The sequence below is a fragment of the Flavobacterium sp. JAS genome, from assembly GCF_020991455.1.
In the GTDB taxonomy this organism is placed as follows: domain Bacteria; phylum Bacteroidota; class Bacteroidia; order Flavobacteriales; family Flavobacteriaceae; genus Flavobacterium.
Window position 1 is genome coordinate 230,687 of sequence record NZ_JAJMOX010000005.1, and the last position, 57,671, is coordinate 288,357.

The window sequence follows — 57,671 nt, forward strand, 5'->3', positions numbered from 1 at the left end:
AGCCAATTATGAAAATAAAGCGATCTTAGAAGAAATCATTAAGAAACCTGCAGAAAAAGAATAATTCAATTTCAAAAACTTTCGTTTTCTTGTCATTTCGAGGAACGAGAAATCACATCCAGAGAGCAACGAACTGTAAATCCGTTATGAGATTTCTCGTTCCTCGAAATGATAAGATTGTGTTATAAATATGACTTAATCTCCCACAACCATTCAATTTCTGAAATTCCTTTTGATTTCAAAAAAGTATTAGTTTGACTAAAATGTTTGTTTCCAAACCATTTTCCCTGATTAGCACTCATAGGCGAAGGATGTCCCGATTCTAAAACAAAATGTTTCGAACGATTAATTTTAAGGCCTTTTTTCTGAGCAAAGCTTCCCCACAGTAAAAAGACAACATTTTCTTTTTGATCAGAAATTGCCTGGATTACAGCATCAGTAAAAAGATTCCATTTCAAATGTTTATGACTATTGGGGCTGTCTTTTCGAACTGTTAATGCAGCGTTTAAAAGTAAAACTCCTTGTTGCGCCCATTTTTCTAAATTACCCGAAGTTGGCATAAAAATAGAATCCAAATCGTCGTTTAACTCTCTAAAAATGTTACGCAATGAAGGCGGAATTTTAACTGAATCATTTACAGAAAAACTTAAACCATTGGCCTCTCCTTCTCCATGATAAGGATCCTGACCAATAATAACTACTTTTAGATTTGCAAAAGAGCAATTATTAAAAGCTGAAAAAATCAATTCTTCCGGAGGAAAACAAGTATGAGTTTGATATTCGATGTCTAAAGCCAACATTAATTCGTTGAAATAAGGCTTTTGAATTTCATCTTTTAAAACTGTTTGCCACTCTGGAGAAAGATTGATTTCCATTTTACTAAATTTTATTACAAATAACGCAAAGTTTTTTTCAAAGTACCAATTAATAGTACTATTTAGTTTTAAAACTTTGTAACTTTGAACTTTACAACTTACGATATATAATGATATCCATTACCGAAAAAACATTACAAGATTTACAATTTCCAACAGTACTTGAAACTATCTCAGATGGTTGTAATACAGATATTGGAAAAGAAAAAGCTTTACAAATAACACCTTTTAGAGACAAAGAAACTTTGATGCAGGCCTTAATGCAAACATCAGAGTATGTTTCGTCTTTTCAAAATAACAACGCAATTCCAAATCACGGATTTGACGCTATAACGTACGAAATTAAGTTTTTAGCAATTGAAGATAGTTTTCTGGAACTTGGAAGTTTTAGAAAAATTGCAACACTTTCGTCAACATCAAATTTCTTACTGAATTTCCTTAAAAAGTTTGATGACTATTATCCAAACTTAAATGCAAGAGCCTCAAGAGTTGAATACACAAAAGACATTGTTACCTTAATAGATGCCATCGTAGATAAGTATGGCGAAATAAAAGACAATGCTTCCCCGGCTTTATCAAGCATTCGCCAGAATATGAATATTGTTCGAGGAAAAGTAAACCACAGTTTTGGAGTTGCTCTTTCTCACAATAATAGCCTTGGATATTTAGATGATATTAAAGAAAGCTTTGTGCAGAACCGTAGGGTTTTAGCCGTTTTAGCAATGTATCGCCGTAAAGTAAAAGGTTCTATTTTAGGGAGTTCCAAAACCGGAAGTATCGCTTATATTGAACCAGAAGCAACTTTACAATATTCTCGTGAACTCGCTAATCTCGAATACGAGGAAAAAGAAGAAATTACAAGAATTCTAAAACAATTATCAAATCAGATTCGTCCATATTTACCTTTGTTAATTGAGTATCAGGAATTTTTAAGTGATATTGATGTCGTTGCCGGAAAAGCAAAATATGCCAATAGAATAAACGGAATCTTACCAACGATTACAGAAGAAAGAAGATTGTTTTTTAGAGAAGCTTATCATCCGATTTTGTATTTGAATAATAAGCAGAAAAACGAAATTACACATCCGCAAACTATTGAATTAAAACAAGATAACCGAATCATTGTAATTTCAGGACCCAATGCAGGTGGAAAAACAATTTCGCTAAAAACGGTTGGTTTGTTGCAATTAATGCTGCAATCTGGAATGTTGATTCCGGTACATGAAAGAAGTGAAACTTTCTTGTTTGACAGAATTTTAACGGATATTGGAGACAATCAATCTATTGAAAATCATCTAAGTACTTATAGTTACCGTTTAAAAAACATGAATTACTTCTTGAAAAAGTGCAACAAGAAAACCATGTTTTTGATTGACGAATTTGGTACTGGTTCTGATCCGGAATTGGGTGGCGCTTTGGCGGAAATTTTCTTAGAAGAATTCTACCATCGTGAAGCTTTCGGAATTATTACAACGCATTACTCCAATTTGAAAATTTTGGCTAACGAATTGCCTTTTGCTACAAATGCAAATATGATGTTTGACGAAAAATCGCTTGAACCTATGTACAAGTTAGCTTTAGGTCAGGCCGGAAGTTCGTTTACTTTTGAGGTCGCTCTGAAAAACGGAATCCCGTTTGGATTAATTAATCGCGCCAAAAAGAAAATTGAAGTTGGAAAGGTTCGTTTTGACAAAACCATCGCAACGCTTCAGAAAGAAAGATCGAAACTCGAAAAAACTTCTATAAATCTAAAAGAAGAAGAAACCCGAGCGCGCGAAGAAGGCAAAAAGATGGAAAGCATCAATGTAAAAATCAAACAAAAACTGGAAAGCTATCAAGAATTATATGACAGCAACCAAAAGACAATTTACATTGGTCAGAAAATAGAAGATATATCAGAGAAATATTTCAACAATAAAAACAAGAAAGAACTTATTGGAGAATTTTTGAAAATTATTGAAATCGAAAATTCAAAACGCAAAAAAGCTACTCCAAAGGAAACCAAAGCAATAATAGAAAAGAAAAAAGAAGTTATTGCCGAAGTAACTGTACAGGTTGAAGAAATTAGAAAAGAGAAAAAAGAGAAGAAACTCAAACCAGTTATCGAGAAACCAAAACCAATTTTAAAAGTTGGCGATCGCGTAAGAATGTTGGACGGAAGATCTGTTGGAAGTATTGATTCAATCGAAAAAAATAAAGCTACGGTTAATTATGGAATCTTTACTTCAAAAGTAAGTTTAGATGAATTGGAATTTGTTGAAGCTGGGAAGAAGTAAAATTTTAATTCTCAGTAGCCGTTTTCAGTCATTAAAACTGTAAAAATAAGTCGAAATTCAAATAAAGCGATTTAAGCGCAGATTTACCAATTAGCAGTAAACGAAGATCGATTGTTTTTAAAAATAGCTTAAAAATCATTTATGAAGATCACTTTTGATTTATAAAAATTATAAAATTATTCATTTTAATAGAAAAAATCAATCACTTAAAAACAACCAAAAAGACACAATCTTGTCATTTCGAGGAAAGAGAAATCACACGTGTGACTCGACAAACATAGTGGATTTAGATTACGGAGTTTCTAGTGTGATTTCTCGTTCCTCGAAATGACAAACTAGAAGTTAGCTTTGTCAAAGTTTGAAACTTTGACAAAGCTAAGAAAACTTGAAACCTTAAACTTGAAACTTTTTTCAAAATGCAAGACCTTCCAAAAAATAAAAAAATAATCCTCTTTGATGGCGTTTGCAATTTATGCAATAGTGCAGTTCAGTTTGTTATCAAACATGATAAAAAAGATATTTTTAGATTTGTCGCTTTGCAATCTGAATTGGGAATCGAAATTTGTAAATATATAGCTGTTGATCAAACTAAAATTGACAGCATAATTTTATACAATCCTGGTGTGGCATATTATTACAAATCTTCAGCCGCTATTGAAATTGCAGAAGAACTTGGTGGAATTTATAGTTTGTTTTCTGTTTTAAAAATATTTCCAGAAAAACTCCGAAATTTTGTTTACGATTATATTGCCAAAAACCGCTATAAGTGGTACGGTAAAAAAGAAAGCTGCATGATTCCTTCTCCGGAATTGAAAGCGAAGTTTTTATAAATTCCAATTTATTAAATTCCAAATTCCAATTTTTAGCGTAATGTTTGTCATTTCGACGAAGGAGAAATCTTCGCGAGAAGCTCTACAAAGATTGGATTCTCGTTGCGGAGTTACTTGCGAAGATTTCTCCTTCGTCGAAATGACAATAGTTAGCCTATAACAATTGTCGATATTCTTTGTCGAGCTTCTCACGGTAATTTCTCGTTCCTCTAAATGACCAGAATTTGGCTAAAAAAACATAAAAAAATCCCAAATCCCAATCTATTAAAAATTGGAATTTGGGATTTTAAAAAATTTGAAATTTATTAGAAACTATCTAATCAATTTTCTGTATTTCAAACGTTTTGGAGTTAAATCACCACCTAAACGTTTCTTTTTGTTTTCTTCGTATTCAGAGAAACCACCCTCGAAATAATAAACTTCAGAATCTCCTTCGAAAGCTAGAATGTGTGTACAAATTCTGTCCAAGAACCATCTGTCGTGCGAAATAATAACGGCACAACCAGCAAAATTCTCTAAACCTTCTTCAAGTGCACGAAGTGTATTTACGTCCAAGTCATTCGTAGGCTCATCTAGTAAAAGTACGTTTCCTTCTTCTTTCAATGTCATTGCTAAGTGCAAACGGTTACGCTCACCACCTGATAACATTGAAACTTTTTTGTTTTGCTCGCCTCCACCAAAGTTAAAACGTGACAAATAAGCTCTTGAGTTTACTTGCTTTCCACCCATCATAATTAATTCCTGACCATCGGCAAAATTTTCCCAGATAGATTTATTCGGATCAATGTTAGAGTGAGATTGATCTACGTAAGCGATTTTCACGGTTTCACCAACTGAAAATTCTCCGCTATCTGTAGCTTGCTCACCCATAATCATTTTGAAAATGGTAGATTTACCAGCACCGTTTGGCCCGATAATCCCAACAATTCCTGCTTGCGGCAAAGTGAAATTTAAATTATCGTATAATAATTTATCTCCAAAAGCTTTGGCTACATTCTTAGCTTCAATAACATTTGTTCCTAAACGTGGACCGTTCGGGATATAAATTTCTAGATTTTCATCCAGTTGTTTTTGATCTTCGTTTAATAATTTGTCGTAATTCTGTAAACGTGCTTTTTGTTTTGTCTGACGCCCTTTTGCTCCCTGACGAACCCAGTCAAGCTCACGCTCTAAAGTTTTTCTACGTTTTGAAGCTACTTTTTCTTCTTGTGCCATACGGCTTGATTTTTGGTCTAACCAAGAAGAATAGTTTCCTTTCCAAGGAATTCCTTCTCCTCTATCCAACTCAAGAATCCATCCTGCAACATTATCCAAGAAGTATCTATCGTGCGTTACCGCAATTACAGTTCCAGCATATTGTGCTAAATGTTGCTCTAACCAAAGAACAGACTCAGCGTCTAAGTGGTTGGTAGGCTCATCAAGTAACAATACATCAGGTTGTTGCAACAACAAACGACATAAAGCCACACGACGACGCTCACCTCCTGAAAGGTTTTTGATTGGCGTATCTCCTTCTGGAGTACGCAAAGCATCCATTGCGATTTCAAGTTTGGTGTCGATTTCCCAAGCACCAAGAGCATCAATTTTATCTTGTAAAGCTGCCTGACGATCCATCAACTTATCCATTTTATCAGGATCGGAATAGTTTTCTTCAAGACCGAATAAATCATTAATTTGATTGTATTCTTCTAAAACCGCCATAGTTTCTGCAGCTCCTTCACGAACAATTTCGATAACTGTTTTAGAATCATCAAGAATAGGTTCTTGCTCTAAATAACCTACAGTATAACCTGGTTGAAAAACCACATCACCCTGATAATTTTTATCTACACCGGCAATAATCTTTAAAAGAGAAGATTTTCCAGAACCATTTAATCCAAGAATACCAATTTTAGCTCCGTAAAAAAAGCTTAAATAAATATTTTTAAGTACTGGTTTGTCTGCTCCCTGATAGGTTTTGCTCAATTTTTGCATTGAGAAAATTACTTTCTTATCGTCTGACATTCTGTTTATTTTTAATTTTGATTAATTATTTTTTATTGATTTTATATCGCAATTGATTCTTCAATTGATGTTGAATTTTGCTAAACTCTACCTTTCAACGCATTAAAAACCCAGGCATTGGCTAAGAAACCAACTCCTGTAGCTGCAAATCCCCAGCCTGACACATCACTGTATCTAAAAGCTCCAAGACCTATAAGTAACAATCCCATAAGTATCATTATAAAAGTAGCCCATCCTAAAACGGTATTTTTATTCATTCCCATAATTGAAATAATTATTTTTTAATGTGATTTATTTTTAGAAGTGCAAATATCGTGAATTTTCACGGCTTAATTAAATATTTTGTACAGCATTTCTTTTAACAAATCTGACTGTGGCAATGCATTAGCTCCTACTCCTTTACTTTTAACATCAACATCACGTAAAGCTCCAACAATTTGACTCACTTTTCGCATTGGATAATTTTTTAATGCCAAATCATATTCTTTTAGAAAATAAGGATTTACGCCAATAGCAGTGGCAACATTTTTAGGGTTTTTATCTTTTAATCCGTGGTATTTTAAAAGCTGGACAAAAAAACCAAAGACTAATCCTGTAGTCATTACTAATGGATACTCTTTTGGATTATGTGCGAAATTCTCCGCTATTTTGTAGGCTTTTAACTGATTGCGTTCTCCGATAGCTTTTCGAAGTTCGAAGACATTGTAATCTTTACTAAAACCAATATTTTCCTCAATGTGTTGTGGTGTAATTACAGTTCCTTGCGGTAAGATAATCTGTAATTTCTCTAATTCATTGTTGATTTTACTCAAATCAGTTCCTAAAAATTCCACCAACATGGCGTTTGCTTTTGGATCAATTGTATATTTTTTTCCCGCAAGAACACGTTTTATCCAATCGCCAACCTGGTTTTCATATAGTTTTTTACTCTCATAAACGATTCCGTTTTGAGCCAAAAGTTTTGTGACTTTTTTACGTTTATCAAGAGTTTTGTATTTGTAACAAAAAACCAGAACCGTAGTTTCCATTGGATTATTAACATACGATTCTATTTTATCAATTGTTCTTGATAAATCTTGTGCCTCTTTCACGATAACAACCTGACGATCAGACATCATAGGATAGCGCTTGGCCGTTGAAACTATATCTTCTACAGAAACATCTCTACCGTATAATACGGTTTGGTTAAATCCCTTCTCTTCTTCAGAAAGAACATTCTGCTCAATATACTCCGATAATTTGTCAATATAATAAGGTTCTTCGCCCATCAAAAAATATATTGGTTTGATGTTTCCGGCCTTTATATCATTAACAATTTTTACAACTTCATCCATTCAAATTATTTTGTTTCAAGTTTAAAGTTTCAAGTTTAAACCTGAAACCTAAAACTATTTTATATTTTTGCACTATGCAGCAATTAAATTTTCCTACTTATAGTTTCCGATTCAAAAATAGCGAAAATAAAGTGTCTATTTTTGATGAAATCAGGAAAAAATTTATCATTCTTACACCCGAAGAATGGGTTCGCCAACATGTTGTTCATTTTTTAATGAATGAAAAAAAGTACCCCAAATCACTTATTAATGTAGAAAAGGTTTTAACCGTCAACGGATTGCGAAAACGTTACGATGTTGTTGTCTTTAATTCTGATGGTTCTATACATATATTAGTAGAGTGCAAAGCACCTGAGGTTAAAATTTCTCAGGCAACTTTTGATCAAATTGCCCGTTATAATATGACAATGCAGGCACGGTTTTTGAATGTAACGAATGGTCTCAGCCATTTTTATTGCCAAATGGATTTTGAAAACGAAAAATACCAGTTTTTAAGGGAGCTGCCGGATTATAATAAATAAAGAATACTCAAATAAAACAAAAATTACTTTTGGATAAAATAGCTGTCGTCATTTTAAATTGGAATGGTGTGAAATTGTTGGAGCAATTTTTACCTTCAATTATTCAATTTTCAGAAGAAGCCACTATATATGTAGCAGATAACGCTTCGACTGATGCTTCTATAAATTTTGTCAAACAAAATTTTCCATCTATCAAAATTGTTCAAAATAGCGGAAATTATGGCTTTGCAAAAGGCTATAACGATGCTTTACAACATATTAATGCTGAAATTTATGCTTTAGTAAATTCGGATATTGAAGTGACAGAGAATTGGTTACAACCTATAATTCAAACTTTTGACGCCGAGAAACAAACTGCTATAATTCAGCCAAAGATTCTTGATTTTAAGAATAAAGAATACTTTGAATATGCCGGTGCAGCTGGTGGATTTATTGATAAATACGGGTTTCCGTTCTGTCGTGGCCGAATTTTTGATACTATCGAAAAAGACAATGGGCAATACAATGATAATTGTGAATTATTCTGGGCGTCCGGAGCTTGTTTTTTTATCAGAAGCGAAGTATATAAAGAGTTAGGCGGATTTGACGAAAGCTTTTTTGCGCATCAGGAAGAAATTGATTTATGCTGGCGAGCTGCAAATGAGGGACATATTATAAAGTACAATTCAGGATCTGTTGTTTATCATGTTGGAGGTGCCACATTACAACAAGGAAATCCAAGAAAGACATTTTTGAATTTTAGAAATTCACTATTAATGCTTGTCAAAAACCTACCAAAGAAAGGGCTGTTTTTTGTAATTTTCTTTCGAATGGTTTTAGATGGTATTGCCGGTATCCGATTTCTTATGCAAGGGAAGTTCAGTCATACTTTTGCTATTTTAAAGGCACATTTTTCATTTTATTGCATATCTTTAAAATATCTAAGAAAAAGAAAAGATTTTCAAATACAACAATACTATACCGTCAAAAGTATCGTTTACTTGTATTACATCAGGAAATTGGGTGTTTTTAAAGAAATCTTTAACACTAAACAAAATATTAAAAACTAAATTTGTAATCAACGTTTAATTAAATATAATACCTATGAGAAAAATAGTTATCGCACTAACAGTACTAATGGCCTTATCTTCGTGTGTATCGAAAAAGCAATACGCAGCATTAGAAGCTAAGAACAAAGAGACACAAGATTTATTAAACTCTTGCACCGTAAAATTAAATTCTTGTCTTGAAGAAAAAGCTGGACTGGCTGCTACAGCTGAAAGTTACAAAGCACACAATCAAGACTTAATCAATAGCTCTAAAGATTTAACTGTATTGACTACTAAAGGAGCTGAAAATCTTGAAAAATCTTTAGAAAGTTTAAAAGAAAAAGATTTAAAAATATCTAGACTTCAAGATGCTTTAACTAAAAAAGACAGTGTAACATTAGCTTTAGTTACAAGTTTAAAAGGAGCAGTTGGAATCAACGATCCAGATATCGAAATCAATGTTGAAAAAGGAGTTGTATTTATCTCTATTGCAGATAAATTATTATTTAAAAGTGGTAGCTACGATGTAAGCGATAAAGCTAAATCTGTTTTGGCTAAAGTTGCAAAAGTAGTAAATGACAAACCTGATTTTGAATGTATGGTTGAAGGTCACACAGATGACGTTCCTTACAAAAGCAATGGTATAATCTTAGACAACTGGGATTTAAGTGTTAAACGTTCTACATCTATTGTACGTGTATTAACGAACGATCTTGGTGTTAACCCAGCAAAATTAATCGCTGCAGGTAGAAGTTCTTATGTACCATTAGTTGCTAATGATACTCCAGAAAACAAAGCTCGTAACAGAAGAACTCGTATCGTGGTTATGCCAAAAATCGATCAATTCTATGATATGATTGAAAAAGAAATGAAAAAACAAGCTAAATAATCTAGTTTTTACATACTTTATAATACAGAAAAAGCAGGTCAATTGACCTGCTTTTTTATGTACCCTTAATTTTTTTAATAACCAATTAAATACAAATCAAGAATAACATTATTTTAAATTAACTAACTAAATTTTAACTGTAATAAAATTAGTTATTTATTTTTAACTATTAAGCAATTTCAGTATTTATTTACAAAATATCGATATCACCTTTACCTTCTCTGACAATAACAGGCTCATAATCTGATAAATCGATTATGGTTGAACCTACGTTATCTCCGTAACCACCATCAATTACCAAATCTACAATGTTTTGCCATTTCTCAAAAATCAATTCAGGATCTGTAGTATACTCAATCACATCATCTTCATCACGAATAGAAGTCGAAACTATAGGGTTTCCTAATTGACGAACAATTTCTAAAACAATATTATTATCCGGAACACGAATACCAACAGTAGTTTTCTTTTTAAACTCTTTAGGTAAATTATTATTTCCCGGTAAAATAAAAGTATAAGGTCCTGGTAAAGCTCTTTTTAGAATTTTAAATGTCGATGTATCAATCTGACGAACGTAATCTGATAAATTACTCAAATCATGGCAGATGAATGAAAAATTTGCTTTTTCTAATTTCACACCTTTAATTTTTGCAATTTTTTCTAAAGCACGCGAATTGGTAATATCACAACCTAAACCGTAAACAGTATCAGTTGGATAAATTACTAAACCTCCGTTTTGAAGCACTTTTACCACTTTGGCAATTGCAGCTTCACTAGGTTTATCCGGATATATTTTTATGAACTCAGCCATTCCTCTTTTTTGTTTAAAGTTTAATTTGTTTCAAGTCTAAAGTTCCTTTTAAGGTAACTTGAAACCTGAAACTTGAAACATTTTTAGCCAACTACATCCAATTTCGCAAATCGAAGCAATAATTTTTTGAGACCTCCAACTTCAAATTTAATTTCGGCTTTTTTATCAGGTCCAACACCTTCAAGGTTAACCACTTCTCCTTTTCCAAAGCGTTCGTGCATAACCACATTTCCAATTGTCAATTTATTATCAAATAAATTTGGAGCCGAATTATTACTCGGGTTCGTTCCGGCAACTGGTTTTAATTTACGAATATTAAGATCCGGTTTTGGTGTATTATCGGTAACGTGTTTTGGCGGCGTTGATCCAATTGGCTTTGCCAATCGCAATTTCGATTTATCAATGTCTCCAAAAATATCTCCATCAATTGGTGATTTATAACGATAATTAGTTTCTGCCGGAGTCAAATATTCCAGATATTGCCCATCAATTTCTTCAATAAAACGTGATGGTTCACTATCTGTTAATTTTCCCCAACGATAACGCGATTGTGCATACGTTAAATAAGCCTGATGCTCTGCGCGTGTTAAAGCTACGTAAAATAAACGACGTTCTTCCTCTAATTCGCTTCTTGTGCTCATACTCATCGCACTCGGGAACAAATCTTCTTCCATTCCTACCACAAAAACATGAGGAAACTCAAGACCTTTTGCCAAGTGAATCGTCATCAGAGCCACACGATCTTCATCAGATGTATCTTTATCTAAATCGGTTGCAAGCGCCACATCTTCCATAAATTCAGATAAAGCCCCTCTTGCACCGTCAATTTCTTTTTGTCCTTCAGTAAAATCTTTTAAACCGTTTAAAAGTTCTTCAATATTCTGAATTTTTGCCATTCCTTCCGGCGTAGCATCTTTCTTCAGTTCCTGAACAAGACCTGTCTTTTTAGCTACATAATCTGTAATATAAAAAGCATCCTGGTTTTGATCAATAACTTGAAAACTCTGAATCATCGTCACAAAATCATTGATTTTATTCTTTGTTCCTGAGTTTAATTTTAAGTCAATTTTATCGATATTTACCATTACTTCCCAAATCGAACGTTTGTAATGATTGGCAGCAATTGTAAGTTTTTCGACGGTTGTGTCACCAATTCCACGAGCAGGATAATTAATCACACGAACCAAAGCCTCTTCATCTTTTGGGTTAATTACCAAACGTAAGTAACACAAAACATCCTTAATCTCTTTACGTTGGTAGAACGATAATCCACCATAAATTCTATACGGAATATCACGTTTTCTCAACGCGTCTTCCATTGCACGTGACTGAGCATTAGTACGATACAAAATCGCAAAAGAACCATTATGCAACTGGTTCATCATTTTTTGTTCAAAAATGGTACTTGCTACAAAACGTCCTTCTTCGGCATCCGTCAAACTACGGTGAACTTTAATTTTTTGTCCAAAATCATTTGCCGTCCAAACTACTTTATCCAGTTTCGTTTTATTATGCTCCATCACAGTGTTTGCCGCTTCAACAATATTTCTCGTTGAGCGGTAATTTTGCTCCAGACGAAACATTATAACGCCTTCATAATCTTTTTGGAAATTCAGGATGTTATTAATATTTGCTCCACGGAAAGCATAAATACTCTGTGCATCATCACCAACCACACAAATATTCTGAAATTTATCAGATAAAGCCCTAACAATCAAATATTGAGAGTGATTTGTATCCTGGTACTCATCAACCAAAATATATCTAAAACGATTCTGATACTTTGCCAGAACCTCCGGAAAACGCGTTAATAACTCATTGGTTTTCAATAATAAATCATCAAAATCCATCGCACCTGCTTTAAAACAACGCTCTACATATTGCTGATAAATTTCTCCTAAACGCGGTCTTTTTGCCATTGCATCGGCTTCAACCAATTCAGGATTGTTAAAATATGCCTTTACCGTAATCAAACTATTTTTATAGCTTGAAATTCGTCCTAAAATTTGTTTCGGTTTATAGATATCACGATCCAGCTGCATTTCTTTAATAATTGAAGAAATCAGTCTCGCCGAATCCTGAGAATCATAAATTGTAAAGTTAGATGGATATCCCAAATGATCCGATTCTGCACGCAGAATACGCGCAAAAATCGAGTGAAAAGTTCCCATCCATAAGTTTTTTGCTTCAGATGCTCCCACAATATCCGAAATCCTGTGTTTCATTTCACGGGCCGCTTTATTGGTAAACGTAAGTGACAAAATATTGAAAGCATCAACACCTTGCGCCATCAAATAAGCAATCCTAATAGTTAAAACACGGGTTTTTCCCGAACCTGCGCCAGCAATAATAATCATCGGCCCGTCTTTTTTCAGAACGGGTTGTCGTTGTGCTTCATTGAGCTGGTCAATGTATTTTTGCATGAAATTTTTCTCCATAAGTGATGCAAAAATAAGAATTAATGATTGAAATAGCTACTAAGTTTCTTAGGTTCTAAGTTGCTAAGTTCTTATTTTTTTTGAAGCCAAAAAATAGGTGTTTTATTAAACATGGTTTCCCGCTTTCGGCTTTATCTCTCCGTTTCATTACGAGGATACCGCCTTTATCGGGGCTAGATTAGAACATTTTTTTTACGTTACAGAGCCACTAAGCTACTAGAGCACTAAGTAAAACAGAATATTACTAAAAAACCCCAGCAACTCAGAACCTTAGCATCTTAGAACCTTACTTAAAAAACACATCATAAGCAAATCGGATTAAAGTTCCGATTACTACAATTAAAAAGAAAACTCTAATAAAACCATTTCCTTTATTAATGGCCAGTTTTGCTCCAAGCCATCCGCCAAGTCCGTTGCTAATTGCCATTGGAATTGCAATTACCCAAATAATTTTACCTTTTAGCATAAACAAACAAATTGACCCAAAATTCGTTGCAAGATTTACCATTTTAGCATTCGCGGAAGCGTGCAAAAAGTCAAACCCCATTAAGGCAATAAAAGCAACAACCAGAAAACTTCCAGTTCCGGGACCAATAAATCCGTCGTAGAAACCAACAATTATACTAATAACAATCGCATATAAAATTTGCGTTTTAGCCGAATGATCCTTGGCTACATGCTGTCCAAAATTCTTTTTAGCATAAGTATAAATCAACAAAAGAGACAAAACCACCAATAAAAGCGGCTTCATAAAATCGTTGCTTACATAAGTCAATAAAGTAGAACCCAAAAATGCCGACGGAACTGCCAGACACATCATAATTAAGAGTAATCTCCATTGAATAAAAACTTTTTTCAGGTATTGAAAAGCCGCAAAAGTGGTTCCGGTAAATGCCGGTAATTTCAGAGTTCCTATAACAGTAGAAACAGGTAAATTAGGCAATAAAATCAATCCCATTGGAGTTTGAATCAATCCGCCACCGCCAACAATAGCATCTATAAATCCTGCAGCAAAAGCAGCTAAACAAAGTAAAATTATGATATATGAATCCATTAATAATGTGTTTCGGTAGGTTTTGAGAATAGTTTACAAAAGTAGACTTCCGTTTTGTTTATTACAATAGAATTAATCTTGTTTTCTCAGCAAAAATTATATTTTTGTTGAAAAATTGAACCAAATGGATTTTACAAGAATTATAGAATTAGCCAGTTATACTTTACCTGCTGTAGTTACTGGATTTGTAGCTTACAGTTTTTTTGAACTGCATATTAAAAACAACGATAAGAAACGTGCTTTTTTATTAAACAGAGAATATCAAAAACAGTCTTTACCAATACGTTTACAGGCTTACGAACGTATGACTTTATATTTAGAACGTATCAACCTTACTAAACTATTGATCAGAATTGCGCCAATTTCTAACGAAAAACACGATTACGAAAACTATGTAATCGACCAAATCGAGCAAGAGTTTGAACACAATTTAACACAGCAAATTTATATGTCTGACGAATGTTGGACAATTATTACAACTGCTAAAAACTCAACAATCCAAATCATTCGTAAAACTGCGATGAGCGATCGTGTTGACAGTGCAGATAAATTGCGTGAAGTAATTCTGAATGATTTATTAGAGAAACAATCTCCTAGCAATGCTGCATTAGCGTATATTAAAAACGAGGTTTCTGAACTCTGGTAGAAAACAATTTCAGAATTCTGATTTTAGATTTTTGAATGAAACCGATGCAGGCGTATCTTTATTCATCCAAAAATCTAAAATCTAAAATCTACATTCTAAAATCTATCTGTTATCACTCATAATTTCAGATTTATTCTGAGCATATTCATAACCTTGTTTCCACCATACTTTCATCACTTCCTTATTAAAAATAAGTGCATTATTAGTCAATTTTGTTGGTGTGTAATATAAGTTAAGTTTCACATCCTTATTACTTGCCATAAGTTTTCCTATAGCAATATCGTGTTTTTCAACCTGATCTAAGGCAATTCGGAATAAATCGATCATTAACGAAAATGGATTTTTACCAATAACGGTTTTGTCCATATTTACTTCCGTTTCTAATATAATTACATCAATTTCTGTTGCGCCACGATTAATAGCTTCACGAATGGGAACCAAACTTGAAAACCCTCCATCGCCATATTCGTAATTATTTTTTTCAACCAAACTCATAAACGGAACATAATTACTCGAAATCCAGGACCAATCGCAGAATTCTTCATAAGTGCAATCTTTTATAGATTTATACTCTGATTCATTTTTAGTGAAATTGGTGACCGTAATTATAACGTCATTATTAAGTTTTTTAAGCTTATTAAAATCAGAGAGGCTAAAATTATTCTGGATATATCTCTTTAATCCTTTGCTTTCGCCAAAAGTCCTTTTTCCTTTAAAAAACTGACGTAAAACATTGAAGTGGTTAATAGTTACAATATCTACTCCATCTTTAGTTTTGACCACAAACGGACAAATATTAAAAATACTTCCCATTGTGACATTAGTATAAACCGAGTGAATTTTCGTGATATGACCTAATGCCAAATGAGGAATTAGCAAACTTCCGGTAGAAGTTCCTATAAACAAATCATATTCATGATTCTTTTCTTCAATAAGGTATTGTGCCACACCGCCGGCAAATGCTCCTTTACTTCCTCCACCAGAAATAACCAATGCTCTCATAAATATATAGTAGGTTTTGTTTTTGGACTTTTTTTTAGAAAAATACAAGATTTTAGAGTCAAGATGAAAGACCTTCACTAAATGTCAAATTTTTCTTCTTGCATCTTTCTTCTTCATTCTCAACTTCACTATTCTTGCTTCTTCACCTCATTCTCTTTCAATAAACGATCCAATTGAAACTGTTCATCGGGGGTCAAATTAGGCAAAATTCTCTCAAATGAAACACGCATCTCCGAATTTTTTAATAAAAATCGAATTGTCTCTCTTCCAAACTTAGAAAACTGCCACATATGATGCGTTGTAGCCGAAACTAAATTACTCAAAACCTGATCGTTAATAATCTTAAATGATATTAATTTTTCAAGTGCATTTTGTCTTGTTGTAGCTTCATATTTTGTAGATGAAAAAGAAATTAATTCGGTAACCAAAGCCTCAGAATCACTGCTGTAATTTGGTGTAGACAATGCTAGTGAAAGCCACATTGTACGAAGATTATAATCATTAAAACCAATCCAGTTTTTGGATTTATCAAGATATTCAGAGCGATGATCCGGAAAGTTTTTCCACAACCAAAACAAAGCAATTTCCTGCGTTTGATATGATTTATCGTCCAGTAAAGTTTCATATTCTAATCTAAAATCTTCTGGAATCTTGGTCAAAGTACTCGCAACGTCTTGTCGAACCTGTACATTATTGGTTTTTAAAGCTGTAAGTAAAAGTGCCTTCTTGGCTTCATATTTTTCATTTACCAACTGATCAACAATAGCTTGTTTTATACTTGGAAAAGCATCAGATTCTAAAGTCTTTTTTAGAAAAACTTCTTTTTCTGCTAATGGTGTTTTCTTTAATTTATCAACTTCTAAACGAATCTGAATTGTTTTATTTTTACTCAATAAAGTATTTGCTTCAGCAGTATCAAACGTTGGCGATTCTAGCCATGTTTTTTGAAATTTCTCCAAATTAAAATTAGAAACTTTCTTAATTTCATCAAAGAAGTTTTGTGTGTTTACATTTTGATAAGCATACTTTTTCAAGTAACTTTTTATGGCTTTTTTGAATGCCTTATCTCCAATCGATTCGTGCAAAACAAACAATGCCCAGGCACCTTTTTCGTAAAAAGTCAGAGAACTTGCTTTAGCATTCAGAACCGGAACCGAATCTGTTCTGGAAGCAAATTTGATTTGTTGCGCTGTATCATACAACTTCGAATAAAAATAATCATCGCCATAAATATCTCTCTCCGCAAGCAAAGCATAATAAGTTGCAAAACCTTCCTGTAGCCAATGATGCGTACTACTTTCGGCGGTAATTAAATCGCCAAACCAATGGTGTGCTAATTCGTGAGCATCAACATTGGTGTAATTTCGGTCTTCAAAACCAATAGAATCTACTACATAACGCGTTGCAAAAAGCGTTGAAGTTGTGTTTTCCATTCCGGCATATAAAAAATCACGAACCGGAATTTCTCTATAGATTTCCCACGGATAATTTATACCAATTTCTTTCTCTAAAAAATCAAAAATTCGCTTCGAATAACGATAAGTAGATTCAAAACGGTTTACATCTTTATTTTCTAAATAATATTCTAATGGAATTTTAGACTTGGCTTTTAGTTCTTTTTTATCATATTTTCCAATGGAAAGCATGGCCAGATAAGAACTCATTGAATTTTCCATTCTGTACTGCCATTCGATTAAATCTCCATTTGCAATTTTCTCTTTTAACACTCCGTTTGAAATTACCTGATATTCTTTGTTGAAAGTAATTCCCAAATTAAAAATCAATTTTTCATTGACATCGTCAAAACTCGGAAACCAATTACTGGTGTATCTTCCCTGCCCTTGCGTCCAGATCTGTACTTTAGAATTTTCTATAGCTATAAAATACAACGCCTGTTTTGGCTTTGCCCAATAATCAAAAGTCAGCTGATTTTTGCCTTTTTCAAAATTATTGATGATCTGTAATTGTTTCCCTGTATTTATAAAATTGACCTCTTTTTGATTGATTAGAATTTTAGAAAACTCCATGTCTTTGGCATCAATTTTAATTGTATCAATTGGCTTTAAAACATCAAACTGATATTCTACTGATCCTGCAATCGATTTATCTGTGGTATTTAATTTCAAATGCGCATTAACCGATTTAAAATCGACAAATTGGGTTTGTTGTGCAAAAATGAAACTGGTAAAGAATAAAAGAATATATTTCATTAAGAATAAATTTGAGGGCAAAGATCCAAAGTTACAAAGGTTTCATCAACAAATCGAACGAAATTTGTAAGTTTACCATCAGAAAATTATATTATCGTGTCAACACCCAAAAAAGCCTTATTTAACTGGAGCAGCGGAAAAGATTCAGCGCTTGCTTTATACAAAATTTTACAAAACCCTGATTTCAAAATCGAATGTTTACTAACGAGTGTCAACCAACAGTTTCAGCGCATTTCGATGCATGGTGTTCGTGTTGAATTACTTGAAGCGCAGGCAAAAAGCATTGGTTTACCACTTGAAATTCTACAAATTCCCGAAATGCCAACGATGGAGGTTTACGAGAATGTCATGACCAAAACCTTAACCGAATTAAAAGAACAAGGTATTACACATTCGGTTTTTGGAGATATATTTCTGGAAGATTTGCGAAAATACCGTGAAGATCAATTAGCCAAACTAGGATTTGAAGGCGTTTTCCCGATCTGGAAAATTCCAACACATGATTTAATTCAGGAATTTATTGCTTTAGGATTCAAAACTATTGTGGTTTGTGTAAACGAACGTTACTTAGATAAAAGTTTTGTTGGTCGGGTAATTGACCAGGATTTTATAAATGATTTACCAGATAATGTTGATGTTTGTGGCGAAAATGGCGAATTTCACACCTTTACTTTTGATGGGCCAATTTTTTCTGAACCAATAAATTTTGAAATTGGAGAAATTGTTTATCGTAAATATGAAAAACCTAAAACAGAAGAGTCTTCAAACACAGCTTGTGATACAAATTCAAGCGATGCTTTTGATTTTGGATTCTGGTATTGTGATTTGATTCCTAAAAACTAAATTTGATAATTAGAAAATGTGTCAATGAGATAATTTTAGAACGCCTTATAATTATCTAATTTTCTAATTGACATATTCTCTAATTATTCCGAGTACATGTTTAACAAATTAGTAACCGTGTTCCAGTTTCTAATTGTTGCTGTTACATTCAATTTTTTCTCAATATATTTTTGATCAAATCTGGTTTTTCCTGCGCCTACATCGTATTTAATAAAAATTCGGTTACCGTCAATACTGGCTTCATCGGGTTTGAACTGACTTATTTTTAGATCATTGATATTTTCACTTTTTAAAGTAATCGATACAAAAGCAACATATAACTTTTTCGTATCAATATCTTTTTCTTTCAAAAATGGACTGTTTTTAAAACACAATTCCAAATCTTCTTTGGTAATTACAATCGTAGGAACTTCATGACCGAAAACTTTAAAGATTTCCTGTTTGATCATAAAACCAACTTTGGATGCACTTTCTTCTTCTGTGTCAACAAAAACATTTCCGGATTGAAGATAGGTTCGCACATTTTTAAAACCAATATTTTCCAACATTGTTTTTAATGCTTCCATTTTCATCATATTATGTCCTGAAACGTTGATTCCTCTTAAAAGTGCTAAATGTGTTGTCATTTTATTTTTTAATTTTAAAAACAAAAAGTATTCAATTTTAAAAACTGAATACTTTTTTATGGTTTAGCAAATTTACGATTTTTATTTCGTTTTCTCATACATTGACTCAGCATCACACGCCCGCCCGTCATTGTCCAGGTAACCTGCTTTAGTAATAGTCAAATCTTCTGTCAAACTATTCGAACAATTTAATATTAAAATACTATCACTACTATAAGTTAGTTTAAAACTAATTCCTCTTTCGCTTGTAGTCGTTTTAAATATTCCTGATGCTGTAGTAGTTACATTATTATCTACTCTGGTCTTTGTAAAAGTGTTATTTTTTTTAAATTCATAAGTTTCTCGATAAACATAGGGATTACTCCTATCATTAGCAGCAATAACATTGGTCCATTTTCCGAGATAATCAGAAGTTAAAGCTTTATCACCTGAATCATTAGATGAGCACGAAACAAGAATAAAAATAAAAGCAAATAGAAGTGTGAAATTTTTCATTTTCAAAGTTTTAAGTTATCATTATTAAGATTATACTTTCGTAAAATGGTTGCGTCTCCTATCTTTAAATTTAACACCGAATAACACTAAAAAATACAAACCTTTATCTAAGATTGCAAAAGGGAGTACATAATAACATTTTCAAATTTCCTAATTAAAATCTATCTTCGCTTTTCCAAAAGCAAAAGAGTATAGAAGATAGAATTATAGACAAAAATCTATTCTCTTTTTTCTATACTCTATTTTCTAAAATATAACTATCTAAAAATCTCAGAAGCCTAAAAAAAATGTCTAATAATCTCCTTGAAACTCCCATCGAATACCTAAAAGGTGTTGGCCCAAACCGTGGTCAATTGCTTCGTAAGGAATTGGGAATTCATAAATATAGAGATTTAGTCAATTTTTTCCCAAATAGATATATCGACCGAACACGTTATTATAAGATAAATGAGCTTCAAAATACAGGTGCCGAAGTTCAGATTATTGGAAAGATAATCAATATAAAAACGGTTGAATTTGCCAAAAATAAAAAACGTCTGGTTGCCACTTTCGTAGATGATACCGGACAAATTGATCTAAACTGGTTTCAGGGACATAAATGGATTCGCGAAAGTCTAAAACTGAATGAAGTTTGTGTGATTTTTGGGAAATGTTCTTTATACGGAAGCCAATTTAGTATGGCACATCCTGAAATTGAGTTATTAACTGAGCATGAAAAAAGTCTTCGCTCGGCCATGCAGCCCGTTTATCCTTCGACTGAAACCTTGGCAAACAGAGGAATCTCAAATAGGACGATTAATAAAATGATGGAGCAATTGTTTATAGAAACTCAAGCTTTATTTACCGAAACTTTTCCTTCTTATTTAATCGAAGAGATAAAACTAATATCAAAAAGAGCGGCTTTATTCAACATACATTTTCCTAAAAGTACCGAAGCTTTGGCGAAAGCACAATTCCGATTAAAATTTGAAGAATTATTCTTTATCCAATTGCAATTAATTACCAAGAACCTAATTCGGAAACATAAAATAAAAGGGCATCCGTTTACAAAAGTGGGTGAGTTTTTTAATGAGTTTTATCAGAATCATCTACCGTTTGAACTTACCAATGCTCAAAAAAGGGTAATCAAAGAAATTCGTTCAGACATGGGGAGCAATGCCCAAATGAACCGTTTATTGCAAGGAGATGTTGGTTCCGGAAAAACTATCGTGGCATTTATGAGCATGCTTTTGGCAATTGATAACGGTTTTCAGGCTTGTTTGATGGCTCCGACTGAAATTCTGGCAAATCAGCATTTTATTGGTTTATCAGAATTGGCACAAACATTAGACATAAATATCAAAATACTTACCGGTTCGACTAAAACTGCTACCCGAAAAATCATTCATGAAGAACTTGAAAACGGTAGCTTACACATTTTAATAGGAACTCATGCTTTATTAGAAGATAAGGTACAATTTCAGAATCTAGGCTTGGCCGTAATCGATGAGCAGCACAGATTTGGTGTAGAGCAACGTTCTAAATTATGGAAGAAAAACGAAGTTCCTCCGCATGTTTTGGTGATGACCGCCACTCCTATTCCGCGAACTTTAGCAATGAGTTTATATGGCGATTTGGACATTTCTGTAATTGATGAATTGCCTCCTGGCCGAAAACCTATACAAACTGTACATCGTTTTGACAGTAATCGTTTGAAGGTCTGGAAATTTCTTCGGGATGAAATTGCACTCGGAAGACAGATTTATATTGTTTATCCGTTGATTCAGGAATCTGAAAAAATGGATTTCAAAGATTTAATGGACGGTTACGAAAGTATTTCCCGTGATTTTCCGTTACCGCAATATTCGATTTCTATCTTACACGGAAAAATGAAACCGGCTGATAAAGATGCCGAAATGAAACGCTTTTCTGAAGGTAAAACCAATATAATGGTGGCAACAACAGTTATTGAAGTTGGTGTAAATGTACCAAATGCGAGTGTGATGATTATCGAAAGTGCAGAGCGTTTTGGATTATCGCAGCTGCATCAATTACGCGGTCGTGTTGGTCGTGGTGCCGAACAAAGTTACTGTATTTTGATGACGAGTCATAAATTGAGTGATGATAGTAAAACCCGGATGCAAACTATGGTACAAACCAATGATGGTTTCGAAATCGCCGAAGTTGATCTTAAACTCCGTGGTCCGGGGGATTTAATGGGAACGCAACAAAGTGGTGTTTTAAATCTTCAAATTGCCGATATTGTACGTGACCGTGATATTTTGGGTCTCGCCCGAAATTATGCTATGAAAATCCTTAAAGAAGACGGACCATTACAAAAACCGGAACATGCAATCTTAAAAGCTGTTTTCATTGAGCTGACAAAAAAGAAAAACATCTGGAATTATATTAGTTAGAAAGATGCTAAGGCACTAAGTTTCTAAGGTGCTAAGTCTTCTTGATTAGAGCCAGACTTAGATTTCAGATCTAAACGATTAGAAATTTTAGATTTACTACTAGTAACTACTTGATTATTCTCTCTAAAAACGAAATTCAAAACTTAGTAACTTAGAGACTTAGAATCTAAGCGACTTAGAAAAAAATATACTTCATTGTATCAAACTTAAGTTTGTTTTTAAGTTCTAAATATTCAATTACCATTTCTAAAGGTGATTCGGATTTGTTGGGGGGCAAATTTTAAATTTTGAATATTTTACTTGACGCAATGAAGCATATACAGTGTTTATTAATTATTATTTTTTCTTAGGTGCTTCCTTCTTTTCAAAAAGACCGTTAAACATACCTTTACTCACTTTGTTTTTATCATCTTTTCCTGTCGTCACAAGATGGTCAATATATTCCATATAGGTTTTCTTACGCTCTTCTAAAAAGCCAATCAGGTATTCTTCAGAGGCATGGAGTCCGCTGGCTTCCTCTATTTGCACAAGCTTTTTATACAAAGGCTCTACAAACTTTGTAACAATTGCCTCAGGAACTGATTTTCTGGTGCCAAAATATCCTACGATTTCTCCATCTGTGTCGGCAATGATTTTAAAATCGGTAACAACCCAATAATACCTGCCGGTTTTCGACATATTCTTAATAATGGCATGAATATTCCGGTTTGATTTAATACTATCCCACAAGAATTTAAAAATTACTTTTGGCATATCAGGATGACGTATAATGTTATGAGGCTGTCCAATCAGCTCAAATTCATCATATCCTGACACATCTATAAAATCTTCATTGGCATATAGAATTGTCCCTTTAGTATCTGTTTTACTAAGTAATACTTTGTTCTTATTCCAATCAACTTCTCTATCTGATGGAGTTGGGCGGTTAATTCTGGTATCCATATTTTTTGTCTTTAAAATTAATATACAGTTACATTTCTGCGTATAAAATTGAATTCTCTTAAAGTATTATTCTAGTTAAGCTCTAATTCCAGAGTTATTAAAATGTTTTTTATTTTCTGAAAAACACTCTCTAACTCAATTTCCAGCCACTCTGGCAAGGTATCATCGTGTATCAATTTCAAATGATGAATATCACTTGCAATCTGAATAAGCTTTTTGTATTGAAAATCTAAATTCTGAACATTTAGATTGTCTCCATATTCACTCTTAATTCGGGCAACTTCCTGACCTAACTCGGTTTGGGCTCCAATTTTTTCAAATGAATTGAATGCCACGTTATCTTTCAGAAAAACATCAAATGATTTTTTCAAAGTAATCAGCATTGGACTGGCTGATTCAAAATCATACTTGAACATAAAATAAAAATAGGTTTATTAATTAATATTCGATTTGGAAGTTGGTTTCTATTAATTTTTATCCTCTGCTGTTTGTTGACTTAACATGGATATCGTTCACTAAATCGTCGATCTTTTTAGCGCTTTCTCTCATCATTTCTAAGTAACTAAGCAATTTATCATTGTCTGTATGTCCTTTTGAAACATCAATAAGTTTTAAAACTGAATTTACAGGCAATTTTAAATCAAGAGTTGTTCTATGAATAAAGTCATTATAATCTTTGGTAGCTGTTAATGAATTGTATTTTGCAGATGCTAATTTGATATTCTCTAATTCATATTCATCAGAAATTTTAGAAATATGATTCTGGCTGTGTTCTTTAAAATAGTATGCCCAATATCCATTCATAAAAAACACAACTGCTGCCAATATAACGTGTATAATAAATGTTTCGAGATCGAAATTAACCTGCGAAAAATACAATTGTAATCCCTTTGGATCGCTAAAAACAAAATTTTGCATATAAGCTAAAGCTCCATGATGCAATACCACTAATAGTGTAAGCGGAATTTGCAGTTTCCAGTTTTGGTAAATAATTAAGATTGTGCTTGCAATGAAAACCGTAAAATGCATCTCGAACAATCCGTGCATTTGATAAATGTACTGTGCCATAAATATTGCCAAAACGACTGACAATACATATTGATAAAAAGTAGAGTTTTTTACAAAAAATTTTGCCGAATAATACAACAGTAAATTCAAAGTACCAACGCCTACTCCTATTTCAAAAGTATCAAATTTAAAGGCTAAGGCGATTCCGAAAAGGAAATAAGCACCAAGAACATAGTTAATAATTGTATCTGATTTTTGCGTCATTGTCGACATAAAACTGTGCAGATAATCTTGCTCATTCAAACTGGCTTTTGTTTTCATAAATTAAAAAAAATTAGGTTAAGGGATAGATTTATTTAGTGCATTTTGGTAACGAACATCCGTAAGCTCTTAGAGCTAAAGCATCAAATGAAGGGGTATGATTTTGTTTCAGCAGAGACTCGATTGCCTGCTGGGCGTAATTACTGTCGGCGTTGGTACAATACCTGGTTTTATTGTAATTTCCGCGGTAGTATAAATTTTGAGAATCGTCTAAAAGAACCGCTTGAGGAGTTGAAAAAACACCGCAGCTTTTTGCCATTCCTTCATCAAAATATACAGGAATCTTGGCATCAAATTTATTCTGAATTTCTTCGATCGTAAAATTCTTCTCTTTGTTAAGAACCACAATCTTAAAGTTTATCCTGTCGCCGTATTTCTTAATTAATCCGCTTACGTGAGGAACATTAAAACGGGAACACGGGCATTCAGGATTAAAAAAATGAATAAAAACCGGTCTATGGTCGGCAAGACAGCATTTTAAATCAATTCTACTTCCCATAGCTATCTCATGGTAGCCTTTAGGAATTGGCGTTGGCAAACTATATTTAAATTCATTTTGCCAAAACAAAACAGAAATTGCTACAAGTAATAATGAAAACCATAGGAATAAAAGTATTTTTTTCTTCATAAATTGATTATTTTCTTGGTGAGGGAATAAAAAAAAGATAAACACTTGTTAATACAAATTACTTGATAAACTTATTTTTTTGTTATAAAACTGCGCCAATTCTCATATTTTAACATTTTATTAATTAAAAACATAAGCCTCTTATTACACAAAATAATATTTTGTTTAACCTTATCAATGTTACAAATAAAATCGATAAAGTGCAAAATAAATCAGACAAAATACATTAAAAAACATAAATGAAGGATTTTTCTGAGTTTTTAAATAAGTACTTTTACGCAAAAAATAAGTAATAACCTATAAAACTAAGCTTAAAACGAAATATTTACTACTTTTTCTTTTATTTTGCAGAGTAAAAAATGAGTCGTAAAAAACTTTTTTTTACATCCACATTAAACCATTGTTAAGCAAAACAGTCTAACTGAAGTAAGAAGTAAAAAACTTGTACATACAAGTGTTAAATAAAAGCTAAGCGCTTTCGTTTTCGCTTCAAAAAGTTAAATTTGTAAGCTTACTAAAAACAGACCCAAAAAACACATTCACCTTTATTTTATGAAAGTAAAAAACCTAATCTACGCCCTTCTAATCATAGTTCTGGGAGGATTTATTGCCTATCGAGTAGTATCAAACAAAAGTAAAAACGACGAATCTAAAAAATTTGGCGATAAAGATGCTCCTACAACTGTAACCGGAATTGTAGTAAACACTTCTACATTTGATAATAATCTATCTTTATCCGGATCTATCGAAGCAAATGAACAAATTGAAATCCGAAGTGAAGTTTCAGGAATTGTTGAAGGTATTTACTTTACAGAAGGAAGTTTTGTAAATAAAGGTCAGGTGCTTTTTAAAGTAAATGATATTGAATTAAAAGCACAATTGAGGCAAGCTGTAACCAAAGAAGGTTTAGCGGGAGAAAATGAAAGAAGAGCTAAATTATTACTTCAAAAAGAAGCGATTAGTCAGGAAGAATTTGACGTTGCAAATGCTGATTATGCTTCGATGAAAGCCCAAACTCAGTTAATTAGAGCTCAAATTGCTAAAACTTCTGTAAAAGCTCCTTTTTCAGGAAAAATTGGTTTGCGTTCTATCTCACCAGGAACTTACATTACACCAACAATTTTAGTCGCAAAATTAGTCAATACAGGAAAATTGAAAATCACATTTTCTATTCCCGAAAAATATGCTTCACAAGTAAAATCAGACGCTACAATTGATTTTTCTGTTTCAGGATCAGATCAGGTTTATTCTGCAAAAATTTATGCTATAGAACCGGAAGTTGCAGTAGCAACACGTACTTTACAAGTTCGTGCCATAGCAGATAATATAGACGGAAAACTTTTCCCTGGAACTTTTGCAGATGTAAAACTACCATTGAACATTATTAAAGATGCAATTGTTGTGCCATCAGAAGCAATTGTGCCAATACAAGATGGTAAAAAAGTTTATATCGCCAATATGGGCAAAGCCAAAGAAGTTAAGGTTGATGCAACTACAAGAACAGATGCTTCTATTTTGATTTTGTCAGGATTAAAAGCCGGAGACACACTAATTACTAGCGGTGTTATGTCATTAAAAAATGACGCCCCTATAAAAGTTATAGTAAAAAAATAGTTTTGAGTTATGAATTTTTAGTTATGAATTATGAGTCTGGAAATCCATTCTCTTGCTTCTATAATCTAAAATCTTTACTTTAAAAATCCAAAATCTACAATCTCACATGAGTTTATCAACTACTAGTATAAGAAGACCCGTTTTAACCATTGTATTGAATCTTTTGATTATTTTATTCGGTTTCATTGGTTATACCTTTTTGGGTGTTCGAGAATTCCCTTCGATTGATCCGGCACAGGTTTCAATTAGAACAAACTACACGGGAGCAAATGCTGATATTATTGAATCACAAATTACGGAACCTCTTGAAAAAGCAGTAAATGCAATTGACGGAATTAGAAATATAACTTCCTCAAGTAATCAGGGAAGCAGTAATATTACGATCGAATTTAACTTAGACAAAGACCTTGAAGAAGCTGCAAATGATGTTCGTGACAAGGTATCGCAAGCTATTAGAAGTTTACCACAAGACATAGATGCTCCGCCTGTTGTATCAAAAGCAGATGCTGATAGTGATGCTATTATCTCGATGACCGTACAAAGTGATAGCCGAAGCGCGCTTGAATTGAGTGATTATGCAGAAAATGTTATTTCGCAGCGATTAGAAACTATTCCAGGCGTGAGTGGTGTTCAAATTTGGGGTCAAAAACGTTACGCCATGCGTTTGTGGATTGATCCAGTAAAACTAACGGCCTACGGCTGTACGGTGTCTGATGTTCGCGATGCACTTAATGCTCAAAATGTCGAATTACCATCTGGAAAACTAACCGGAAACAATACAGAACTTACCGTAAAAACAGTTGGAAACCTTTCCAAACCTTCTGAATTCAACAATATTATTATTCGTACTGATGGTGATAAAATTGTTCGTTTAAGCGATGTTGGCGGTGCTGAATTAGGCCCTGAAAATATTGAAACAAAACTAAGTCAATCCGGATTGCCAATGATTGGTTTAGCTATTGTACCGATGCCTGGAGCAAATTACTTAGACATTTCGGCAGAATTCTATAAAAAGTACGAAGCTTTAAAGAAAGATCTTCCAAAAGATATTAAACTGAATATTGCGCTTGATAATACTATTTTCGTAAAGAAATCTGTACTTGAAGTTGCAGAGACTTTAGGAATTTCTATTATTCTGGTAATTATCATTATTTACCTGTTTTTTAGAGACTGGGCAATTGCGTTCAGACCTTTGATTGATATTCCGGTTTCGTTAATTGCGACCTTTTTTATCATGTGGCTTTTCGGATTTTCGATCAACGTTTTAACCTTATTGGCTATTGTTTTAGCAACTGGTCTGGTGGTTGATGACGGAATCGTTGTGACCGAAAATATCTTCAAAAAAGTCGAAGAAGGAATGTCGCCAATTGAAGCAGCAATAAAAGGATCTAATGAAATTTTCTATGCCGTAATTTCGATTTCTGTTACACTTGCGGCAGTATTTTTACCGGTAATTTTCTTAGAAGGATTCGTTGGCCGACTCTTTAGGGAATTTGGAGTTGTAATTGGTGCTGCGGTATTAATTTCGGCCTTTGTATCCCTGACTTTAACACCAATGTTAAATGCTTATTTGATGAAAGGCGGCGAACAGAAAAAATCAAAATTCTATGTTAGAACTGAACCATTTTTCGAAAAATTAAATAGCGGTTATGCTGATGCTTTAGGCCGTTTTATGAAGAAAAAATGGATTAGTTTCCCTATCTTAATAGCCTGTTTTGGATTGATTTATTTGTTCTTTACCATTCTTCCAAAAGAAACTGCTCCTTATGATGATCGTAGTTCTGTAACCATGCGTATGACAACTCCAGAAGGTTCATCATACGAATATACAGACCGCTTTATGCAGGAAATCTCAAAATTGGTAGACGATTCAATTCCTGAGAAAAAAGTAAGTTTAGTGATTACTGCGCCTGGCTTTGGGGCCTCAGCAACCAATACCGGTTTTATCAGACTTTCGTTAAAAGAACCTGACGAAAGAAAAAGATCTCAAAAAGATATCGCCGATCAGTTAACTAAAATGACCAAAAGATATCCCGATGCTAAAACATCTGTTATTCAGCAGCCAACAATTGCAGTAAACAGACGTGGTGGTTTACCTATTCAATATATTATTCAGGCTCCAAATTTTGAGAAATTAAGAGAAAAGATTCCTGTATTTATGGATGAGGTTGGCAAAAGCGATGTTTTCTCGATTACTGATGTTAATTTAAAATTCAACAAACCGGAAATCAACGTAAGTATCGACCGTGAAAAAGCCGAAAGTTTAGGAATCTCGATCATTGATATTGCTCAGACTTTGCAGCTTTCGCTGAGCGGACAACGTTTTGGTTATTTCATTAAAAACGGAAAACAATATCAGGTTATCGGGCAATTTGATCAAAAAGACAGATCTAAACCTTTGGATTTAACTTCGATGTTCGTAAAAAACAGAAAAGGAGAATTAATCCAGATGGATAACGTTGTAAAAGTCGAAGAACAAAGTAATCCGCCACAATTGTACCACAATAACCGTTATATGTCGGCAACTGTTGCAGCAGGTTTAGCGCCAGGCAAAAGTATTAGCGACGGTATCGAAGAAATGGACAGGATTAAAGCTAAAGTCTTAGACGAAACTTTTACTACCGATTTAAGTGGAGAATCGAGAGATTTTGTCGAAAGCAGCTCTAATACTTCTTTCGCATTCGGATTGGCGTTATTATTAATTTTCTTGATTCTTGCAGCACAATTTGAAAGTTTCATAGATCCTTTCATTATCATCTTAACAGTACCAATGGCAGTTGCTGGAGCTTTATTTTCGTTATGGTTATTCAATCAAACCTGGAATATTTTCAGTCAGATTGGTACTGTAATGCTTATTGGTCTGGTTACCAAAAATGGTATTTTGATCGTCGAATTTGCGAATCAGTTACGAGAGCAGGGAAAACCAAAATTAGAAGCAATTCTAGAAGCATCAGAAGCGCGTTTACGTCCTATTTTAATGACGAGTTTAGCAATTGCTCTGGGAGCTTTACCAATCGCAATGTCACTTGGAGCAGCGTCTACAAGTAGAATTGGAATGGGAGTTGTGATCGTTGGAGGAACTATTTTCTCATTGGCGTTGACCCTATTTGTAATTCCGGCTATTTATTTTATGTGGTCTAAAGCCCGTAAACATTATCCGGAATTTGATCATATTGACGAATACGAAAGAGAAAGTAAATAAATATTTATTAGCTACGAATTCACGAATTTTTATTAAATTAATTCGTGAATTCGCGGCAAAAGAAAACTAATATGAATACTAAAATTTTATTCAATACGCTACTATTATTTTTGTTTTGCATCATAAAAACGAATGCACAAGAAGTCTTGACTATTGAAGATGCTATGAAAATAGCTTTGGAGAATAATTTTGAAATTAAAATTGCTAAGAATAATTCAAAGATAAGTGAGACCAATGTAACCGTTGGAAATGCTGGAATGCTGCCAACCGCTACTGCTTCTATTACAGATAATAACAGCGTTACAAACTCTTCTCAAACGCGTCAGGACGGAACTTCTACACAATTAAACAATGCCAAAAACAACAATTTGAATTATGGCGTAAGTTTAGGTTGGACGGTTTTTGACGGTATGAAAATGTTTGCCAAATTAGACCAATTAAAAGAGTTGCAAAAACTAGGTGATTCTGAATTAAAAAGAACCATTCTTGTAAAAATTGGTCAGGTAAATTCGGCTTATTATGACTTAGTACAGCAACAGCATCAATTATCAGCTTTAGACACCACAATTGTAATTTCTAAGCAAAGATTAACTCTAGCGCAAAATCGTTTCAGTATCGGAAAAGCTTCAAAATTAGAGGTTTTAAATGCTCAGGTTGATTTAAATTCTGATCAGGTTGCTTTTCTAAGACAAAAAGAATCCTATGCAAATGCTAAAATTTTATTGAATCAATATTTAGCCCGTGATGCTAAAATAAATTTCACCGTAACTGATTTGGTAACTGTTGATGATAAATTAGTTTTGGCAGATTTAATGGAATTGGCGCAGAAACAAAACCCGGGTTTAGAATCTCAAATCATCAACAAACGAATTGCTGAGTTACAGCTTAAACAAATTAAAGCAGATCGTTATCCTGTTGTAAACCTAACTTCGGGATACAATTTTGTAGAAAGCCAGTCTAGTTTAGGTTTTACAAGTTCAGCGTCTTCAAAAGGTTTTAATTATGGTTTTAATGCAACTCTAAATATTTTTGACGGTTTTAACCAACATCGAAATGAAAAAGTAGCAAAACTTGAAATCGAGAATTCTCAAATTGCGATCGATCAACAAAACATGATCCTGAATACGCAATTGAGTACTGCTTTTCAAACGTATTTAACCAATCTTGAATTAATTGATTTAGAAGAAGATAATGAGGCAATTGCAAAACAAAATCTGGACATTACTTTAGATAAATTCAGAATTGGAACCATTACAACGCTTGATTTCAGAACGGCTCAGTTAAATTATGTCAATGCAAAAGTACGTTACAGTAACGCGCAATACGAGGCTAAACTATCTGAAATTGCTTTGAAAGAATTAGCTGGAAATATTAATTTTTAAATTAAATTTGTTTCAAAACAAATATAAATGATCTCATATAATACCAAAGATTGGTTTACTTTTATTTTCCATTTTCATAAATCAGACACGGTTAGAAAATTGTTTCCGATAATGATTGCTATCGGAATTTATTCGTCACTTGTTGGTTATCTTGAAGTTTCCTATTTCAAAGTTGGCAAAAATGATTATATCCATAATATTCCAATAATGCACGGAATGTTAGGTTTTGTAATTTCGTTATTGCTTGTTTTTAGAACCAATACCGCTTATGATCGCTGGTGGGAAGGGCGCAAATTATGGGGCGGTCTTGTAAACAATAGCCGCAATCTGGCGATTAAACTTTCTGCAATGCTAAAAGATGAAAATGATCGAAAATTCTTCAGAAAATTCATTCCCGCTTATGCTTCAGTTCTGCACAAACATCTTCATGACGATGACACCAGTAAACAGCTTTTTGAAGATGTAGATTTAGAAATTGACCATCATAAACACAAGCCAAATCAGGTAAAACGAATGATGTTTCATAAAATCAATGATTTGTATGATGCTAAAAAAATTACTGGAGATCAGCTTATTATTTTAAATGAAGAACTACAAGCTTTTACAGATATTTGTGGCGCTTGCGAACGAATAAAAAACACACCTATTCCCTACTCTTACAGTGCTTTTATAAAAAAATTCATTTTCTTTTATACCATGACATTACCATTTGGTTATTCTGTTAGTTTAGGATATTTAGTAGCTCCTGTGGTTGTTTTTATTTTTTATGTATTGGCGAGTTTAGAGCTTATTGCCGAAGAAATTGAAGATCCGTTTGGGAATGATGAGAATGATTTGCCAACGAAAAAAATCTCAGAGAACATCAAAAAGCACGTCGAAGAACTAATTTAACAAAACGTTAAATGTAAGTTTATTATCATTATTTTTATTAAATTTAGAATCGCCACTAAAAAATTTAATTCTAATGACTAATCAACGCGTTTTAATACATCCTCCTCACTTATCTAATGAAAAATCATTAAAGACACTTGTAGAAAACAGAAGTGTTTATACCCTGAATCATTGCGAATTAAATATTTTTGAGACTTACGAATCTTCCAAGTTAGTTCCGCTAAAATTTAACGATTTTGTAGTGACCAGTATGCTAAGAGGTAAAAAAATAATGCATCTTTTTGATGAACCCGGATTTGATTATTTACCTGGTGAAACTGTTGTTATCCCATCAAACATCGAAATGAAAATTGATTTTCCTGAAGCATCCAGAGAAAATCCAACGCAATGTCTGGCATTGGCAATTGATAAAGCCAAAATAACAGATACTTTAAATTTCCTAAACGAGCGATATCCTAAAGAAGGAAACGATGTATTCTGGCAATTATGTCACCAAAATTATTTCTTTTATAACAATGTTGATCTTGCTACAACGATCAACAAACTTATCAAGGAGTGCATGAGTACTTCGATAATCAAAGACGCATTGGCAGACTTGACTTTACAAGAATTATTAATCAGAATTATTCAGACGCAAACCATAAAATCTGTTAATGAAGGAATTCGAATTCACCCAAACAATCCAATATTTGAAGTGACAGAATATATAAAACTCAATCTGAAGGGCGACATAAACCTAAAAAGTCTAAGTGATAGAGCCTGCATGAGTACAGCTTCTTTCTATCGTTTTTTTAAAAGAGAATTAGGAATGAGTCCGATTGAATATATCTTGAACGAAAAAATAAAATACGCCAAAAAACTACTTAGAAATCCTGGAATACAAATTAATGAAGTCTGCTATTTATCTGGTTTTGAAGATGCCAATTACTTTATCAGATTGTTCAAAAAACATGAGGGAATAACTCCTAAGCAATATCAGTTATTACATATCAATTGAAAAAAGGCACAAAGGTTCTGAGCTACTAAGGTACAATGGTTTTTCACTCATTTTATCCTTTCTGTAAACTCATAAAAAAAAGGTAAGTTAAAAAACTTACCTTTTTTGTCCAAAACACTAACCAATTATAAAAAGTATAATTTCTTTTTACCTTAGCAAATAAGCATATTTTTAGTCCTACGATATTTTTCTAACATCATTTTATGGTTTTCGTTACCAATTCCTGATTGCTTATACCCCCCAAAAAGATACTTCGGTTGTATAATATTTATATTTATTAACCAGACACGACCTGACTGAGAAGCTCATGATACCCGATAAATTTCATGTGCATTACATGTTCTGATTCCGGCCCCCAAACCGTACATCTTATCATTCGCAATTCAATAGCTTCTTCAGTCGTTTTAAAAGTCGTAACTGTCAGAATTCGTCTAAAAAATTTCTTCTTAAAAAAATCTCATTTTATAAAGCCATTTAAGCAAAATTAGCTTGCTATAGTAACCAATGTCTATTCTATGAGTCGCACATTTTCAATTGATGTAATTATCATATTATAATTTAAATTCAAGTCTTTCTGCAATCATACTCCTGACAATATTTTCTTGATTCTTTTCAAATTTACCTTCATAATTTGGTTCAAAATAGCATTATTCATTCATCTAATAGCACAAAAATTACATATTCGTTTTTATAACCCTCTTTTAAAACCTAATCAGTAAAAAAAGCAACAATAAAATATAAAACACTCACAATCAAGTTTTTTAGGCAGATTAAAAAACAGCTCGAAAAAACCAAATAAATTGTTTCTTACTACAACACGCAATCCTTATATTTGTATCCTCATACAAGAATAATAAAGTTAACATGAAAATATCTTACAACTGGTTAAAACAATTCATTAAAACTGACTGGACATCAGAGCAAACTTCAGAATTACTTACAGATTTAGGTCTGGAAGTCGAAGTTGTAGAAAAGTACCAATCGATTAAAGGCGGATTAGAAGGAGTTGTTGTAGGACACGTACTTACTTGCGAAAAACATCCTGATGCTGACAGATTAAGAGTCACAACTGTAAATATTGGCTTAGAAGCTCCTATACAAATTGTTTGTGGTGCAGCTAATGTTGCAGCCGGACAAAAAGTGCCTGTTGCTACTATCGGAACTGTTTTATATGATAAAGACGGTGGTGAATTTACCATTAAAAAAGGAAAAATTCGCGGAATGGAAAGCCACGGAATGATTTGTGCCGAAGATGAATTAGGTCTTGGTACAAGCCACGACGGAATCATGGTTCTTGATGAAAAACTAGTACCGGGAACAGCTGCTTCTGAGGTATTTCAGATTGCTAATGATGAAGTTTTCGAAATTGGATTAACGCCTAACCGTGCTGATGCCATGAGCCATTTTGGTACTGCTCGTGATTTAAGAGCGGGAATGTTACAACGTGGCGTAAATGTAGAATTAATTACACCATCTGTAAGTAATTTTAGAGTCGAAATGCGTACTTTAAAAATTGATGTAAATGTTGAGGAGCCTTTATTGGCACCTAGATATTGTGGTGTAACGATTTCAGGAATTTCTGTTCATGAATCTCCAAGTTGGTTACAAGATCGTTTAAAAGCTATTGGATTAACTCCAAAAAATAATATTGTTGACGTTACTAATTATGTTTTGCATGAATTAGGACAACCTTTGCATGCGTTTGATGCTGCAAAAATCAACGGAAAAATTATCGTAAAAACACTTCCGGAAGGTACAAAATTCACCACTTTAGACGATGTTGAAAGAACATTGCATAAAGAGGATTTGATGATTTGTGACGAAAAAGGACCGCTTTGTATTGCGGGTGTTTTTGGAGGAAAAAAATCTGGTGTAACTGAAGGAACTACTTCTATATTCTTAGAAAGTGCTTATTTTGATGCGGTTAGTATTCGTAAAACAGCTAAAAGACACCAATTAAACACTGATGCTTCTTTTAGATTTGAAAGAGGAATTGACCCAACAATTACTGAATATGCGCTAAAACGTGCAGCTCTTTTGATTCAGGAAGTTGCAGGTGGAAAACTAACTTCTGATGTTGTGGAAGTTTATCCTAAAAAAGTAGAAGATTTCTCTGTTTTATTGAATTTCAGCCACGTTTCAAAAATTATCGGACAGGAAATTCCAAAAGATACCATCAAGAAAATACTAGTTTCTTTGGACATTAAAGTAAACAGTGTTTCTGATTCTGGTTTAGGTTTAACTATTCCGGCTTATCGTGTTGATGTGCAGCGTGAAATTGATGTAATCGAAGAAATTTTGAGAGTTTATGGTTATAACAACATCGAATTCTCTAAAAAATTCAATGCAACGGTTGCTAATTCTCCAAGAACGGAAGATTACAAAGTTCAGAACGTAATTGCAGGACAATTGAATTCGCAAGGTTTTCATGAAATGATGGCGAACTCGTTGACAACTGCTGCTTACGCGAAATTATCGACTGTTTTAAAAGAAGAGCACAATGTTACGATGTTGAATCCTTTAAGCAGTGATTTGGCAACAATGCGTCAATCTTTATTGTTTTCTGGTTTAGAGGCAATTTCATATAATATCAACAGAAGAAATTCTGATTTGAAATTGTTCGAATTTGGAAAATCATATCATAAATATCTTAACGGTTACGAAGAGCATAAACACCTGACTTTGTTGATTTCTGGTAACAGAAACAAAGAAAGCTGGACAAACGATCAAAAACCAACTGATTTCTTTTTATTGAAAGGATATGTAAAAGCGATTCTTACTCGTTTAGGAATTGAGAAAATTACAAATGCTCCGGTACAAACTGATATTTTCTCTGAAGGAACAGCGATTTGCTACAACAATGATACTTTGGTTGAAATGGGTGTGGTTAAAAAATCAATATTAAAACATTTCGGAATCAAACAAGATGTTTATTATGCTGATTTCAACTGGGATTTAGTTCTGAAAATCATTACAGGAAAAATTAAATATACCGAAATACCTAAATACCCTGAAGTTCGTAGAGATTTAGCCTTATTAATCGATCATAATACAACTTATGAGCGTATCTACAATTTAGCTAAACAAACAGAGAAAACGCTTTTAAAAGACATTAATCTATTTGATGTTTATGAAGGTAATAAACTTCCGGAAGGCAAAAAATCGTATGCTTTGAGTTTTACCATTCAGGATAATACTAAAACGCTTACAGATGCTCAAATTGATAAAATCATGTCGAAATTGCAACAAACTTTTGAGACTGAAATTGGAGCTGTTTTAAGATAAAAACATAATTCCTTATAAATTCAAACCCGACAGTTGTAAAAACTTGTCGGTTTTTTTGTTTCAAGTTTTCTTTGTTTCAGGTTTCAAGTTTGTTGGAATGTGTTAGTTAACCGCAAAGATTCGCAAAGATTTACGCGAAAAAAACACAAAGCTTTGCGAAACTTTGCGTAAATCTTTGCGAATCTTTGCGGTAAAATTATGCTCAAAGTAAAGAAACCTGAAACAAAGAAAACCTGAAACAAACTTTTTAAGCTCTAAACTTTAAATACGCTTTCATTAATTTCTCATCGTATTTATTGGTTCTATATCCTTTTCCGTTATATCTCGAAGCAAAATCGGCCCATTTTTTATCTCTCAAGTAGCCAATCAGTTTATTAGTTTTCAAATACAATCCGAAAGCTTTAAGATGTTCACCTTCGTTGAGATACATTTTTTCAACAAATTCATCTATGGTATCATATCCTATCGTAAGTGCATTATACCCCATAATTTGATACAAACCCCATGAAGCCGAACATTTTGCAGCGTCGCTAAATCTCTTATCCTGATTTAGATTAATTGCTTTTTCTAAACGTGTGTATTCTGCTGCTCCTCCCACATAATACTTTTTAGTCTGGTTTTCATACAAAATATCTTTAGCATTGGCATTTGCATACGTACCCGGATTTATACCTTTACCTTCGAGTTGTCTCCAGAAAACATGACCTTCAAACAGAATTTTTGGACGCCCGTCTACAAGAAAACCCTTCCCTCCGCTTTCAACTTCATTAACCGCTTTAATCACTGCTAATTCGAGATTATGTTCATTTGCAAAATCAATCAGATCTTGTTCTGAAAGTAGTTTATTATTTATCGAAATTCCGTTTTTGCCTTTTTCAATCAAAGTAGACCATGTTTTTAATCCAACAATTCCGTCTACAACCAAGCTGTTTTTTAATTGAAAATCTCTAACTGCTCTATCTGTCGCAACGGTAAAAGAATCTGATACTATAACGCTGTATTTCAATTTTAAGAGAAGTTCGTTCAAATAATATACTTCGCTTGATTTTACACCTAATTTTATCGTTCTCATGACTTTTTATTTATAGTTATTTTTGATGATGCCAGGAAGTTAAAAACATCATTTCTGGAACTTACCAGATTGTCATTTTTGTCAAAATAATTGACTTTATATGAAATCAAAGTATTACTATTAAGACTGTTCTTGATGATAAAATTGAACAGAATTGGTGTTGAAAATTCAGATTTTAAACGTTCGATAGTAAATTTACTTCCCGTTTCCTGAACTGTCAATTCGATCGTTATTTTACTTGTGGCCGCGGCTTGGCTTTTTATTTCTACCTGAATATATCTGTTGTAACTCGTTGATTGCGAAACAACCTGATTAAATTCTGAACTAATGTTTTCGATATTTTCATAATCAAAAAATACATTCTTCAAGGTATCTGTAGCAGTTGGATTAATCGTCGTAAAATCAAGGAGTTTAATATCATTACTAATAAGCTCCGGATAGTTCTTGAAAAAAGTACTGTTAAGATAAGTTATATTTTGATTATAAACCAATAAAATAGAGCTGAGTTTACAATTTGAAATAGATTGATTGCTGATTTGTACTTTTTTTGCGGTATTATCAATCGAAGCTTCCAGAATTTCGCCAATAGTATTTTCAATATTCAGCTCAATAACACTGGTGTCTTTTATTTCTTTATGCTTAAAATTGATGTTTGCATATTGGGTAATTGTATTGTTTAAGGCGTTAATCATGATACTTGCCTCAGATAAATTTTCGGTTGACAGATCAAACAAAAAATGTTTGCCATCTGTGGTGATACCCGATTTCTGCAAAAAATAGTTTCCGGAAACTTCATATTCAGTCGCGATATCATTTGGAAACAGAAACTGAACTTTATCAAAATAATCCGTTTTATCGCCATCAACAAAATTATCATTCAGCAATGCAATTTTTAATTTGGCCAGATCAAAATCAGAGAGATTTGGACCAATGGCAAATTTAAAGCTAATGGTAGAAATTTCTTCAGAAGTACTTGTTCCTTCTTCATAAGCATGAAAAATAGTCGTAACACATGGTTTCATCGTATTTAAATCCTTAGAAAGACTATAAATCTTTGAGATCAGCAAAAATGTATTGGGCTGTACCATAGATTTATAAATGGATAGTTTACTGAAATTATATCCCGAAACAAATATTTGCTTGAACTGCGAAAAATCTTCATTTAAATTGAAAGGATTGGTTATAAACGGGCCGTTTACATCTTGATATAAACTTGTTGCAACATTAGCAGAAAGCGGAAAACTTAAAGTTTTATTGACTTTTAAAAGAAAGGTACTCTTAACGTACTCTTCCTGAACATCTGCTCTTATACTATTGTCCCGCTGAATTTCTGAAATCATTACTTTTGGTGCAACCGGATTTACTGATGCGGACTTGACCATTAGTGGGCTACTTATAAGCGTCGCTCTGGGTTGCAGTGTTGCCTTTGGAGTAGCTAAATCTTTCTTTATAAGGTCCTGACTTCTTAAAACAGAAAAATCTTTGGCAAACAAAAAATTACGTTTCAATTTTGAATATCCTTTAAAATCAAAGAATAAATCAATGTCACATTTCATAGCCGGTATGTTAGAAATCAGGTTTATAAATGCAATTTTTACAGCTTCATCAATTAAATCAAACTGAATTTCCTGCGTTACTGTATTTATGACTCCGTTGATTTTCACAACGTCATGATTTACTTTTAAATTTAAAATGGCTTCTCTTAAATTCAGCAAAATACTCTTTTCGTTGGCTTGCAATGGTTTGCTTTTAACGCTATACTTAAGCGTTACTTTTCCCATTAAACCACTTTTCTTTGCTAATTTATCAAGTATATCTTCAAAATAAAAAATACAACCATTATTTGGTTCTACCTCAATTTGAGGAAAGAATAATGTAATCTCATTTTTAAAATAATCTTTGAAAGAATCATTCTCTGTAATAGCATTGTCGCCTTCGATAAGAGGAAAATAACTTTCGAATATTGGAAAACCTATTATTATAGGAATTGGTTTTATATCTATCGAATGAATTATAGGATGTTCTATTACCCTAAAATCATTATCTTTTTTTAGTGTTGCAGCAGTAAATGAAGTGCTGGGTTTTGCAGGCTCAAGATTGAATCTGTTTAAAGGGACTAGTTTTGTTCCTTCGAGCTTAAAGGTATTTAAATCTGGCATGGTGTTTCGTTTTTATGATTAATAATCATTTAGAAAACAAAAGGGACAAAAAATGTCCCTTTGTTTATTGTATCAAAAAAACTATTCCAGGAATGGAGCTCTAATTTTTTCGATATCAGCATTTTGAGCTGCAGTTCCGGTAGGAATTTCAAATAAAACGTCACCTTCTGTGTAATCAATTTTTTGATAATCAGTTGAAATAGAAACTTTTTTAGCTTTTTTACCAATTTTTCCACTACAAGTATATTTCACTTTGTATTCTGTTGGTTTAATCGCATAATCTAGTTCATACCATGCTCTGTACGGAATTGCATCTTCAAAGTTGTCAGCTGTAAACTTGAATTTTTTAGATGACATTTTATCTACTTTCAAAGTAACTTCAAGCGTATCACATTCAAAAAGCTGCTCTGTAGATAAGTTGTAATTAACCATGTTCATAACCGGAAGCGGCACAAATATCTTGGTTCCTTCAAAGTCAAACTCTCTTGTAGAATCTTTTACTTTAATACGTTTGTCTTTTTCGTACATTACTTCCTGACGTACTTTGACTTTTGTTGAGCCGTTGTGTTTTACAAAATCAAAAACGAAAGCATTTTTCTCTCTTGATTTATCACTCCAGGTTGCCGGAAAAATTGCATCAATTTCTTTACCGGTTCTACTCATATTTTTTACATACGGAGTTCCTTCAGGAGCAATCATTCTTCCGGAACTTTTCCATATTAACTTACCTGTAGAATCCGGATATCCAACTTCTATAGAAACCTGACTTACAGGACTATCATTTACGATATCATTGTCTTTATCCAGTTTAATCAAACCTCCGTTTAAAGAAGTAATTACCTGAACTTTTGAAAAATCTTCATCCAAAGGAACTGTTGAAATGTACTTTTTTAAATCTTCTTTTGCTGCAGCACCTGATTTTAGAGTCAATGGAGTTAGATTTCCACTGATTTTAGAATCCATAACTTCAATTGCAGAAAATTTAATTTCGTCCGTAAATTGAACTTGTCTGATCTGAGTTCCTGATTTCAGGCTCACGCCTACACTACCTCCTCCAAAAAGAATTCTAAAAAATCCCCCTGGTTTTTCTGGCGTTGCTGCCGGTGTAAATTGTTTTTCAGGAGCATCAAAAATTTGCTTTTGTACCATTTGAAAAGCAAATTCACGCTGTTTGGTCAAAAGAGCTTCTTCTACTTTTTTTCTTTCCTCATTAGAGAATTGGTTATCAGTAATAATTTCGCTGACAATTCCTCCCTGAGTCAGGATTTTTTCATATTCGCTCTCCCAGTTTACATCCACAAAAGACCAGCTTACATTTGCTTTAGCCGAAAAATAAGTGTGTACTTTTTTTACATCAACTGTTGTTTTAATTGTTGTAGTTGGCATATAACCTTTGTACTTGATTTTGTTTTCGACAGCCAAATTGTTAGTTCCGGCTTCTAATGCACTTTTCACCAATGACGCACTATTGCGCCCCATTAAAACTGAAAGTACATTATCGCCTAGTCCAAAAGTAGATCCGGCACCTTCGCCCTGAACATTAAAAGTCCACGGATTTGCGCCGCCAAAAGGGTTATTTGGTGATTTTTCTCCAACAACATGCATCGAAATCATATTCTCAGTTAACTGAATTGGTCTTACATTGGTTTCGTTAAAATCTCTATCAACTCCTTTTAAATAAGAGAATAATCCAAAAAGTTGTGACTGTCTTTGATTATTAAAACTCGTGTGAAGCTTTGCTTTTAACTTATCAATTGCTTTTTTCAGTAAGTCTTCAGGCAAATCAATTGTACTTGTAAAAGTGGTGTAAGCACCCGCTTCTTCCTCAAGACCTTCGGCACCAATCACGGTCGAAGAATCTCCTTCTCCTTTAAAAACCTGCATCGAAAATTTAAATCTTCCATCAGGGTGTTTTGCAAGTCTTGGATTTCTTGGATAATAGTAAAACTGCATTGGTAATCCGGCATCTCTTAATAACATATTATTAGGATCTGGCGAAAAAAGGACTGCAAAATCTGCTCCATCTTCTTTTTCTAAAAGAATTTCTACTGTTCCGGCTCCCGCATGAGGATAGCCGTAAGGTGTTGGTTGTGACATAATTTAAAAATTTTAGTTATTATTTTATTAATGGTAGTTCTAGTTTTCGCTGCTTTAAAAAGAGCATAAATTGAACGATGTAAAATTGATTTTTTACAAACAACTAAAAAACAGTAGATTAGCCCATTTTTTAAAATAAATTTACCTCGCAAAAAAGGGGAATTATACCCTTGTGCTTATGAAAGGATTCAAATAATTTTGTCCTGAATATTTCAAAATTTTTAAGATATTCGTAAACTAAATTTTTAACCAACCAATAAAAAAACAAAAACATGAAAAATCCACCTGCAAAACCGAGTCAGTTAATTAGTAAGGAATTCGCCCAAGAGCTGAATTTGAACTATAATAAAAAGAAAGCAAGCTTAACAGCTAAATCGGCAAAAACAAAAGAAGATGCAAATGCTATTTGGTACTCTTTAGAAGAACTGGAAAACTACATTCATTATATAAAAACCCAAGCTGCAGAAAATGGCTATACTGCAGATGGTATTCGTTTTTATTTTGGAGTTTATCCTGAAGATGAAAAACACGGTGAAAAAGCCGGATTAACTACTTTATTTTTAGTACCAACCGGTAAAAAAACAGAAACTTCTACTGCAAAAGTTCAAGGCTTTGCAATGATGCAAGAACAAGCTTCAAGCGACATCGAAGGTATTTCTCCAATGAATTATGGCAATATTGGAAGGCCGCCTAGCTTAATATACTAAAAAAAATTATGTTTGAATTTTTAAGATCATATATTATCTATTTAGCTTTATTATCAGGTATTATCGGTTTGTTCTCACTGAACAAACTGCCTGGTAGCAAAGCTAAATCTTTAGTTATTTTAATTTGGTTTTCTGTACTAACAGAAATAGTTGGATATTACTTTACACAATGGACAGGCTTATTAAACTATTATGTGTATAATTTTTATATGTTCGTTAGTTTTTCGGCCTATATATTACTCATCAGAAGCCTTTTATTAAAATACGGTAACAGACTTTGTGGTACACTCTTTTTAATATTGTTTATAGTTTCGTTTTTTCTAAATATATTATACTTCAAAGAAGATGTCAATCATTCATTTATTTATAGTTTTGCCATTGGAGTTTTGTTAGTTATGATATTATCTTGCCTATATTTGGTAGAAATTTTTAATTCAGACAAAATATTAAAGTTCAAGAAATCAGTTTTTTTCTGGTACATCTTAGGTATTCTGGTATTTCACGTGCCTTTTTTGCCTTTCATGCTTGCCATAAACTGGTTTCTAATCAAGCAAGATGAATCAATATTTAGTTTGGTATTGTTCATCTTAAATGTACTGGCACATAGTTGCTATATAGTTGGTTTTATATGGAGCGAAAAGAAATACAATTATTAGTCATTTCATTAGGTATAGTTTTCTTAACTTTACTCGTGACTTTGCTTGTTATATTCTTTTATTTTTTAAAGAAAAAAAACCACTATCTCGTTGATAAAATGGAATCTGAACTTTATTTTCAATCTGAGTTAATAAAAACCAGAATAGAAATAAAGGATCAGACTCTTTCTGAAATTAGCAAAGAGCTTCATGACAATATTGGCCAGATAGTATCTGTTGGTATTATGCAACTCAACATGTATATCAATAGCGGAAAAGTTGTTCAGGAAAATGAATTACGTGATCTAAAAGGAATTTTAGCCAAATCGCTGGACGAAATCAGAATTTTATCCCGAATTATAAATAAAGACAATTTACTGCAAAGCAATTTTATCGAAGCCATAAAACAAGATTTAGAGCGAGTAAAAAAGCTAAAAAAAATTCAGTACAAATATACCCTCTCTGGAGAAATACCTGAGATTAATGAGGAACATGATTTGTTTATTTACCGAATTTTTCAAGAAGCATTACATAATAGCCTAAAACATTCACGCAGTGATTTGTTTGAAGTAAATATTACCACAACTGCTGATTTGTTTTGCTTAGATATTAAAGATTTTGGAATTGGTTATGATCCGCTCATAGCAAATTCCGGAATAGGACTGAACAACATGAGATTAAGAGCCAAATTAATTGGAGCAAATCTAATTATGAAATCAGACGCATCAGGAACAGCTGTAACTTTAGAATATCCCTTAACCAAAAACGATGAAACCTAAGAACAAAATTATTATTGTAGATGATCACTTGCTTTTTTCGCAATCGCTTGAGCTTTTGATTCATAGTTTTAAAGATTTTGAAGTAATAAATCGCTTTGAAAATGGAAAAGTATTTATTTCGTACTTAGAAGAAAATGTCGATCTTGAAGTTGATTTAATTTTATTAGATGTTAATATGCCTGTTTTGGATGGCGTAAGTACCATGAAATGGATCAAAGAAAACAGACCTGATCTTAAAGTTATTGCACTATCTGTAAATGATGACGAAGAGGTTATTATAAAAATGCTAACCAACGGTGCAAAAGGGTATTTACTAAAAGATACTTCGCCGGAAATATTTAAGGATGGTATTGTATCGGTTATAGAAAAAGGTTTTTACTTTACTGAATTAGTATCCGGAATGCTGGTCAAAAAAGCCAACAATGATTCGACAAAAGTCAATTTGAAAGACAAAGAAATCATTTTCATAAAACACGCCTGCACCGAAAAAACATACAAAGAAATTGCCTCGGAAATGTGTTTAAGTCCCAAGACAATTGATGGTTACCGCGAATGTCTGTTCGATAAATTAGAAATCAAAACCCGAATAGGTTTAGTGCTTTATGCCATCAAACACAAGATTGTTATGGTCTAAATCAATAGGCAATGGCTGAAAATATGGGATAATCTTTGATTTTTTCTCTTCCGTTAAGGAAAGTTAATTCCATTAAGAAATTACATTGTACAATTTCTCCACCTAATCTTTCTACTAGTTCGCAAACTGCTTTTGCGGTTCCTCCAGTAGCCAAAACATCGTCGTGTATCAAAACCCTGTCTCCTTTTTTTATTGCGTCTGTGTGCATCTCTAAACTATCTGTGCCGTATTCCAGTTCATAAGTAGCCGAAATAGTTTCATACGGTAACTTTTTAGGTTTTCGAACCGGAACAAAACCTGCATTTAATTCCTGAGCTAATAATATCCCAAAGAAAAAGCCACGACTCTCAGCTCCTACTACTTTATCAATTTTTTGCGCTTTTAAAGATTCGGCTAAAATAAAAACCGCTTCTTTTGTTGCAATTGGGTCATTTAGCAACGGAGTGATGTCTTTAAATAAAATTCCTTCTTTTGGAAAACCTTGAATATCACGTATATAATTTTTAATATGCATTTTTTTTTATTTTTATGTTATTTTTCTCTTGTATATCTCACATTTCTTTCTATCTTTGCACCCGCAATAAGCAATCAACAAAGCTACGAAAAAATAGCTAATTGATAACAAAAAGGCCTCGTGGCGCAACTGAATAGCGCACTTGATTACGGCTCAAGAGGTTACTGGTTTGAATCCAGTCGAGGTCACTCTACGGGACAAAAGATAAAAATCATCTTTTGTCCCGTTTTTTTTACGTTTTAATTCACTGTTAATCAAATAAATAGACTCTACAATTTTGTTCACTCTAGCGGTTTGTATTTTATTTTCTCGAATCGTGAAATTTTCGGGGTAAATTAAACCAATCAGGCTTCTTTTATCTGATAAATCCCTATCTACATAAGTTTCATTAAGCTTAATAAGGTTGTCAACGCCCTTAACTAGTAGCTCTTCAATACTATGCTTATCATTAACCACCAACGACAATTCCCTTTCCAGGTTTGTAATTCGTCCATTGTAGTCTTCTTTCATCATTTTGTAATCCTCTGGATCAATTTTTAATGATAACAGAAGATCTCTTGCATTACCTAATCTAACTTCATAATCTTTTATCTGTTCGAGTAGTCTTCTTTTTTTCTCTCCGGCATTATCTGTTAAATCACGGTGTGTCTCATAGAGGAGTGAGGTGTAAAGTTTTTTTACTTCAGTTATAGGTTGATATTTTTTAAGATTTTCAATAAACAGCTTGTTAGCAGTTTCTGAATTAATTCGATACTTACATTTCGCTTCACAGTGGTAGTAATAGTAATGCTTATGTCTACCTTTACATTTGCTGCCCTGCAGTTTCTTTTGGCACTTTGGGCATATAAAAGAGCCTCTGAGAGGAAATTCTACTACAGTTTTAATTTTTGGCCTGTAAACACGTGATTTACCATCTAAAACATCTTGCACATTATAAAATAGTCCTTCGGAAATTAACGGCTCATGCTGGCCTGTTACTAATCTGCTTTCCTCATCTTTATATTTAGGAATAAATATCTTTCCACAGTAGACAGGGTTTCTTATTAATCCCCACAAGTTGCTCTTGGTTCTTTTAAAGCCTCTTCTGCGGGCCAGATGATACACCTGTTCTGTATTAAAAACACCTTTTGACAGCTCCTCGAATATCCATCGCATAACAGATGCCGCTGGTTCAACAAGTGCAATATATTTAGTTCCGTCCTCTTTAGATTTATTTGCATATCCGAAAGGAGCGGTTCCCATATATCGTCCTTCTTTCTTCGCTCTTCTCATTCCATGAAAGGTATTTAAAGCTCTTCGATCATTTTCTACTTCAGGAGCTGCAAGGTAAAAAGCCAGCATCATTTTATTTTCTGGAATTGACAAATCAAGAGGCTGTTCAATCGCTTGAGGTTCTACACCTAATTTCCTTAATATGCTTATCATTTGGTATGCATCTCCTGCATTTCTGCTGAAGCGATCCCATTTAGTAAACAAAACCAGATCGGTCGTGTTTTTTTGTTTTTTTAGGTTAAGCAAAAGTTTATTCCACTGCGGCCTGTTAAATGTCTTAGCTGAATGATCCTCGTAAATAACATTTCGTACCTCAATATAATTTATTGAACAGTATTTCCTTAACATTTCTTCCTGATGACGCTGCGAGAACCCTTTCTCTGCCTGCTCGTCGGTACTCACTCTGATATACAGTATTATACTTCGACTTTACGGCCCGCAGCAGTCCTGGTTTGATAAGAGCTGGAAACCTTCTGAAATTAAGCAGGTGAAATAAAATAAAATAATAAACTAAATACATTTTGCTTCAATCCCCAACAGTAGTAAGCCAATCTCATGATATCCTCTATAAAATATATAGAAATTTGTCGTTGTGGGGTCACCACAGTCAAATGGCGCCAATTGAAGACAATGGGCGCCATTTTTTTATAATCTCACTTATTTTTATTAGTCTAAAGAGCCGAGCTCCTCAGCAGCCCTAGCCCCGATAGCAGTGGAAATCCTTTTGTGCCGGTGTTCGGCACAAAAGATTGAAACGGATAGCGGGAAAAAGCTCCTAAAAAAATTTAAACATAAAAGATAATACGATAGACAATCGACCCGGAGTTAACGGGAAAAAGCTCCAAAAAAATAACATCAAACCCAAAAAGCTCTAAAAAAAAATTACCACAAGCACCACCGTAATTCCCAAAACCAAATCAAAGACCCAAAACCCGCAGCCAAAAACACCCAGCCCCTATGACCCGCAGAACCCTTATAAGAAACCCCAAAGCGGCCCCAAAGACATAACCGGGAAGGACATAGAAAAGGACCTTATAGAGAATAACCCTTCAAAGGGATCCCAAACGGATATGGATACCCAAAAGGGCGATGAGGATGAAAACGAAGCCTTTGAGAGCATAGCGCCCGAAAAGGATAATCCGGTGCAGAGGGAATTCGAAATCGGGCACATTGGCAACCAGGAGCTTAAGAAAGATGAACGCGCAAGGGATGAGTCGCGTCATAGTACACCGGGCAATCATAAACCTTCCCAGCGAAAATTTTAATGTACTAATTAATGAAGGCCTTGCGGAATGCTGCCCACTTGCAGATCAAAAGAAAAAGGCTCTATTTTTCGCGACAATTAAAAAAAGATTCCCCAATGATAGAAATCCTATTTGGGAGAATTTACATGTGCAGAAATTTTGTGCTTAAAAGTTTGTGCTTAAGGGAAAAATCCCGGATCTTTATTCCCCAAGCGCCCTAATATGCGCCAGAACCTCACCACCAAGCATATGACAACAGAACGACTCATAAAACTCGGAAGACAAACAGCAATCACTTCATTCTTGCTTGGGACAGCTATTTTTGGAATTTACTTCTTTACTTCTTCCTTTGAGCTACTTTCGCTTGGCTATGGTTTTATCGCACTGGCAGGTCTCATAAATATTGGAGTTTTAATTTCAATTTTAGTTAAAGCTAGCCAGGACAAAGACAACAGAACAAGATTATTTGCGACCTGCGCACTTATGCTGCTCAATATTCCTGTACTGTTTTTTTACTGCTGGGCAACTATAATTTTGGTGGGCACCATGAGAATTACTTTTACAAACACGACACCAACAACTTTGACAAACATAAATATCGTTGGTTGCGGCGGCGGACACATTGACAAATTAGAAAGCGGCGAAAGTGAAACGGTTTGGATTGAGATAACCGGTGATTGTTCAATAGGGATTGACTATTTATCGGGCGGACAAAAGAAAGAAGAAAATGTTGCCAGCTATTTGACAAGCACTATGGGACAGAAAATGAAACATAATATTGGCGGAAAAAACGAAGAATAATTTTGATAACAGCAAAGCGAGGATTTTGCTTCTATGCGCAGGCAAAATCAATAAAGCACTCCTAAATTAATTATAATGTACTCAACCAAGATCTTTTCCGGTTTATGTTTTTTTATAGCTCTCCTACTTATTGCAGTCGGTATTTATATGAAGTTAAATAATATTCTATCCACTGGCCAATCCTACAAAACCCGCCTAGGTATTAGTATGAACGCGGAATCAATTGACGGAAATGGAGCTTTGTTTTTTGGCATACTCATTTTAATTGTATCGCTTGTTAGTAATCGAATTTATATTTCCCAAAAGAAAGATAGAGACAAAAAATTGGAAGAAGAGAAAACTCTTAATTAAACGGCAGCCACTAAAGAACAGACTCGACTACCCTAGCCCCGATTGCTTCGCCAGTTCGCTGCGCTCGTGTGCAGTGGAAATTCTTTTGTGCCGGGGTTCGGCACAAAAGATTGTAACGGATAGCGGGATTAGCTCCTAAAAAATAATATTAAATACAATTGACGATGCTGATCATCCCAATTAGATTTTTGCCCATTTGTACATCAAAAAAAGAAAAAAAGCTTTATTTCGCAACAGCAAAGAAAGATATCCAAATGATCAAAAACAGCTATTAGGTGAACTTGCAACTGCAGAAATAAAATGATTCTGCCCACAACTCCCGCTAATCTATAAACTAAACCAAAAGAAACTTTCTCTTTTCCAAAATGCCCAAATCTCTTCTAGCACGTGTTAGCAGAAGGTTTTTTATTCTATTCCCATTTTGTTTTGTGTACAATCAATGTACAAACTATTGTTTAAAAATATTTTGTTTCCTAGCAATCCTGTCATACCAGAAAATTTCATCATTGAGTATTGGGCTTGTGAAAATCCCTCTACATAAGTAACATTATTTAAAGGTATTTCGTGGTTAAAAAATTCAATTTTTTGGTTACAGTTTGCTGTGTACACAGTTAAAACTTTATCCCACGATTGTGATTTTTCTATATTTATTTTTGAGTTGGGTAATTTCAAGTTTTCCCATACTTCTTTGTTGGTTAATAATTCATAGGCACTTGTGCCCGAATCAAATAAAAAATTTTCCTCTTTCTTTTTTAATAAGCCTCTAATGATTATTTTTCTTTTTTTGAATTTAAAATCAAACAAGTTAGCTTGAAATTGAGATGGCACTTTAGATATATTTAAAGCAATATAATTTTCTTTAAAATTGATGATTGTTTTTCTATTTTCTAAAATATCGGCCCCAATAGTCCCAATTATTTTTATGGAATCATTGTCATTATTTCCGTGATCATAAATTTTAAATTTATCGGAAGTAATTTTTGTTTTTCCAATATAGAAAGAAGTTTTTGCAAGTTCTTTATCTACTGAGATTTGCCCGATTTTTTTTATTGAATTTGAATAAAATATGGTATAAGGCGAACCCGTGTCAAATTGCAAATAATATATTATTGTATCATTCGAAAAATGTAAAGGGAGCAACAAAACATTTTTTTCTGTACCCAACCATGTAAATGGAATTAGACCACTTTCATGGTCTACTATTAAATAATTTTTTTCCGGAGTGAATTTTTGATCAAAATAAATATAGCCTCCAAGTATAGCTAAAATCAAAAAAACCAAAATAGTCAACACAATTTTCTTTAAAACTTTCATTAGATTATTTTTTTTTGCAAATTTCTGTTTTACAAAACAATTTATTTGCAAAAGCAATACGCCAATTTTACGTCAATCTACCGACAAAGCTTATAAATAATTAATTTTCAAACTTTTATGCAAATCGTTTTTTGTGTTTAAACTTATACCGTTTAGAATAACTACCAATAATTTCAGACAAAGAATTAATAATAATGGAAATATAAAAAGCGGAAAATGTAGTGATAATCCTTTTTGAATGAATGGGCTTGCTATTTGAGAAACAGCAAGTGCAACTGCAATTAGAATTTGAACACTAACTATATTTTTCCCAAGCTCTTTGTTTTTGTTGTCTTTTGTTTTGTAGGTCAAAATTAATGGGAATACAACTCCGCCAAAAGGTATTAGAAGTCCAAATAAACTAGAAAAATTAATCAATTTTACTCTGTCAAGTTTTGTAATTTCTTTGGAAGGTATTAGTTTTTCAGGTTCAGTTTCAAAGACATTTGCAAGTGCCTTCAATGTAAATCCTTTTGGGATATTTCCTGCTTCAACTCTTTGAATTGTCCTTAGCGAAAGTCCACTTTTTTCTGCAAGTTCAGTTTGGGTCAAGTTTTTTCCTTCTCTTAAATGTTGAACTATTGATTTCATTTTCGTTTTGTTTGCGGTTTTGATAAACTTTCTGCTAACTTGTATATATGTCTGACTACATCCGACTTATCTACCCTAAATCGAGTCGCTATGTCTGACAATTGTCAGGGTTATATATTTTCAAAAATAGGATTTTTATTTCATAAATCATCAAACGGACTTTTTATTTGTTGAATACTTTTCATACTAACATTACTATAAATTTCGGTGCTTTTGCAAGTTTTATGAATTGGCGAGAACGCGATTCTAACTAATAGTGATATTACATTCAACTAGCAAAATATAGATCATTTAAAATCTTTAAATCTTTCACCAATGGTTCGAATTCTGTACGATCATGGTTTCTATAAACATGATTTAAGTATTCTGTTTCTGATAAGCAACCGACTTCAGGTTTTTATACTTTAATTACAGAAAAACAATAGTACGCCCTGCCCTAGCCCCGATTGCTTTGCCAGTTCGCTTCGCTCGTGTGCAGTGGAAATCCTTTTGCGCCGGGGTTCGGCGCAAAAGATTGAAGCGAATAGCGGAAAAAAGCTCCAAAAAAAGCAATATCAAACCTAAAAACTCAGCGATGAGCATAATCTTACACCTTCTAAAAAGCCAACGAATTGTACCTAGCCAGCTAAAAAAGCAGAAAAAACACGGCATAAAATTCATTAGAGGAATAAAAAATTAAATACAATCAGAAATTACAGCGCTTTTTTGTAACATTAGATACAAAATCTCCACTAATCGATTTATGATAAAATATATTCTATTCCAAATTAAGGACACATTTTCCAGGCTAACTTTCAATCGGAAAAAAAGAGATATAAATCAAAGGGTAAAAGAATCTTTTGGAAAACTCAAAGACGGTTCCTTTGACTTTGAAAACATAGAGAAGTACTATAGAAATAAAGATCATGCAAAAGCATACCAGATATTGTCGGATAAAACTTGTAACGATTTGGATTTTGATGACTTATTTATGTTTCTGGACCGCACTCACTCAAAAGTGGGCCAGCAGTATTTTTACAATAACCTTCGTACCATAAATTTAAATGAAAAACAAACTGCGCTAAACGAAAATCTAATAGAGGAACTATCCAAAAATTCTGAATTAAGAGTATCCCTGCAGAAAAAAATCGAAAAACTAAACCACAGAGATGCATACAATATAACATCGCTTTTTCAGCAAGAGCATATAAATCCGCCAAAGTGGTTTTTTGTTATCAAGTTATTATCGTTTTCCAGCTTATTATCATTGATTTTAGGCTTTTTTCACCCTATGTTTTTTATTGTTTTATTAGGGATTTTCTGCGTGAATTTTGTGCTTCATTACTGGAATAAAAATAATTTAGTTCAGTATGTCAGTTCAATTCCACAGCTTTTAAGGCTTAACGATGTGGCTTCGTACTTATTTGCCAATCCATTATTTAAAAAATTAAATCCCGAGTTGCACAAGTCCATTAAATTAATTAATGAAGTAAAAAGCAGAATGTCATTTTTTCAGCTTGAAGCAAGACTTCAAGGGGAGTTTGAAATCATAGTATGGATTATTTTTGAAATTTTTAAAACAATGTTTTTGCTCGAGCCTTTATTATTATTTGGCATATTAAAAAGGCTGCACGCCAAAAGAGAGGAAATAGAAGATGTTTTCAGGTTTGTCGGACACTTGGATATGTTGATTTCAATAGGATCTGTAAGACATGGGCTTCATACATTTTGTCTGCCGGTTATAAATGACAGCAATACCATTACAGCTAAGGATCTCAGCCATCCATTAATTTTTAACTGCACAGCAAACAGTATAACCATTTCAGAAAAATCAGTATTGCTGACTGGTTCAAACATGTCCGGAAAAACTTCGTTTATTCGTGCAATTGGACTGAACGTAATAACAGGATTAACCATTAATACCTGCTTTGCAAAATCAATGAATTTTCCTTTCTTAAAAGTATTTTCAGCCATTAGAATAAGTGATGATTTAATGAATGATAAAAGCTATTATTTTGAAGAAGTACTCACTATAAAGGAAATGCTCAAGGAGAGCGAAAACGGAAATAAAAACCTTTTTCTTTTAGATGAAATGTTTAAAGGAACCAATACAGTAGAGCGCATTTCCGCCGGAAAATCTGTTTTATCTGCCTTAACAAAAAACAATAATAAAATATTGGTTTCCACTCACGATATTGAATTAACAGATATGCTTTGCAAGGAATATGAATTATATCATTTTAGCGAAACAGTAGATGACAAAACTGTAGGCTTTGATTATAAACTCAAAGAAGGCAAACTAAAAAATAGAAACGCAATTAGAATACTTGAAATTAATGATTATCCAAAAGAAGTTATAAAAGAAGCAATTAAAATTTCAAAAGAATTAGATAAAATTTATTCAGCAAAAAACACTACTGGTTAGAGCAAAGTGAAGAAAGCGGTATGGGACACAAAATAAAACATAATATTGGCGGACAAAACACAGAACAATTTTAATAACAACACGACAAATATCACCGGTGGACAAAACGTGGGGTGCTAACAGCAACCCTAGCCCCGATAGCAGTGGAAATCCTTTTGTGCCGGGGTTCGGCACAAAAGATTGTAACGGATAGCGGGAAAAAGCTCCAAAAAAATAACATCAAACCTAAAAAATCATATAGATCCTAAAAAATAATATTACATACAAACCTGATTACCTGATCGCTATTTTACAAATGCAAACCATTATTCTGTAAAAAAAAGTATCACTATCCTCTTTACATTTGATAAAGGACAAAGTTCAAGTACAAACAAAGCACAAAGCGCAAGGACAAACAAAGACAAGCACGCCCATACCGCCCAACCTGCCCACGGACACCCCTTTAAAAAAACAACAGCAATAATTTAATTAATAAAATGAAAAATTCCCATACAACCAAAAATTACGACAAGGACCACCGTAATTCCCAAAACCAAATCAAAGACCCAAAAAACACAAAAGAAAACAGCAAGCCCCTATGACCCGGATAACCCTTAAAAGGAACCCCAAAGCAACCCCAAAGACATAACCGGGAAGGACATAGAAAAGGACCTAATAGAGAATGACCCTTCAAAGGGGTCTCAAACTGATATGGATACCCAAAAGAGCGATGAGGCTCAAAGCGCAGCCTTTGAGACCATAGAACCCGAAAAGGATAATCCCGTAAAGAGGGAATTCGAAATTGGGCAGCTTAGCAATGAAGAGCTTCAGGAAGATGAACAATCCAAAAATGAAACAGCTAATAGTGCACCGGCCAATCATAAACCTTCCCAGCGAAAATTTTAATGTACTACAATCCCAGGAATGTAGGTTGCGGTCAAAATATCAAATGAATAATTTAGATACTATACCTTAAGCTGTTCGAATCAGCTTAACTAGTAAATACAAGCAATAAAGTAAATTAAGATGTAGTTATTTTTAGTAATAACTTATTGTTCGTGTAGTGGTGTTATTATTGTTTATAAATGTCATAGTAATCCAATTGCCATATTTGTCATAAGTGTAGTTACGTTCAAATTCTTTTATTTTTTCTCCATTTGTTTCTGCAGATGTAAACCGATCATGACCGTCATAAATACAATCGTATTTAAAATATTCATTGCTTCCTAGTGTCTCCCTAATGCTTGAAATTTTGCCTTTGTTATTATATTTAAAATAGCCGCTCGTACCTTTCGGATTTACAAATTCGGTAATTCTGCCCGATTCATCAGTATTTATAAAAACATCAGTACTTGGAAGGCCTTGTAAAAAAATCTTAATTCGATAAATCTTATCATTTTGGCCTAGATAATAAACTGATCTTGAGTTGAAATTATTTTCGTTTGTAATGTTTTTACTTTCAGATAATTTATCTCCTCTAATATTATAAGCTTTTTCAATTATCGAATCTTTGTAATTTTCATACACTGTTTCTTGAACTTGTTCTATCGGAGAAAATAAATGATCGATTTCGTTATAATACTTTTTTTCTAACTTATTGTCTTTTGAAAATTGATTTTCAACAACAATTTTTCTATAACGTGTACCAGGTTTTTCTGCTTCTTTCAATATATAAGAGTGCTTCTTTATATTTTTATTTTGGTCAAAAAATACCGAATCGATTTCAATAGATATCACAGTATTATTACGATTTGAACTTCGTTGGCTCTTTGTAACGATCACTATATTTTCAAGGTACTGATAAGCTACTGTGTAATTTCTAAAGAGATCTTCGCAAAGTACAATTTTGCCTTTTTTATCAAAATTTAAATGATATTCATTTAGTCCGTCGCTATTATTATCAATGCTAAGTTTTTTGACAATTTTATCTTTTTTTAGATCAAAATCGGTATTATCAAAAGAATAATTATTTTTACTAAATCCATTATTTCGGTTTGGATTAAGATATGTATTAACTAATTCCTGATAAGAATCTCTAGGAATATCCTGTGGAAGTCCTAAACCAGGAACTTCTGAAATTTGAGCTGAAATTTTGAAAGAAATTAAAATAATTATTACGAGAGTAATTTTCATTTGATTATTATTAAGTATTCCCATTATCATAATTTATTTGATTCCATTTTTAGATTTGGCCTGATATGACCCGTAACGTTCGGGACTAAATCAAGCTCACTTTTCGGATTTCCATCCGTTGTAGCAACTGTCATAGCCAGTGCTTTTTTGTGATCTAATTATCATTGAGTGGTAGTATATTGTTTTGTTTTAACGACTTTGCCATTAATTGATTTCTCATATCTATTTCTATAAATATTTATGGTGTCATTTACAATTGAGTCTGATTTGGTTATGGTTTCCAGGTATTGTAGCTGTCCGCTTTTATCAAAATAATATTTTTTTTAATTTCATTATCTCCACTGGATGAACTTGTCGCAAGTTTTCTATTGACCGTATCTATTTCCTCTATGCGATTATCTGATAGGTCTTCTGAAAATTCAAAGGTTTTTGTGCTGTCATTGAAGAGATAAATATTAACCAAATTTGTCGTTTCATTACTGCCATAACTGGTTATTAGAAAATCTTTAAAGCCGTCAAAATTTAAATCCTGGAAATGTTCATTAAAATAGTCTGCCGAATTAAAATCATTTTCTGTCCTAAAATAGTCCGAATAGCTTAGTAAAATCCTTTGTGTTTTATAATCCTTTAATTCTAATGTTGTTTCACCTTCAGGGGAATCTATTTGCTTCCAAATACATTTTATAGCATTGATGATAAAAGGCTCACTTATTTTGGTTAGGGTGCCAGTTTTAATTTTGGGAAGACCTATTTTGGAAACAGTATCTTTAATAGGGATATCTTTAGAAGAAATATTTTCAACAGAGTTTTTACAACCCACCAAAAATAAAATCAATAGTATATAAGTGCTTCTCATTATTTTGTGATTTTTGTTCCTGTCTTTGGGTCATAAATATATTTCAATCTGCCATTTTGGTCAAAAACCTCTTGTTTGACAGAAATCCCATCAACAATATAGTTTTTTACCTGGACTTTTCCCGTCTCAAAATATGTAGTTGATATCCCTGTAGGTTTATCGTTACGATATACTGCTTTAAATAATACCATTCCATTTTTGTAGTAGTGAATCCTTTCTCCATTTTCTTTTCCGTCTTTGTATGTTTGCATGGATTTAATCTGACCACTGTTATAATATGATGTCCAAATACTGTCTTTTTGGTTTCTTTTAGCAAAGGCCACCAATTCCAAATTTTTATCAACGTAAACCTCGTATTTTCCATCTGGAGCGCTGGATCTAATCTTGTAGGATTGACCATACCAAGCTCCCATATCTTCTTTATGAGATATTTCAATAAAGGTTGTGTCCGAAATGTTTTCTAATTGATAATCGCTTTGGCTACTTACAGGACTAGTGATTCTAATTTTGGTTTGCGTGAATCCATACAGTGTGCAAAAGCAGAAAAACAATGGTATTAGTATTTTCATTTGTTTAGGATTTTTACTTTCATGTCTATTTTTAGCATTGCCTATAAGAGTCTGGCACTACAACGGATTTGGGGACTAGTCAATGGCTTTCTTACAAGAAATATTTTTTGTCGTGTTTTTACAACTCACTACAAATAAAATAGCAACAATATAAAAAAGGCTTTTCATTTAGTTCAATTTACCGGATCCATTATCCCATACCAATGATCCTTCTCTATCACAACCGCCAAAATAATTACCTAAAATATAAATGGTTTTTTCTCTATGACTAATTTTCAAGATAATCGGGAAATCAGCGAGCTCCAGTGTGTTAAAAGATAAGGAAGATTTTATTTTTCCTGTTTGATTAATTTTGCTTAAATCCAACATTTTCTTCAAGCTACCATTTAGCTTATCATCTTTTGTATTAATTATTTCATTCGCATATTGTTGCATAATAATTACACCTGTTTGATTAATTTCTCGAAAAAGATTGTAATTTGGATTGTCTAGATTTACTTTATTCACAACTTTGCTATAGAATTTTTCTTTTAATAATTCTTTTGAAACCGGGAAAATTTCATAGTTAAATTCTTCAATCTCTACTCCATTTAGAGTATAGATATTAAATGTTAGTATTCCTCCACCGCAAGCTTGTGAAAATCCGTTTTGTGAAATTAAGATTCCAACAAATAAAATCCATTTTATCATCTTTTTCATTTTAGTTCTGATCTTTATTTAGTATTGCAAATAATGTCAGTCTGTGAAAAAACTAAAATCAAGGTCTTGAGAATCTCATATTTGAGTTTTTTCTTTGGTAGCTCTCCGAATACTTTCTAAATTTAAAGTAGTTTTTTCACAGCCTGACGTTCTGGTACTACAACGGGTTTGGGACTAAATTAAGACCATTCTTCGGATTTGCCACTCGAGCGAAGCGACCAGACGAAGTAAATCATCACAAATACAAAACCAACTTTCCATTAAGCCTATTGCC

Annotated in this window: 50 protein-coding genes, 1 tRNA gene and 1 pseudogene (1 of these 52 cut by a window edge); 25 read left to right on the forward strand and 27 right to left on the reverse strand. The window is 33.1% G+C overall.

Annotation, left to right across the window (positions count from 1 at the left end):
* A protein-coding gene (locus LPB88_RS08965) for a DUF4258 domain-containing protein (protein WP_089351414.1) crosses the window boundary here: on the forward strand, nt 1-64 show its 3' end. The gene continues 326 nt to the left of window position 1, outside the view; the window shows 64 of its 390 coding nt (coding positions 327-390); its start codon lies off the left edge, out of view; it ends in the stop codon at nt 62-64.
* A 118-nt stretch (nt 65-182) separates the two neighbouring features.
* On the opposite strand, the gene LPB88_RS08970 is transcribed toward LPB88_RS08965, so the two are convergent.
* Nucleotides 183-875, reverse strand: coding sequence for a uracil-DNA glycosylase (locus LPB88_RS08970; protein ID WP_230714735.1), 693 nt, complete (start codon nt 873-875; stop codon nt 183-185).
* Nucleotides 876-985: 110 nt separating this feature from the next.
* Between LPB88_RS08970 and LPB88_RS08975 the strand changes: the two genes are divergently transcribed.
* Nucleotides 986-3,151 carry a DNA mismatch repair protein MutS gene (locus LPB88_RS08975; protein WP_230714737.1) on the forward strand — a complete coding sequence of 722 codons (2,166 nt, stop codon included), beginning with the start codon at nt 986-988 and terminating at the stop codon, nt 3,149-3,151.
* Between the two features lie 416 nt (nt 3,152-3,567).
* The gene (locus tag LPB88_RS08980; RefSeq protein ID WP_230714739.1) at nt 3,568-3,981 is read left to right on the forward strand and encodes a thiol-disulfide oxidoreductase DCC family protein; all 414 of its coding nucleotides are present in this window, start codon (nt 3,568-3,570) and stop codon (nt 3,979-3,981) included.
* A gap of 312 nt (nt 3,982-4,293) precedes the next feature.
* Here LPB88_RS08980 and ettA read toward each other — a convergent pair whose 3' ends face one another.
* The 3 genes from ettA to holA form a co-directional block, all read right to left on the reverse strand.
* Nucleotides 4,294-5,985 carry an energy-dependent translational throttle protein EttA gene (gene ettA, locus LPB88_RS08985; RefSeq protein WP_026985169.1) on the reverse strand — a complete coding sequence of 564 codons (1,692 nt, stop codon included), beginning with the start codon at nt 5,983-5,985 and terminating at the stop codon, nt 4,294-4,296.
* 80 nt (nt 5,986-6,065) lie between these two features.
* Nucleotides 6,066-6,248, reverse strand: a complete 183-nt coding sequence (locus LPB88_RS08990) for a CAL67264 family membrane protein (protein WP_230714740.1) — start codon at nt 6,246-6,248, stop codon at nt 6,066-6,068.
* Between the two features lie 66 nt (nt 6,249-6,314).
* A complete protein-coding gene (holA, locus tag LPB88_RS08995) occupies nt 6,315-7,319 on the reverse strand; it encodes a DNA polymerase III subunit delta (RefSeq protein ID WP_230714741.1) in 1,005 nt (334 codons plus the stop codon).
* Nucleotides 7,320-7,393: 74 nt separating this feature from the next.
* On the opposite strand from holA, the gene LPB88_RS09000 reads away from it, so the two are divergent.
* The 3 genes from LPB88_RS09000 to LPB88_RS09010 are packed head-to-tail and all read left to right on the forward strand — an operon-like array spanning nt 7,394 to nt 9,757.
* The gene (locus LPB88_RS09000; protein WP_230714742.1) at nt 7,394-7,840 is read left to right on the forward strand and encodes a type I restriction enzyme HsdR N-terminal domain-containing protein; all 447 of its coding nucleotides are present in this window, start codon (nt 7,394-7,396) and stop codon (nt 7,838-7,840) included.
* A 29-nt stretch (nt 7,841-7,869) separates the two neighbouring features.
* Nucleotides 7,870-8,889 carry a glycosyltransferase family 2 protein gene (locus LPB88_RS09005; protein ID WP_230714743.1) on the forward strand — a complete coding sequence of 340 codons (1,020 nt, stop codon included), beginning with the start codon at nt 7,870-7,872 and terminating at the stop codon, nt 8,887-8,889.
* Between the two features lie 34 nt (nt 8,890-8,923).
* Complete coding sequence (locus tag LPB88_RS09010; RefSeq protein ID WP_230714744.1) at nt 8,924-9,757, forward strand: OmpA family protein; 834 nt, start codon at nt 8,924-8,926, stop codon at nt 9,755-9,757.
* A gap of 190 nt (nt 9,758-9,947) precedes the next feature.
* Here LPB88_RS09010 and LPB88_RS09015 read toward each other — a convergent pair whose 3' ends face one another.
* The 3 genes from LPB88_RS09015 to LPB88_RS09025 all read right to left on the reverse strand — a co-directional run bounded on the left by LPB88_RS09015 (nt 9,948) and on the right by LPB88_RS09025 (nt 14,060).
* Nucleotides 9,948-10,568 (reverse strand): L-threonylcarbamoyladenylate synthase, encoded by a 621-nt coding sequence (locus LPB88_RS09015; protein WP_230714745.1) that lies wholly within the window; start codon nt 10,566-10,568, stop codon nt 9,948-9,950.
* Nucleotides 10,569-10,651: 83 nt separating this feature from the next.
* Nucleotides 10,652-12,991 (reverse strand): ATP-dependent helicase, encoded by a 2,340-nt coding sequence (locus tag LPB88_RS09020; RefSeq protein WP_230714747.1) that lies wholly within the window; start codon nt 12,989-12,991, stop codon nt 10,652-10,654.
* Nucleotides 12,992-13,292: 301 nt separating this feature from the next.
* Nucleotides 13,293-14,060: a TSUP family transporter gene (locus LPB88_RS09025; protein ID WP_230714749.1), complete on the reverse strand. Its 768-nt coding sequence runs from the start codon at nt 14,058-14,060 to the stop codon at nt 13,293-13,295.
* Nucleotides 14,061-14,184: 124 nt separating this feature from the next.
* Here LPB88_RS09025 and LPB88_RS09030 point away from each other — a divergent pair, with 124 nt between their 5' ends.
* Nucleotides 14,185-14,706: a hypothetical protein gene (locus LPB88_RS09030; protein ID WP_230714750.1), complete on the forward strand. Its 522-nt coding sequence runs from the start codon at nt 14,185-14,187 to the stop codon at nt 14,704-14,706.
* Nucleotides 14,707-14,808: 102 nt separating this feature from the next.
* Here the strand turns inward: LPB88_RS09030 and LPB88_RS09035 are convergent, their stop codons facing one another.
* Nucleotides 14,809-15,708, reverse strand: coding sequence for a patatin family protein (locus LPB88_RS09035; protein ID WP_230714752.1), 900 nt, complete (start codon nt 15,706-15,708; stop codon nt 14,809-14,811).
* Nucleotides 15,709-15,836: 128 nt separating this feature from the next.
* On the reverse strand, nt 15,837-17,918 hold the full coding sequence (locus LPB88_RS09040) for a M1 family metallopeptidase (protein WP_230714754.1): 2,082 nt from the start codon (nt 17,916-17,918) through the stop codon (nt 15,837-15,839).
* Between the two features lie 96 nt (nt 17,919-18,014).
* Between LPB88_RS09040 and LPB88_RS09045 the strand changes: the two genes are divergently transcribed.
* Nucleotides 18,015-18,761, forward strand: a complete 747-nt coding sequence (locus LPB88_RS09045; RefSeq protein WP_230714756.1) for a diphthine--ammonia ligase — start codon at nt 18,015-18,017, stop codon at nt 18,759-18,761.
* 83 nt (nt 18,762-18,844) lie between these two features.
* Here the strand turns inward: LPB88_RS09045 and LPB88_RS09050 are convergent, their stop codons facing one another.
* Nucleotides 18,845-19,387 carry a DUF1697 domain-containing protein gene (locus tag LPB88_RS09050; RefSeq protein ID WP_230714758.1) on the reverse strand — a complete coding sequence of 181 codons (543 nt, stop codon included), beginning with the start codon at nt 19,385-19,387 and terminating at the stop codon, nt 18,845-18,847.
* Between the two features lie 81 nt (nt 19,388-19,468).
* Entirely contained in the window at nt 19,469-19,882 is a 414-nt protein-coding gene (locus LPB88_RS09055) for a hypothetical protein (RefSeq protein WP_230714760.1), read from the reverse strand.
* Between the two features lie 287 nt (nt 19,883-20,169).
* Between LPB88_RS09055 and recG the strand changes: the two genes are divergently transcribed.
* A complete protein-coding gene (gene recG, locus LPB88_RS09060; RefSeq protein ID WP_230714762.1) occupies nt 20,170-22,278 on the forward strand; it encodes an ATP-dependent DNA helicase RecG in 2,109 nt (702 codons plus the stop codon).
* 336 nt (nt 22,279-22,614) lie between these two features.
* Here the strand turns inward: recG and LPB88_RS09065 are convergent, their stop codons facing one another.
* The 4 genes from LPB88_RS09065 to LPB88_RS09080 form a co-directional block, all read right to left on the reverse strand.
* The gene (locus tag LPB88_RS09065; protein WP_230714763.1) at nt 22,615-23,220 is read right to left on the reverse strand and encodes a PAS domain-containing protein; all 606 of its coding nucleotides are present in this window, start codon (nt 23,218-23,220) and stop codon (nt 22,615-22,617) included.
* 71 nt (nt 23,221-23,291) lie between these two features.
* Nucleotides 23,292-23,636: a hypothetical protein gene (locus LPB88_RS09070; protein WP_230714765.1), complete on the reverse strand. Its 345-nt coding sequence runs from the start codon at nt 23,634-23,636 to the stop codon at nt 23,292-23,294.
* Between the two features lie 58 nt (nt 23,637-23,694).
* Nucleotides 23,695-24,549 carry a hypothetical protein gene (locus LPB88_RS09075; RefSeq protein WP_230714767.1) on the reverse strand — a complete coding sequence of 285 codons (855 nt, stop codon included), beginning with the start codon at nt 24,547-24,549 and terminating at the stop codon, nt 23,695-23,697.
* 31 nt (nt 24,550-24,580) lie between these two features.
* Entirely contained in the window at nt 24,581-25,177 is a 597-nt protein-coding gene (locus LPB88_RS09080; RefSeq protein WP_230714768.1) for an AhpC/TSA family protein, read from the reverse strand.
* A 552-nt stretch (nt 25,178-25,729) separates the two neighbouring features.
* Between LPB88_RS09080 and LPB88_RS09085 the strand changes: the two genes are divergently transcribed.
* The 5 genes from LPB88_RS09085 to LPB88_RS09105 all read left to right on the forward strand — a co-directional run bounded on the left by LPB88_RS09085 (nt 25,730) and on the right by LPB88_RS09105 (nt 33,263).
* A complete protein-coding gene (locus LPB88_RS09085) occupies nt 25,730-26,791 on the forward strand; it encodes an efflux RND transporter periplasmic adaptor subunit (protein ID WP_230714769.1) in 1,062 nt (353 codons plus the stop codon).
* Nucleotides 26,792-26,897: 106 nt separating this feature from the next.
* Complete coding sequence (locus tag LPB88_RS09090) at nt 26,898-29,993, forward strand: efflux RND transporter permease subunit (RefSeq protein WP_230714771.1); 3,096 nt, start codon at nt 26,898-26,900, stop codon at nt 29,991-29,993.
* A 71-nt stretch (nt 29,994-30,064) separates the two neighbouring features.
* Nucleotides 30,065-31,375 (forward strand): TolC family protein, encoded by a 1,311-nt coding sequence (locus tag LPB88_RS09095; protein WP_230714773.1) that lies wholly within the window; start codon nt 30,065-30,067, stop codon nt 31,373-31,375.
* Nucleotides 31,376-31,402: 27 nt separating this feature from the next.
* Nucleotides 31,403-32,266, forward strand: coding sequence for a bestrophin family protein (locus tag LPB88_RS09100; protein WP_230714775.1), 864 nt, complete (start codon nt 31,403-31,405; stop codon nt 32,264-32,266).
* A gap of 73 nt (nt 32,267-32,339) precedes the next feature.
* Complete coding sequence (locus LPB88_RS09105) at nt 32,340-33,263, forward strand: helix-turn-helix domain-containing protein (RefSeq protein ID WP_230714777.1); 924 nt, start codon at nt 32,340-32,342, stop codon at nt 33,261-33,263.
* Between the two features lie 152 nt (nt 33,264-33,415).
* On the opposite strand, the pseudogene LPB88_RS23845 reads toward LPB88_RS09105, so the two are convergent.
* Nucleotides 33,416-33,550, reverse strand: a pseudogene (locus LPB88_RS23845) (aldehyde dehydrogenase family protein); the annotation flags it as partial.
* 577 nt (nt 33,551-34,127) lie between these two features.
* Between LPB88_RS23845 and pheT the strand changes: the two are divergent.
* A complete protein-coding gene (pheT, locus tag LPB88_RS09115) occupies nt 34,128-36,548 on the forward strand; it encodes a phenylalanine--tRNA ligase subunit beta (protein ID WP_230714779.1) in 2,421 nt (806 codons plus the stop codon).
* A 247-nt stretch (nt 36,549-36,795) separates the two neighbouring features.
* Here the strand turns inward: pheT and LPB88_RS09120 are convergent, their stop codons facing one another.
* The 3 genes from LPB88_RS09120 to LPB88_RS09130 all read right to left on the reverse strand — a co-directional run bounded on the left by LPB88_RS09120 (nt 36,796) and on the right by LPB88_RS09130 (nt 41,876).
* Entirely contained in the window at nt 36,796-37,620 is an 825-nt protein-coding gene (locus tag LPB88_RS09120) for an N-acetylmuramidase family protein (protein ID WP_230714780.1), read from the reverse strand.
* The gene (locus LPB88_RS09125; protein ID WP_230714782.1) at nt 37,617-39,779 is read right to left on the reverse strand and encodes a hypothetical protein; all 2,163 of its coding nucleotides are present in this window, start codon (nt 39,777-39,779) and stop codon (nt 37,617-37,619) included. Before LPB88_RS09125 ends, LPB88_RS09120 begins: the two co-directional genes overlap by 4 nt.
* Nucleotides 39,780-39,860: 81 nt before the next feature.
* On the reverse strand, nt 39,861-41,876 hold the full coding sequence (locus tag LPB88_RS09130) for a hypothetical protein (protein ID WP_230714784.1): 2,016 nt from the start codon (nt 41,874-41,876) through the stop codon (nt 39,861-39,863).
* Between the two features lie 272 nt (nt 41,877-42,148).
* On the opposite strand from LPB88_RS09130, the gene LPB88_RS09135 reads away from it, so the two are divergent.
* The 4 genes from LPB88_RS09135 (at nt 42,149) to LPB88_RS09150 (ending at nt 44,631) form a co-directional block, all read left to right on the forward strand.
* Nucleotides 42,149-42,583 (forward strand): hypothetical protein, encoded by a 435-nt coding sequence (locus tag LPB88_RS09135; RefSeq protein WP_230714785.1) that lies wholly within the window; start codon nt 42,149-42,151, stop codon nt 42,581-42,583.
* Between the two features lie 8 nt (nt 42,584-42,591).
* The gene (locus tag LPB88_RS09140; RefSeq protein WP_230714787.1) at nt 42,592-43,239 is read left to right on the forward strand and encodes a hypothetical protein; all 648 of its coding nucleotides are present in this window, start codon (nt 42,592-42,594) and stop codon (nt 43,237-43,239) included.
* 98 nt (nt 43,240-43,337) lie between these two features.
* Nucleotides 43,338-43,997 (forward strand): sensor histidine kinase, encoded by a 660-nt coding sequence (locus LPB88_RS09145; RefSeq protein ID WP_230714789.1) that lies wholly within the window; start codon nt 43,338-43,340, stop codon nt 43,995-43,997.
* Nucleotides 43,987-44,631, forward strand: a complete 645-nt coding sequence (locus tag LPB88_RS09150; protein ID WP_230714790.1) for a response regulator transcription factor — start codon at nt 43,987-43,989, stop codon at nt 44,629-44,631. Before LPB88_RS09145 ends, LPB88_RS09150 begins: the two co-directional genes overlap by 11 nt.
* A 1-nt stretch (nt 44,632) precedes the next feature.
* Here the strand turns inward: LPB88_RS09150 and LPB88_RS09155 are convergent, their stop codons facing one another.
* Nucleotides 44,633-45,145, reverse strand: coding sequence for an adenine phosphoribosyltransferase (locus LPB88_RS09155; protein ID WP_230714793.1), 513 nt, complete (start codon nt 45,143-45,145; stop codon nt 44,633-44,635).
* A 114-nt stretch (nt 45,146-45,259) separates the two neighbouring features.
* Between LPB88_RS09155 and LPB88_RS09160 the strand changes: the two genes are divergently transcribed.
* Nucleotides 45,260-45,333 (forward strand) — tRNA-Arg (locus LPB88_RS09160).
* Here the strand turns inward: LPB88_RS09160 and LPB88_RS09165 are convergent.
* Nucleotides 45,299-46,837, reverse strand: a complete 1,539-nt coding sequence (locus tag LPB88_RS09165) for a recombinase family protein (protein ID WP_370635825.1) — start codon at nt 46,835-46,837, stop codon at nt 45,299-45,301. The two genes, LPB88_RS09160 and LPB88_RS09165, sit on opposite strands and share 35 nt — an antisense overlap.
* 650 nt (nt 46,838-47,487) lie before the next feature.
* Here LPB88_RS09165 and LPB88_RS09170 point away from each other — a divergent pair.
* The 3 genes from LPB88_RS09170 to LPB88_RS09180 all read left to right on the forward strand — a co-directional run bounded on the left by LPB88_RS09170 (nt 47,488) and on the right by LPB88_RS09180 (nt 48,813).
* On the forward strand, nt 47,488-47,682 hold the full coding sequence (locus tag LPB88_RS09170) for a hypothetical protein (protein WP_230714797.1): 195 nt from the start codon (nt 47,488-47,490) through the stop codon (nt 47,680-47,682).
* A 228-nt stretch (nt 47,683-47,910) separates the two neighbouring features.
* Nucleotides 47,911-48,462, forward strand: coding sequence for a hypothetical protein (locus LPB88_RS09175; RefSeq protein WP_230714798.1), 552 nt, complete (start codon nt 47,911-47,913; stop codon nt 48,460-48,462).
* A 75-nt stretch (nt 48,463-48,537) separates the two neighbouring features.
* Nucleotides 48,538-48,813, forward strand: a complete 276-nt coding sequence (locus LPB88_RS09180; protein ID WP_230714799.1) for a hypothetical protein — start codon at nt 48,538-48,540, stop codon at nt 48,811-48,813.
* A 405-nt stretch (nt 48,814-49,218) separates the two neighbouring features.
* Here the strand turns inward: LPB88_RS09180 and LPB88_RS09185 are convergent, their stop codons facing one another.
* Nucleotides 49,219-50,127, reverse strand: coding sequence for a hypothetical protein (locus LPB88_RS09185; RefSeq protein WP_230714800.1), 909 nt, complete (start codon nt 50,125-50,127; stop codon nt 49,219-49,221).
* A gap of 90 nt (nt 50,128-50,217) precedes the next feature.
* Nucleotides 50,218-50,757 carry a helix-turn-helix domain-containing protein gene (locus LPB88_RS09190; RefSeq protein WP_230714801.1) on the reverse strand — a complete coding sequence of 180 codons (540 nt, stop codon included), beginning with the start codon at nt 50,755-50,757 and terminating at the stop codon, nt 50,218-50,220.
* Nucleotides 50,758-51,499: 742 nt separating this feature from the next.
* On the opposite strand from LPB88_RS09190, the gene LPB88_RS09195 reads away from it, so the two are divergent.
* Both LPB88_RS09195 and LPB88_RS09200 read left to right on the forward strand, forming a co-directional pair.
* Complete coding sequence (locus tag LPB88_RS09195; RefSeq protein WP_230714802.1) at nt 51,500-53,161, forward strand: DNA mismatch repair protein MutS; 1,662 nt, start codon at nt 51,500-51,502, stop codon at nt 53,159-53,161.
* Between the two features lie 690 nt (nt 53,162-53,851).
* Nucleotides 53,852-54,046: a hypothetical protein gene (locus LPB88_RS09200; protein WP_230714803.1), complete on the forward strand. Its 195-nt coding sequence runs from the start codon at nt 53,852-53,854 to the stop codon at nt 54,044-54,046.
* Nucleotides 54,047-54,178: 132 nt separating this feature from the next.
* Here the strand turns inward: LPB88_RS09200 and LPB88_RS09205 are convergent, their stop codons facing one another.
* The 4 genes from LPB88_RS09205 to LPB88_RS09220 form a co-directional block, all read right to left on the reverse strand.
* Nucleotides 54,179-55,273, reverse strand: a complete 1,095-nt coding sequence (locus LPB88_RS09205; RefSeq protein ID WP_230714804.1) for a hypothetical protein — start codon at nt 55,271-55,273, stop codon at nt 54,179-54,181.
* A 271-nt stretch (nt 55,274-55,544) separates the two neighbouring features.
* The gene (locus tag LPB88_RS09210; RefSeq protein WP_230714805.1) at nt 55,545-56,129 is read right to left on the reverse strand and encodes a hypothetical protein; all 585 of its coding nucleotides are present in this window, start codon (nt 56,127-56,129) and stop codon (nt 55,545-55,547) included.
* The gene (locus LPB88_RS09215; protein WP_230714806.1) at nt 56,129-56,698 is read right to left on the reverse strand and encodes a toxin-antitoxin system YwqK family antitoxin; all 570 of its coding nucleotides are present in this window, start codon (nt 56,696-56,698) and stop codon (nt 56,129-56,131) included. The genes LPB88_RS09210 and LPB88_RS09215 overlap by 1 nt, the downstream gene beginning before the upstream one ends.
* A 168-nt stretch (nt 56,699-56,866) precedes the next feature.
* Nucleotides 56,867-57,388 (reverse strand): hypothetical protein, encoded by a 522-nt coding sequence (locus tag LPB88_RS09220; protein ID WP_230714808.1) that lies wholly within the window; start codon nt 57,386-57,388, stop codon nt 56,867-56,869.
* Nucleotides 57,389-57,671: the final 283 nt, after the last annotated feature.

Bases quoted from the DNA above. Each gene is read 5' to 3' on its own strand.
- LPB88_RS08970 (WP_230714735.1), bottom strand. From the start codon at position 875: ATGGAAATCAATCTTTCTCCAGAGTGGCAAACAGTTTTAAAAGATGAA.
- LPB88_RS08975 (WP_230714737.1), top strand. From the start codon at position 986: ATGATATCCATTACCGAAAAAACATTACAAGATTTACAATTTCCAACA.
- LPB88_RS08980 (WP_230714739.1), top strand. From the start codon at position 3,568: ATGCAAGACCTTCCAAAAAATAAAAAAATAATCCTCTTTGATGGCGTT.
- ettA (WP_026985169.1), bottom strand. From the start codon at position 5,985: ATGTCAGACGATAAGAAAGTAATTTTCTCAATGCAAAAATTGAGCAAA.
- LPB88_RS08990 (WP_230714740.1), bottom strand. From the start codon at position 6,248: ATGGGAATGAATAAAAATACCGTTTTAGGATGGGCTACTTTTATAATG.
- holA (WP_230714741.1), bottom strand. From the start codon at position 7,319: ATGGATGAAGTTGTAAAAATTGTTAATGATATAAAGGCCGGAAACATC.
- LPB88_RS09000 (WP_230714742.1), top strand. From the start codon at position 7,394: ATGCAGCAATTAAATTTTCCTACTTATAGTTTCCGATTCAAAAATAGC.
- LPB88_RS09010 (WP_230714744.1), top strand. From the start codon at position 8,924: ATGAGAAAAATAGTTATCGCACTAACAGTACTAATGGCCTTATCTTCG.
- LPB88_RS09015 (WP_230714745.1), bottom strand. From the start codon at position 10,568: ATGGCTGAGTTCATAAAAATATATCCGGATAAACCTAGTGAAGCTGCA.
- LPB88_RS09020 (WP_230714747.1), bottom strand. From the start codon at position 12,991: ATGCAAAAATACATTGACCAGCTCAATGAAGCACAACGACAACCCGTT.
- LPB88_RS09025 (WP_230714749.1), bottom strand. From the start codon at position 14,060: ATGGATTCATATATCATAATTTTACTTTGTTTAGCTGCTTTTGCTGCA.
- LPB88_RS09030 (WP_230714750.1), top strand. From the start codon at position 14,185: ATGGATTTTACAAGAATTATAGAATTAGCCAGTTATACTTTACCTGCT.
- LPB88_RS09035 (WP_230714752.1), bottom strand. From the start codon at position 15,708: ATGAGAGCATTGGTTATTTCTGGTGGAGGAAGTAAAGGAGCATTTGCC.
- LPB88_RS09040 (WP_230714754.1), bottom strand. From the start codon at position 17,918: ATGAAATATATTCTTTTATTCTTTACCAGTTTCATTTTTGCACAACAA.
- LPB88_RS09050 (WP_230714758.1), bottom strand. From the start codon at position 19,387: ATGACAACACATTTAGCACTTTTAAGAGGAATCAACGTTTCAGGACAT.
- LPB88_RS09055 (WP_230714760.1), bottom strand. From the start codon at position 19,882: ATGAAAAATTTCACACTTCTATTTGCTTTTATTTTTATTCTTGTTTCG.
- recG (WP_230714762.1), top strand. From the start codon at position 20,170: ATGTCTAATAATCTCCTTGAAACTCCCATCGAATACCTAAAAGGTGTT.
- LPB88_RS09065 (WP_230714763.1), bottom strand. From the start codon at position 23,220: ATGGATACCAGAATTAACCGCCCAACTCCATCAGATAGAGAAGTTGAT.
- LPB88_RS09070 (WP_230714765.1), bottom strand. From the start codon at position 23,636: ATGTTCAAGTATGATTTTGAATCAGCCAGTCCAATGCTGATTACTTTG.
- LPB88_RS09075 (WP_230714767.1), bottom strand. From the start codon at position 24,549: ATGAAAACAAAAGCCAGTTTGAATGAGCAAGATTATCTGCACAGTTTT.
- LPB88_RS09080 (WP_230714768.1), bottom strand. From the start codon at position 25,177: ATGAAGAAAAAAATACTTTTATTCCTATGGTTTTCATTATTACTTGTA.
- LPB88_RS09085 (WP_230714769.1), top strand. From the start codon at position 25,730: ATGAAAGTAAAAAACCTAATCTACGCCCTTCTAATCATAGTTCTGGGA.
- LPB88_RS09090 (WP_230714771.1), top strand. From the start codon at position 26,898: ATGAGTTTATCAACTACTAGTATAAGAAGACCCGTTTTAACCATTGTA.
- LPB88_RS09095 (WP_230714773.1), top strand. From the start codon at position 30,065: ATGAATACTAAAATTTTATTCAATACGCTACTATTATTTTTGTTTTGC.
- LPB88_RS09100 (WP_230714775.1), top strand. From the start codon at position 31,403: ATGATCTCATATAATACCAAAGATTGGTTTACTTTTATTTTCCATTTT.
- LPB88_RS09105 (WP_230714777.1), top strand. From the start codon at position 32,340: ATGACTAATCAACGCGTTTTAATACATCCTCCTCACTTATCTAATGAA.
- pheT (WP_230714779.1), top strand. From the start codon at position 34,128: ATGAAAATATCTTACAACTGGTTAAAACAATTCATTAAAACTGACTGG.
- LPB88_RS09120 (WP_230714780.1), bottom strand. From the start codon at position 37,620: ATGAGAACGATAAAATTAGGTGTAAAATCAAGCGAAGTATATTATTTG.
- LPB88_RS09125 (WP_230714782.1), bottom strand. From the start codon at position 39,779: ATGCCAGATTTAAATACCTTTAAGCTCGAAGGAACAAAACTAGTCCCT.
- LPB88_RS09130 (WP_230714784.1), bottom strand. From the start codon at position 41,876: ATGTCACAACCAACACCTTACGGCTATCCTCATGCGGGAGCCGGAACA.
- LPB88_RS09135 (WP_230714785.1), top strand. From the start codon at position 42,149: ATGAAAAATCCACCTGCAAAACCGAGTCAGTTAATTAGTAAGGAATTC.
- LPB88_RS09140 (WP_230714787.1), top strand. From the start codon at position 42,592: ATGTTTGAATTTTTAAGATCATATATTATCTATTTAGCTTTATTATCA.
- LPB88_RS09145 (WP_230714789.1), top strand. From the start codon at position 43,338: ATGGAATCTGAACTTTATTTTCAATCTGAGTTAATAAAAACCAGAATA.
- LPB88_RS09150 (WP_230714790.1), top strand. From the start codon at position 43,987: ATGAAACCTAAGAACAAAATTATTATTGTAGATGATCACTTGCTTTTT.
- LPB88_RS09155 (WP_230714793.1), bottom strand. From the start codon at position 45,145: ATGCATATTAAAAATTATATACGTGATATTCAAGGTTTTCCAAAAGAA.
- LPB88_RS09170 (WP_230714797.1), top strand. From the start codon at position 47,488: ATGGATACCCAAAAGGGCGATGAGGATGAAAACGAAGCCTTTGAGAGC.
- LPB88_RS09175 (WP_230714798.1), top strand. From the start codon at position 47,911: ATGACAACAGAACGACTCATAAAACTCGGAAGACAAACAGCAATCACT.
- LPB88_RS09180 (WP_230714799.1), top strand. From the start codon at position 48,538: ATGTACTCAACCAAGATCTTTTCCGGTTTATGTTTTTTTATAGCTCTC.
- LPB88_RS09185 (WP_230714800.1), bottom strand. From the start codon at position 50,127: ATGAAAGTTTTAAAGAAAATTGTGTTGACTATTTTGGTTTTTTTGATT.
- LPB88_RS09190 (WP_230714801.1), bottom strand. From the start codon at position 50,757: ATGAAATCAATAGTTCAACATTTAAGAGAAGGAAAAAACTTGACCCAA.
- LPB88_RS09195 (WP_230714802.1), top strand. From the start codon at position 51,500: ATGATAAAATATATTCTATTCCAAATTAAGGACACATTTTCCAGGCTA.
- LPB88_RS09200 (WP_230714803.1), top strand. From the start codon at position 53,852: ATGGATACCCAAAAGAGCGATGAGGCTCAAAGCGCAGCCTTTGAGACC.
- LPB88_RS09205 (WP_230714804.1), bottom strand. From the start codon at position 55,273: ATGAAAATTACTCTCGTAATAATTATTTTAATTTCTTTCAAAATTTCA.
- LPB88_RS09210 (WP_230714805.1), bottom strand. From the start codon at position 56,129: ATGAGAAGCACTTATATACTATTGATTTTATTTTTGGTGGGTTGTAAA.
- LPB88_RS09215 (WP_230714806.1), bottom strand. From the start codon at position 56,698: ATGAAAATACTAATACCATTGTTTTTCTGCTTTTGCACACTGTATGGA.
- LPB88_RS09220 (WP_230714808.1), bottom strand. From the start codon at position 57,388: ATGATAAAATGGATTTTATTTGTTGGAATCTTAATTTCACAAAACGGA.